The following is a 55720-nucleotide window of genomic DNA, read 5'->3' as shown; positions in this document are numbered from 1 at the left end:
ACCATCGCGGATTTCCCAGACCCCGGCACCGACCGGGACGGTGCGACCGGCCGAGGATCTGTCTGAGTCGCCGACACACCGTGTCCGCCGCCGCGCCACCCGCCGCAGTAAGGCGGTTCCGCCGCCGGAGGAGCCGAAACCCCAATCACACGAGCGAACGAAGGAATCGTGATGACCTCTGAGGATGAGCCGGTGATGCGGGCGCGGGTGCCGGCGGACGTGGAACGCCCGGATGAGATCGTCTTCGGCCTCACTGCCCGCCACACTGCTCTGCTCGCGGCGGTAGCGGTCGGATTGTGGCTGGCCTACCTGGCCACCCGCTCGTTCCTGCCGTTCGGGGTGTTTCTGGCGGTGGCGGTTCCGGTAGCGGGTGTGGCCTTGGCGGTCGTGGCGGCCCGCCGCGACGGGCTCAGCCTGGACCGGCTGCTGGCCGCGGCGTGGCGGCATTGCCGTGCCCCGAAACGCCTCGTCCCCGGTGATGGGGTGGTGCGGGAGGTGCCGGGGTGGGTGGGCGCGGATCCGGGCCCGTTGCCGGTGCCACTGCGCCTGCCCGCGCACGCCATCAGCGGTGATGGGGTGGTAGACCTCGGTGCGCAGGGTGCGTGCTGGCTGGTGGCGTGTTCCACGGTCAACTTCAGTCTCCGCACCCCGGGGGAGCAGGCCGCGTTGATCGGCGGGCTCGCCCGCTGGCTGCACTCCCTGACCGCCCCGGTCCAGATCCTCATCCGCGCCGACCGGGTGGACCTCGACCCGCTGATCGACACCCTCGAGACCGGGGCGGGTGGGCTGCCGCATCCGGCGTTGGAGGACGCCTGCCTCGCTCACGCCACGTTCCTGGCCGGGCTGGCCTCGTCGCGGGATCTGCTGCGCCGCCGCGTCACGCTCGTCCTGCACGACCCAGCCCCAGCGGCGAAGGCAGGACCCAGGCTGGCCCGGCGCGCAGTCGAGGCCACCCGCGGGCTGGCGGCCTCTGAGATCACCGCCGCTGTCCTCGACGGCACCGGAGCCCACGCAGTGGTCACGGCAGCCGCCGACCCCCACGGTCCACCCACGACCCAACGCCACACCACCGCTGGCGAGGCGGTCACCGCGACCAGTGGCCTCACCACGGCACTCACCGACACCAGCCGATCTCGGGAGGAATAACACCATGGGTCGGTTCACGCTCCCTGACTTTGCGCGAAAACTCTCGCCCACCAACGACTCTCGCTCCTATACGGACCCGACAGCGGTTGCTGGGCCGGATTCGGTGGAGGTCACCACCCGGCATGTCCGCGTCGGCGACGGCTACACCACGACGCTGGTGATCACCGGTTACCCGGCCGAGGTCGGTGCCGGGTGGCTGGAACCTCTGCTGTGTTACCCCGGGCGGCTGGATGTCGCGCTGCACATCGACCCCGTCCCGCCGGCGAGTGCGGCGTCGCGGCTGCGTACCCAGCAAGGCCGGTTGGAGGCCACCCGCCGCGCCAGAGCCGACAAAGGAGCCGTGTCGGACCCCGAGGTGGAGGCGGCAGTCGGCGATGCGGCGGAGATGGCCGCTGCGTTGGCCCGCGGCGAATCCAAGTTGTTCCGCGTCGGGCTGTATCTCACCGTGCACGCCCGCAGCCGCGACGAACTCGACGCGGAAGTCGACCAGGTCAAAGCCTTGGCGTCGTCGTTGTTGTTGGAGGCGCAGCCGGCGTCGTTTCGGGCTTTGCAGGGCTGGATCTCCACCCTCCCCCTCGGCGTGGACCTGTTGGGGATGCGCCGGAGTCTGGACACTCCGGCGTTGGCGGCGAGTTTCCCGTTCACCAGCCCCGACCTCCCCACCGCAGACCCGTCACCCCACACCCCGGTTGCGGGGCGGTTGTATGGGGTGAACGCCTCGTCGGCGGGGGTGGTGCTGTGGGATCGGTGGGCCCAGGACAACTACAACTCCGTCACCCTCGCCCGCTCCGGCGCGGGGAAGTCCTACTTCACCAAACTCGAAGCACTCCGCTCCCTCTACCCCGACAGCCCTGGCGGCGAGGGGGTGCAGGTGTTCGTCATCGACCCGGAAGACGAATACTCACGCCTCGCCGAGGCGATCGGCGGCACCTGCCTGCACCTCGGCGCCCCCGGTGTGCGACTCAACCCCTTCGACCTCCCCACTGGCGCCGAAAAGGTGCCGGATGCGCTGACGCGTCGGAGCCTGTTCGTGCACACGCTGGTGGCGGTCATGCTCGGCGAACCCCTGACACCACCACAGCGGGCGGTCCTGGACCGTGCGGTCACCGCCACCTACGCCGCGGTCGGTATCACCACCGACCCCAGAACGTGGCGACGCCCCACGCCGCTGCTCGCCGACCTCGCCCAGGTCCTGGCCGCGGACACCGATCTCGTCGGCGCCGACCTGGCCGCGCGTCTGGGCCCGTTTACTTCCGGGGCCTACAAGGAACTCTTCGACGGACCCACCACCCACGCCCCGGACGGGCACTTCGTCGTGCTCTCCCTGCGGGATCTGGCCGAGGAGATGAAAAGCCTCGGCACCCTCATCGCCCTGGACGCGGTCTGGCGGCGGGTCCTCAATCCCCACACACGTCGCCGCAGGCTGGTGGTGGTCGATGAGGCGTGGCTGCTCATGCAGCAGCCCGAGGGCGCGAAGTTCCTGTATCGCATGGCCAAAGCCGCCCGCAAATACTGGGCCGGACTGGCGTTCGTTTCCCAAGACCCCGCCGACGTCCTCTCCACCGACCTGGGTCGGGCGATCGTCTCCAACGCCACCACCCAAGTCCTGCTGCGCCAAGGCCCGCAGGCCATCGACACCATCGCCGAGGCCTTCCGGCTCTCCCACGGCGAACGCGCGTATCTGCTGTCGGCGGCCCCGGGCGAAGCGCTGCTGGTCTCCGGGGCGAATCGGGTCGCCTTCCACGCCCTGGCCTCGCCCACCGAACACGCTCTGATCACCACCGACCCCGCCGAACTCGCCCACCTCGACGCCGCGCCCGAGAGCGAGCTGGAACCGTGATCCCACAAGAGTCCTTTGTGTACATCGACGACCCGGCCACCACGTTCCTGCGCGCCGCCGCCGTTCTCCTCGCGGATCATGTCGTGGCGGTGGCCGCCGCAGGAGGCATCGGCTTGGCCGGATACCTGGCTTTCGTGGCGGCGCGGCGCCGGGCTCGCCGCTGGCACGCGCAGGGCAGGGTGATCACGGTGCTGCCGCCGACGGGGCTGGATCCGGCTGCTGCCTTGGCTGGGGGACGGCGGTTGTGGCGGGACCTCATGGGGATAGCCCCGCCCCGCCACCGCCGCATGCTGCAGGGGACACCGCATCTCGCGGTGGAGTACTGGCTGGCCGGAGGCGAGGATCTCACGGTCCGGATCTGGATTCCCGGCCCGATCGCCCCGGGCCGCGTCGAGAACGCCGTGCGCACCGCCTGGCCCGGCGCCCTGATCACCTACGACCCCACCACCGTCCCGCCCGGGTGGGCGCGTGCGGTGACGGTCACCGGGGGCCTGGTGCGCCCAGAACGCGGCGAGCACCTGCCGCTGCACGTCCCGGAGGCCAAAGAGGACACCGACCCGTTGCGGACCCTGGAATCCCTCACCCACACTCTGTGCGCGGGGGAGTCGGCGGTAGTGCAGGTGTTGGCCCGCCCCGTTGTGGGGCGACGTCTGCGCCGCTACCGCGCCACCGTCCACCGACTCCACCACCACGCAGGCCGGCAGGCCTCACCGCTGCCCCGGGTCCTCACCGGCGTGCTGCGTGCGGTGTTGGATCTGCTCACCCCCGCCCCTGGCACGACACCGCACCATTCGGCCGGTTACCGGCGGGACCAGCTGGTGGCCGAGGAACTGCGCGCGGTGCGGGAGAAAGCCACGCATCCCCAGTGGGAAGTCGCGCTGCGCTACGCCACGGCCACCACCGCCACCGGCACGCCCGCCCACCGTCGGGTGCGGGGGTTGGCCGATGCCCTCTTCGCCGTGTTCACCGTCCTGGCCGGCCGCAACGCCCTGGCCCGGCACCACCTCCGCCACCCCCAGCACGTGATCACCGGCCGCCGGCTGCGGCGCGGGGCGGTGGTGTCGGTCCCCGAGCTGGCGGTATTGGCGCACCTGCCCGCCCGCACCAGCGCACTCGCCGCCGGACACGCCCGCGGCGTGCCCGCACCCCGCGAGGTCACCGGCCGACCCCTCACACCCGAGCACCGCAGGTCAACGCCCCAGACCGCGGCCAGGAAAGAGAGGGGAGGAGAGGGCGGATGAACGACGCCACAGCGGCCGAGCCCAGGTCGCGACGGTTGCGGCTGACCCCGCCAGGAGACCACCGTCGCGCCGCGGCGAAGGTCCTCGGGGCGACCGACGCGGGCCCGGAACTGGAGGTGCTGCTGCGGATCCCGGACGCCCGCCACCACCTGCACGTCATCGGTGCCACCGGCACCGGGAAATCCACCGCCCTGCTGCACCTCGCGCTCGCCGACATCCACGCCGGACGTGGCTGCGCGGTCATCGAACCCCGCGGCGACCTGATCCGCGACCTCCTCGAGCGGATGCCCGCCGAGGCAGGGGAGCGGCTGGTGCTCATCGACCCCGACGAGACCGACGCCCCGGCGTCGCTGAACGTCCTCAACCCCGCCGGCCTCGGCGGGGAAATCGTCGCCGACCAGCTCGTGTCCACTCTCCACCGGCTGTACTCAGCCTGGTGGGGACCGCGGGTCGACGACACCCTGCGCGCCGCCGCCCTCACCCTCATCCCGCACCCCGACGCCACCCTGGCCGACATCCCCGTCCTGCTGACCAACCAGCACTACCGCCGGCAGGTCACCGCCACGATCCGCAAGGAGGATCCGGCTGGGGTCGGTGCGTTCTGGAACGCCTTCGACAACCTCACCCCCACCGCTGCCGCGGCCACAGTCGGCCCGGTGCTGTCGAAGCTGCGCGCGGTCACCACACGCCGGTTCGTCGCCGACCTCTTCGGCACCGCCACCAGCTCCTTCCTACCCGCCGACGTCCTCGACGGCGGCATCCTGCTCGCCCGCCTGCCCAAAGGCGAACTCGGCGAAGACACCGCCCGCCTCGTCGGCTCCCTGCTCGTGGCCTCCCTGTGGCAGGCCGCGATCACCCGCTCCGCGCAACCCGAAATCCAGCGGGCGGATGCCACGATCCTCATCGACGAGGCCCAGAACTTCCTGCACCTACCCACCCCACTCGACGACGCCCTCGCCGAATCACGCGGCTACCACGTCGCCTGGGTCCTGGCCCACCAGCACCTCGACCAACTCACCCCCGCCCTGCGCACCGCGCTGGACGCCAACGCCCGCAACAAACTCTTCTTCGGACTCTCCCCCGAGGACGCCCGCCACCTCGCCCCGCACATCGCACCAAACCTCGGCGCCGACGACCTGGCCCACCTCGCACGGTTCCAAGCCGCCGCCCGTCTAACCGTCCGCAACCACGACACCCGCGGCTTCACCCTGCGCACCTTCCCACCACCGGCAGCCATCGACGGCCGCGCTCAGCAACTCCGGGCCGCCGCCCGCCGCCACGGCCTCCCCCGCGCGGCCCGCGAGGAGATCACCACCCGCCGCCGCTTCACCAGCCACACCCGACCAGCACCACCGAGTACCACGTGCGGAGATCCACCACGCATCCCCGCCTTCGACGATCTATCCGCCCAGGATCAGCAGTAGAGGAGGGGGCTTGCACGCGTCATGACCACCCACCGTCCCCACCGGCGCATGCCCGACGACCGGCGCCCGCCCGCCCCCGACACGTTCACGGTGCTGGGCCGGCTCACCCGCCGCGACCACACGCTGTTGCAGCTGCTGGCCGAACACCACGTCCTGACCACCCAGCACATCACCGCGCTGCTGTTCCCCAACACCGACCGCGCCCAGCGCCGCCTGCTGGCGCTGTTCCGCTGGCACGTCCTCGACCGGTTCCGCCGCCCCGGCTTCGATGACCGCCTCACCTCCTGGCGCTACACTCTCGGCCCGCTGGGCGCCGCGATACTCGCCGCCAGGCGCGGCACCACCCCACCCCGACCCGGGGCGCTGCGGAGCCGCATTCTGCGCCTGGCCGCCCACCCCCACCTCGACCATCTCCTCGGCACCCACGACATCTTCACCGCCCTCGCCGCCCACGCCCGCACCACACCCGGCCACGAACTCGCCCTGTGGCTGGGAGAACGCTCCGCCACCGGGGCCTGCGGCACGCTGTCCCGCCCCGACGGCATCGGCACCTGGACCCACCCCACCGGTGCGGTCACCTTCTGCCTGGAATACGACACCGGCACCGAAGCCCTCACCACCCTGACCGCCAAACTCCACGGCTACACCGAACTCGCCCACGCCGGCGGCCCACAACTATCCACATGCGACACCGTGCATCGGCGGGGGTTCTGGGTGTTGTTCCACCTCCCGACCATCACACGGGAAGCGAACCTACGCCGCCGCCTCGAGACCACCACCGGCCTTCCGAGTCCCGGTCAGCAGTCGGGCGTGGGCGTGCCGTGGGGCATCGCGACCACCAGCGCCGACCACACAACCCACGACAGCCCCGTCGGCGAGGTTTGGCTGGCACTCGGCGACGCACACCGCCGCACCCTCGCCGCACTCACCGATACCTGATCAACAACCTGAACCCGCCCCACCCGTCCACACCGAAAGCCCGTTCGCCGAGCGCTGATACCTCCTCAGCACGGCACCGCCACTGCGCAGGTCCACACCTACGGCGAATCGGTGCGCGTGACCGACACCGTGAGCCGGTGTCGTAGTACTACGATTCAAAATCCCCCTCACCGCAGCGTTTCCCGAACGCTACTTCGCAGAGAACGACCAAGCGCGAGTCCATCCGTTGCCTGAAACGGTTTGTAGCCCGAGAGGTCGATCAGCCCCCGCGACGCGCCACCACCGTCATGCCATCACCCGTCCAGCAGGCAACACCGACGACCGGAGTGCCGCCAGGCGGACAGCCCGTCTCCTGATCTCGTGCAACCCAGGAGTTCATCATGCTCACAAAAATTGGCATCGCTGCAGGCGTGTCTGTCACCTTCTTCGTTGTCCTGATGGTTGCTGCGGTCGGCACCGTCGCCTCACTGTTCGCTGTCGGGAACGGCGGCTCGCTGACGTGCACCCCGACAGCATCTGGACCCGGTGGCGCGGCTGGCTACGGGCCTGAGCAGAACAGCAACGCCGCCACAATCGTCGCGGTCGGCAAGCAGATGATCGTCCCCGAGCAAGGCTGGGTTGTCGCCCTGGCGACCGCGATCCAGGAATCCGGGCTGCGCAACCTCGACCATGGCGACCGCGACAGCCTCGGACTGTTCCAACAACGCCCGTCACAAGGTTGGGGCAGCGCGGAACAGATCAGGAACCCGACCTACAGCGCTACCCAGTTCTACCGACATCTATTGGCCGTGCAAGGTTGGGAGCAGATGAGCGTCAACGACGCCGCGCAATCGGTCCAGCGATCCGGATTCCCCCACGCCTACGGACGCCACGAGCCCGCGGCACGTCAGCTCGCCGGGGCTGTCCATGGCGCTGCCTGCTCGGGCTCAACGAACGGAGCCTGGACCGTTCCCGTCAAAGGCACATGCACCTCGGGCTTCGGCCCGCGCGACGGCCGGTTCCACCGCGGACAGGACATAGCCGCTCCCATCGGGGCTCGTATCGTGGCCGCCAGCAGCGGCACAGTGATCAACTCCGGCCCCGCCAGCGGCTACGGGCTCTGGGTCCGCATCCAGCATGCGAATGGGGTCGTCACCGTCTACGGACATAACAACCGCAACCATGTCCACACAGGACAATACGTTCAGGCAGGGCAGCCGATTGCGGAAGTCGGCAACCGCGGCGAATCCACAGGGCCGCACCTGCATTTCCAGGTTGAGGTCAGTGGCCAGTCCGTCGATCCTGCTAGATTCTACGAGCAGTCGTCGGACCGCCTTTGCAGCTGACGGGCAGAGCGGGTTCGTGTAGTCGTAAAACAAGGCCCCGCCCTGCCCTGGAAGCCGCCTAAAGATTACATGAATTGCTTGGCACTGTTGATTTGTTCTGCCGCCGTGCTCAGTGCATTCGCGACACCTTCTAGACCTGAAAGGTTTCTTGCCGCCTCACTGAGGGTGCCTGCGGTGTCCATCAGACGGATGCGCTGCAAGTGATGTGTCGCTTCGTGGAGCATCGAGGCAGCGTCCGGGTCGACGACCGAGCCCGCCCGGCGAGCTTCACGGAGCTCATCCAGTAGTTCCTGCATCAATGCGGCGGCTTCGGCGTCCGTGGCACGGAGGCGATCGAGGGTGTCTGTGATGTCGCGGTCGCGGTCGCGGAGCGCTCCGGTGATCGCAGCTTCCAGCATTTCCTCGGTTACGGGCCTACCGTGCGAGGTGAATTGGGTGTGGCCCGATTCGACGGATTCCTTCCACTCGTTCAGTTCGCTGACGGTGTATTTCTTCTCGTCGGCGTCGACGGCGCGGTGGTGCTTGGTGCAGAGGTAGATGAGGTTCGGAAAGTCGTTGCGTTGCTCATCGGTCATGTCCTCGTCGTACCGGGCGCCGTCCTCGTGCAACGCGCGAACATGTGCGATTTCGAGCGCCATGCGATACTTTCCGTCGACCTTGTCGAGAAGTGGTGCGTTGCAGCCTGGGTAGTAACAGGTTCGGGTGCTGAACGCGGTGAGCGCGGCCCGTGTGCCAGGAGACAGGTAGCGGCTGGCCATCGACGCAACTCCCTTTCGTTAGTCGCTGCAGTGCGTGTCCTGGCGGAGACGGTATCCTCGTGCACTGACAAGGTCATCGATGTCCTGGTTCAGGCCGAATGTCCCGGCGGTCGTCTAGCTTCACGTCCACGCGGAGGCTGTCTGGTGTGGGTTGGTCGGTTCGATCAACTTCTCCCAGCAGCGGTCATGGCTGCTGCTTTTTCAAGAATTCGTTCCCAGTGCTGCCCCGATCATCGCCAGCGCTGGAACCGTCTCGACTCCAGGCCCGTCAGCGGATATGGCCTGTAGCCACTGCATCCAACACGCCGATGGCGCCACCGTTATCTACGGGCATAACGACCGCAACCGCGTCGGTGCTGGCGCGACCGTGCGCGCGGGGCAACCGATCGCCGAAGTCGGCAAGCGTGGCGAATCCGCCGGCCCGTACCTGCATTTCTAGCTAGAACTTGGCGGCATCCTGGTGGGGCCCCGTTGCGTTCTGTCACCGGGAGTCAGTTGCGCTGCGGTGCGGCCGATCTACTCGGCCGCGGTCCCTCGTTGAGGTTCAGAGAAGGTCTCGCGGCCTGCAGTGACAGCGTCCCGGCTCGCACTTGCTCCGACTGACGGCCAAATATGCCGAGTTTTCCGGGTTTGAGTAGGAATGTCACTCGATAGTATGAACTTGCTTCTCTGGAGTGGCGGTGATTGCTCTCGTCGGCGTCTCGGTGTCCTGCGTTGCTGCTGATCAGGCGGATTCGGTGCACCAACTGCGCACGGTGGGGTTGATGTAGCCAACCTGCACTCGGCAGTAAGGTGCGTTTCTCCTTGGGATGGCGGGGATTGCGTGGTAACAGCCGGCGTTCTCACCAAAACGGACAGCGGACAGCGGGAAGAGGGACATGACGCGACGGAAATGGTGGCCGGTAGTTGCGAGCATCGACCTGGGCACGCATGCCAGTGGCTTCGCCTGGACCACGGTCGAGGACCGGCATGATGATCCCTCTCATCGCCGGATCCACACCTACGCCCAGTGGCCAGGACAGCCGGTGGCCTCGACGAAGACGCTGACCTACCTACTGCTTGACCCCAACGATCAGGTCGTCGCATGGGGGCATGAAGCACATCAACTCGCGATCAGCCGAAGTTCGAACGGGCAGGACGCGGGTTTGCGGCCCGTACACGGCTTCAAGATGGCACTGGGGCGCGATCCCAAGGACCTCGGCGGCGATAAGTCGATGGCGTTGCATGACCGCGAAGCTGGGGCCGAACGGCTACTCGCCCTGTATTTGAAGAAGATTTACGCGCTCGCCGTCGGCGAGATCGGCAAGAGCAACTACCGCGCAGACGAGATTCGCTGGTGCATCACGGTTCCAGCCATCTGGGACGATTACCAGAAGCACCTCGTCCGGCAGGCGGCATTGGAGGCCGGCTTTCCACGGGCGGAGGGTCAGCTGCTCCTGGCTCTGGAACCTGAAGCCGCCGCACAGCACGCCCGTGTGTCCGGGGTTCGTCTCGCATCCGGGGACGACGTGGATGCCGACCTGACGGCTGCAGGAACACGGTTCGTGGTGGCCGACTGCGGAGGAGGAACCGTCGACCTCACCGCTTACGAGATTGACGAACACGGCGGCGGCATGGTCGAGATCGGCAAGGTCTCCGGCGACAGCCGAGGATCGAAGTACCTCAATGTCGCCTTCGAGGACATCGTTCTGAAGGACCGACTCGGAGGCCCGCGCGCGTACGAGCGCCTGAAGCAGCGGTGCCCCGAAGCGATCGAGTACGTGCTCGACAGTTGGGAACGCAACAAGCTCAACATTCGCGTCGGCCACGCCCGGCCGCTCTACATCCAGATGCCGGCCTCGCTCGCACAGCACCTTCCGTCGCGGGTCAAGAGCGCGCTCAAACGCCGTCAGGACGGCGACGCGACCCAGATCATCGTAGAACCCGACGAGATCAAAGTGATCTTCGGCAGGGTGATCCCCGACATCGTCGAACTCGTGGACCAGCAGCTGGATGTCATCCAACAGGAGCGTGGCCCGTTGAACGATGGGGTGGAGTCGGTGTTGCTCGTGGGCGGATTCGCGGCCTCGCCCTACCTGCAGCAGAGCCTGTCCGACCACCTAGAAGGGCGTGCTCGCGTGCTGGTTCCACCGGATCCCGCGGTCGCGGTCCTGGCCGGGGCCGTCCACTTCGCATACCGCCCTGATACCCGAGCACGTAGGGTGCGCTACACCTACGGCATTTCGACATGCAGGCCGTTTGAGGCTGGCGTCGATCCGGAAAGCAAGCGGGTCGAGACCCGTCATGAGATGCTGTGCGATGAACGGTTTTCGGTATTCGCCCGCAGCGGTGAGATCGTCGGTGTGAGCGACGAGCGCAGCTCGACCTACTTTCCGATTGAGGCAACTCAGACAGACATGGATGTCGAGTTGTACCGGACCAGCGACGTCGATCCTCGATACGTGGATCAGCCGGGGTGCACGTACTTGTGCACGGTCAAGCTCGACCTCAACGACGTGATGCACCTGGCGATGAGCCGGCGCAATATCGTGGTCAGTATGAGCTTTGGTGAGACCGAGCTGAGTTTGCGCGCCCACGTTGCCGAGACAGGCGGGGAAGTCAGTAGTTCGCTGGACTTCTCGAGGTTGAAGGCTCTGGCGATCTGATGTTCGAGTTCCACCGCTCTCACAGCGAACCCACCGCAGTGCCAAGGGACTGGGCCGCCGATGAGGTCGAGTTCAGCGATCACTTTCCAGCACAAGGCCACCACACTCAAGAATACGGTTCTGACGATCCGGAAGACGTTCGTGCTCTCCGCAGAAGGAACCGGGAGCTCCGAAAGGCGCTCGCCGAGAGCCAGCAACGCTACCGTGAACTGGAGCAAAGACTGCAGCACGTCCTCAGCGAGAGAACTCGTGACAGGCACGACCTTACGCCGATCGAAGCGACCCGCCACAGCGACATCTCCCGTGATTTCCAAGTACTCGTCGAGCAGGACGCCCAACACCTCGCTCGTCTTCTCCCAGGCTCAGTGGTCGACCGGCGGCAAACGCACTGGGTCGCGAAAGGCATCGCCACGATCTGTCACGCCCTGTTCGCGGAAACTCCGGTATCTCTGGAGACGATGTGCCGCGATCTGCACCTGGCAGAGGTCACCGACGTCGAGCTTGTTGATGACGTCCACGCCCAGGCGACAGCACTGCGCCAGGCCTCCGCGGCCAATTCGCGGGAACACGCCTGGGACTTTGATGTCTGTCCTGGGCAACCACTGGACGCTACCTACCAACAGCCGTGGGGTAACTGCGATCCGCAGCAACCGGTGTGGTTCGTCGTCGCGCCCGCCTACCTTGCTGACGGGGGCCTCTACTGCAAACAACAGGTCTTCACCAGCTGGGCCGCGCCGGGAAAACGCCCGACTTGGCGTGCTCGCTTCCAAAAGAGCAAGTAGTGCTTTGTCGCCTTCCTCCCCTGGAAAGGAGACGACGCGACGGCGAACAATGGGCAAGCGACGCCAACCGGGGCGTGAGCCCCGCTCACGATGGCCAGCCACTGCGCCTATCCACGATCTTCAACTGTGAGCGAGCACGGGACAAGGAGGGCAAAGATGCGCCGGCCCCGATTCCGGATTATCTGCTGTCTGTGCGGCAAGCCGATTTCCCAGGCGTCGGACGCCTATGTCCTGGACGAGGAATGGCAGCGCCGGTTCCCGCAGATGATCGGCATCCTCGCCTGCAACAAGTGCGCGGTCAGCAACAACCAGTGGAAGTGCCGCAGATCTGACGGGGCCTTCGTGGACGGTCACCGGCGCTCGACCACCCAGCCTGAAACCCGTGACCACGACTCCTGGGACCACATTCCCATGCAGGGCACGCACGTCGCGCTCGTGTGCCTGCACCCATGGTCAGGACTGCTGCAAGGCGCCGAGGAGTACCTGCGCTACACGGTGCGGCGCCCTGGCCTCGACCAGGAAGTAGCGCAACGAATCCAGGACGCGCTCAACCGATGGGACACCCAGGTACCAACCGACCCGTTGCCGCCCAGCGCTTGAGCCTGCGTGACCTGAGCACCGCTGTCCCGCGGTCCTTATGGCACCTGATCCTGTTCAACTGGTCCTGAAATGCAATGGCATCGAACTGGTGCAGATCGGCCACGGCCCAAGAACGGCGCCGACATCAGGGTGGCCGTCGACGAGACGGAAACCCTGATCACCCACCCCACGGTCGAGCCGTTCGTGCTGGTGACCAGGGACAGCGACTTCTCGCTGCTGGCATCGAAGCTGCGCGAATTCGGTAAACACATCACAGGCGTCGGTGCTGATATCGCGACCAGTGCCTGCCCGGTGGCGGTGTGCTCAACAGGTTCCCTGCTCAAGCGCGTGGCGCCGTCGTCCGTGCTGGGGGCCGTTGAGTCGTGCGCCGTCGCCTGTAGTCGCGTGATGGTTTCGGTGACCAACGCCCCGCCTGCCCCGCTATCCGTGCTCGGCGAAGCGGTCGGGTAGCTGGGCAGGCGGGCGGGGCGCCTTGTGTCGGGTCAGGCAAGCGCTGCCCGGATCATGGGTGCTGCGCGGTGGGGCCAGTCCCAACCGGTCCTCAGCCAGTGTCCGAGGCGGTGCCAATGCCCTCGGCGGGCAAGCCACAACCACATGTCAGCCCGGTCGAGACGATCGTCGCCGGAGTTCTCGGGAGGCAGGAGCTGAAGTACCAGCGCACCCTCTGGTGTGCGGGAGGGGTTCAGTCGTGCATCCCAGGTACCGCTCAGCGCCGCCAACGCTCCACTGGGATCAGCTTCAGCGTTTTCGATCAAAATGCCGCCGGAGTTTCCGGGCATCCGCATCGACGGTCGTGGCCCCAGCGTGTGGGAGTACCGAATCGACGCGAGCCTGGTGTACGTCTGGGGATCACGCTGGGGATCGCTGGCCGTGACCTGTCCGGGCTCGGTCGGACCCTGTGTGCGTGACGGTCCGGGATTGCGCATCAACATGGCAGAACCTCCCGCTTGGGCAGGGATTGGTCGCAATGCATTGACCCTCCCTGACGTGCCGGCCGCAACAGCAGCAGCGCCAGGATTCCAAGAGTCGACCGTAGTGGGCCAATCGCAGCCGGACCCGGGCTCATGCAGCCGGGGCTCTGGAACGGCAGAGTCCTGTCCAGGAGTCTGTCCAAAGAAGACAGATTTGATATGTAGGTTGGTTTGCTTGACTTTCTGGCTGTATCGAGCGTTCATGGTCGTGTGGCCCGCATCGAACGGCAGCGCACCGGCGGAATACACGCCCCCCGGGGGCATGACCCGACACCATCTCTATTTCAGGAGTGATCTTGTCATGCCCGCCGCCACCGCCGCTGCGTGCTGTGCCCGACTTTGCGGCAGCGACGTTCCCACCGCGCACCGAGGCTGAACAGAAGGTCTGGGCCGCCCTGTGCGCACATCCCGGCGCCAGAGCGTTCCCCATTCCGTTGGACGTCAGGGGCCAGTGACCTCACCGGTGCGGCCGTCGATCCGACAGACCCGCCATCGGTCGGGCGGCACGTCCTGCGGACAGGTGAACCTGTGCAGTCGCCCAGCCACGGTGATCTCCACAGTGGGCACGGCATTGGCCAGCACGCCCTCGCGGGAGTAGTTGACGACCTCCACTAGGTACTCGGTCGCCAACCACTTGCCGATGCGGATCACCTCGCCACCGCCCGGCGATTGGATGTCGCCCTCCAGTTGTGCGAAAGGCTCGGCGTCCAGGCTGCCGAAGTCTTGGTAGTCGACGGTCCAGCGCGGCGGGTTGCCGATCAGCAAATGGAGGTCGAGGTCGTTCGGCGCGGAATTCCATGTGAGGGTGACGGTGCCCGCGCCATCGCGCTCGGTTTCGGCCAGGTCATCCTTCAACGTGGGTAGCCCGACAGCAGTGCGTACCTCTCTGCGGAAGAGGTGCAGCGCGCCGGGGCTCCCCGGTCGGAGGAAGGGGATGAAAGCCGTTCGATCCTGGACGTCGTCGGCCACCTTGTCGACGATCGTCTTCTTCATTCCGGGCCCATAGTTCACGAGGACGACGCGCGCCGCGGGATGCCCGTGCGCGTAGTCGGTCAACGCATCGGCGAAGGACTTGCTGTTGGCTTTGGCGTACTGCTTGCACTCGACGACGAGAGGAACCAGGTCCGCCGTGATCGGGTCCTGCCGCAGCGCGATGTCGGGCTGGATGTTCTCCTTGCGCTTTCCGACGGGATTGGCGAGCGGGGTCCGGTATTCGCACCAGAGGTGAGCGCGTGGACGGAGCTCGTCGAAGGTGGCCAGGTGGGTGCCGCTGAACAGGAACTCGATCCGGCCCTGGGCCGAGTGAATCACCGGTCCCGCGTCCTCGAGCGCGGCGACGAGCCGGGTGGCCACCCAGTTGGAGTAAAGGTCATATCGGTGCTTCCACAGAGGCAGGGACAGCAGCTCCTCCAGACGACGCTGGCCGCTGCGGTGATCGGGGTCGGCGTTGCGCAGCGGCGCCAGCGCCTCCTCGAGGGCATCCGCCAGTTCCGGTCTGACGTCGGTGTCCATGGTGCGGGCCATCGCCTGCAGCAGGAGGGTGAACCAGTTGTCGCTGATGACCACGCGGAGATCGTTCACGGGAAACCCGCTCGGCACCTCAGGCAGCGGGTCACGATCCCCGTAGATGTCCGCACGTCGGCCGAAGACCGTGCGGGCGTCGTGCAGCACCGTGGTCGTGAGCTGCCAGGTCTCCTCGAGGAGTGCGTCCAGCCGAGGCTCGTCGGAACTGGGGCGCTCCGGGAGTTCCTGCGGGAACGGCTCCTCGCGCAGTACCTTCGCGGCGGCGGTGACCTGCGGCCACCGAGACGAACGGTTGTTCTTGGGGTGGTACCGTCCGAACGCGTGCAGCACGTTCCAGAGACCGACCCCATCCGTCCGGCGGAGATCGAATGGCGACATCAGCTCACGGACGATCTCAACTGTGCGCCGGAAGTGCTGCAGGTCGAAGGTCAGCTTCGGGTCCTCGCCGGAAAAGTCGAAGCTGATGTCGAGCTGGTCCGCGCCGGTGATCGCCGCAGCTCGCTCGAACAGCGCCAGGAGATCTGCCCACATGGCGGCGAACGGCTCTGCGACGGCGAAGAACTCGCGGACCAATCGTTCGGTTGAGACGTCCACCAGGGCCTCGCGAATGGGGATGTCCGTGCGTAGCCTTAGCCGCTGCACCAGCTCCGTGACGAGCTCTCGGTCCTGGCCCTCCTCTCGGAGATCTCCTCGCTCGACGAGCTGTCTCCAGAGGTCGGACCCTCGGGTGACCAATTCTCCGTCCATCTGTCCTCCCCGGAACCGACTTGTGATCGACGTGGACGCCTCGATCGTCGTCTGCCACTCGGACGCGCAGCGACGTTCAACAGTCGAGGACCGGTGGCGTCAGCACTCACCAGTCTTCTCTGCTCAGAGGTGCCCAGACTAGTGCTTCCCTCACGGGTCCCTTCACATCCTCGCGGACCGGGTGGCCGTTTCCGCCAGCCCCCACCAACACACCAACAAGGCATGCCCCTCGAGCGCATCAACACCGACTCGATTAGCTCCTGCCCGGCCTCGACGGCAGACCACCCGAGCGCGGGCTCGATAGGGGAATCCTTACGGACACGCCTTGCCACGGGACTCAGTGCGCCACGACCAAGACCAGCAATGTCTCACATAGGTCGTACGGAAAGATTCTCAGTGAAGGGTGGCTAACCGTGACACCCCGGGCCACGCTCGGTCCCCCTGATCCGTTCGCCAGCCCCTGCACCGGCCCGAGCGGATGCGCGGCCCCCATCGCGGAGTAGCCCATCCCCGTAGCTCACGTGCCTGAATTCGAGACAAGCCCGCTACCAAGCGTTCTCGCGTGCACCTAGAGATAACCGGCGGGCCGATGCAGTTCCTTCAATCCACCTTCACCTGGGTCCTGGACCAAGCCGCACACAACGGCAAGCACATCCCGCCCGGCGGAGCCACCCCACCGTCACGCTACAACGCCCACGACGCCATCTACACCGCGTCGTTTTACCTTTGCATGTCCGGCGCCGAACACAAGGACCTCTACCGCGCGATCTTCACCTACAACCACGCCGACTGGTATGTGAAGAAAGTCCTCGCCCAAGCCGACCAGTACCAAGCCGCCGCAACCACACCACCACGCCCTGGCGCGGGCGGCTGGGTGGTGCCGGTGGCAGGCCGCTGCACTTCCGGCTTCGGCCCCCGAGGCGGAGAACCTCACCACGGCCAGGACATCGCCGCCCCCATCGGCACCCCGATTGTCGCCGCCAGCGCCGGAACGGTTCTCGACTCCGGGCCTGCCAGCGGATACGGCCTGTGGATCCGCATCCAACACGCCGACGGCATCACCACCACCTACGGGCACAACCACCGCAACCTCGTCGGCAGCGGCGCGATCGTGCACGCCGGGCAACCGATCGCCGAAGTCGGCAACCGCGGCGAATCCACCGGCCCGCACCTGCACTTCCAGATCGAGCGTGGCGGCATCCCGATGGATCCCGTCGCGTTTTACCACCGGCAGTCAGCTTCGCCGCTGTGCGGCTGACCTTCCCTGCCGTAGTCCCACGCTGAAGCAGCGGGTTCCGGCCGCTCGTGACAATGACAGGAGAAGGACGTTTATGGGGGTCACCGGAAGGCGTGGTCCTTCGGCAACTCGACTCGAGGAGCCGTGCTTGGTCGTAGCGTCGTCGGCATGGCTTCTGAACTGGACGACGTGCGAGGGCGGGTGCAGGCGGCCAGCCGCGTGCTCGCCCGGCACAGTGAGCCTGGTCATGCAGGTGCCGGGCGGACAGCGGCGGTGGACCAGCTCGCGGCGGCACTCGCCGACTACCGTCGCCGTCTGATCACACACCACACCGGGACGCGGGCCGACGGTGAGCGATCAGCGGGTCCACCGGGGTGTGGTTAGCCGAGTGCGGCTCGGATCCACGGTGCGATGCGCTGCGGCCAGTCCCAGCCGGTCGCGGCCCAGTGGCCGAGGCGGTGCCAACGGCCTCGACGGGCCAGCCACAACCACACGTCGACCCGGTCGAGGCCGTCCTGCCCAGGGCTGGTCGGGGCCAGGAGCTGCAGTACCAGCGCGCCGTCTGGAGTGGTGGACGGGTTCAGGCGGGCGTCCCAGACACCGGAGAGCGCGGCCAGGCCACCGCTGGGATCCGCCTCGGCGGACTTGATCAGGATTCCACCGGCATTGTGGGGCATCCGCATTGACGGCAAGGGGCCTACGGTGTGCGCGAACCGGCCGCAGGCGGGGTAGTGGTGTGCCCGTGACGCAATCGGCCGGGCGCCGGCGGCCGTGGACGGTGCCGGCGTGCGTGCCGTGTCGGTGGGAGCCGGGTCGTGATCACGGATCAGCATGGCAGAACCTCCCGCTGCGGTCAGGGATCGGTCGATGTGCATCGACGCTCATCCCGGTGCCGGCGTCAACGGTGCTCGGGCATTGCCTACCGAAGTCGACCGACACGGGCTAACCCATCCACTATGGACAAATTCGTGAGACGACGAGGCGCCCGCGGACATGTTGCCTGCTGATGGCGGTCTAGTTTGCCGGATCCGTACCAGTGACCGCCGCCCGCGCTGGTCGGCTGCGTCTGCGCCGCATCGTGCAGCGGGGTTGTCAACGGAGTCTGGATCGCTGCTCCAACCCGCGCATGAGATGTCCCGTGAGAACGCCCTGATCTGCTTGACTTCCCGGCCATATCGAGCGTTCATGGTCGTGTAGCCCGCACCAACGGCAGCGCACCGGCGGGCTCCACGCCCCCCGGGGGCATGACCCGGCACCACCAGTATTCGAGGAGTGATCCGTCATGCCCAAAGTCACCACCCGCACGGCGCCGACCCACTTGCGTGTCGTGCCCGACACCCCGACGGCAACCCCGGCGCGGACCGAGGCCGAGCACAAGGTCTGGGCAGCCCTGCACGCCAACCCCTGCGCGACGACCGCCGAGATCGCTCGGATAGCCAAGGTCGGGCGGTCCACAGCGGGCAAGATCCTGACTGTCTGGGCCGGGGACGGCAGCGTCGCCCGCGCCAGCGGCATCGTGACCGACGGGCGGCGTGCTGCTGACCGATGGACCATCCCCGCCGAGGCCACCGCCGCCGTCACCGAGCTACCTGACACGCAACCGGAGGGCATGGACACCGCCGGGGCGAACGGGATTGTGGATTCCGGCACCTTCACGACGGAAACGGACCTCCTGGAGACGTTTGAGCTCACGAGCAACGCCGACGTCGACGCGCTTGAGCCCGCGCAGGATGGCGATGGTGTGGGGAAGGGACGGCTGGGCAAGGGGGAGTTGCGTGGGCTGATCGAAGACTTCCTCATCGACCACTCTGATCAGGAGTTCGGGCCCGCAGCGATCGCGAAGGCGCTCACCGTGAGCACTGGGAAGCCCAGGTCGTCGGGCGCGGTGAACAACGGGCTGGAAAAGCTGGTCGCCGACGGGTACGCGGTCAAGACCCAGAGCAGCCCAAAGCGGTTTCGGATCGCCAAGACCGACGAACCCACCAGCTAGCCCCAATGCCGCCTCGGTAAGTGGCGTGACGACAGCCCCGCCTGGCTCGGCGATCGAGTCAGGCGGGGCTGTCTGCACGCATTCGCACGCCGAGGACAAGTAGAACGCCCCAACCGGGCTGTGATTCCGGCCAACGGCAGCACACCACAGTCAGCGCCGCGAAACCCTCTACGAACGCAACAAGTGATGCGCCCGATGAGGGGAGAGAAGATGGACACGTCGAACACCGCTCCACGGGTCGGAGTGCGATGTACGATTGGCGAGCTTCAGGCTGAATCGGGGGCGCTGAGAGAGACCAGGTACTGGCGGCAGCGGGCTGCGTGGCGACCTCAATACAGGCAAACGCCCGGTCGCCACTACATTCACAGAATCCACTATGGACGTGTCATCTGGTGATGACAGGTAACCGATTCTTGGAAGGGATCGCGGTACCAGCAGGATGGATGGGTGCCCACACTGCCACTGCCACTGAATCTGATCGTCCTTCACCGGTTCCATGATGGCGAGGGAAGAGAGTCTGGTTATGGACCGTGCAATGCCGGCTCACAGGTGACGCTCGGTGTAGCCGGTGATGCAGCCGTTCCCCGTCGGGGTGGAAAGCGGGCGTGTCACAGGCGTCGGAGCCGTATTACCTCGCCGTTCCAGAACTGCTCGTCGATCGAGCCACCCCCGGGTGAGAGAAGATCGATGCCGGCCGTCCGCAGGGCGTCGATGACGCGAGACGGCAGGGTTGACCGGTCGTCGTCGCTGACCTCCTGAGAGTCAACGGCGAGCGTGAGGTAAGCCGACCGGGTGCCCTTCTCAAGGGATCCGTCGGTTCCGGTGTCGACGTACCCGCGCATTCCGTGCTCGTGCAGTGCCGAGCGGGCGTGGTCGCGAAGGTGTTCAGCGGCGAGATAGGCCAGGATGAGCTCGCGGGGCGAGACTGGCGCGGCCACGGCTGCGATGTCGTCGTCGCTCATACCGTGATCACGGTCGTGGTGGATGGCGCGGATCAGCGCTCGTCGTGCGTGGAAATAGTCCTGGACGGCGTCGTGGGTGGCGTTGTGCAGGCGCAGTGGGGTCAGCTCCCGGGATGGTCGATAGCGGTGGAGCGCCGGACGGTGTCGCGTAGGTGCGCATTCGCACGCTGCGCGCGGCTGTCCAGGACGATCACGTGGGTGGTGAAGCGGGGCGGGCCTCCGGCGGTGTCGGTCCAGCCGTAGCGGTCGGCGATCTCGCGCAGGGTAGCGACGGCCTGGGCGGCGCGAGGGTCGGTGTCGGCGAGGCCGAATACCTCGATGGTCAGGGTCGCGGTGGTCTCGTCGGTGGCGACCGCGTAGTGCAGGTCCTCGGGTAGTTGGCTGTGCGACTGGTAGGCGATACGGTCGGACAGGAACCGTACGGCTACCTGCTGCAGGTCGAGGTGTGCGGTGTCGGTGAAGGCGATGCCGTAGCGGCGGTGCACGGTCTGCTCGGCGCGGGCACCGGTGATCGGGCAGTATTCGAGCATGACCGGGTGCGTCGGCGCGGCACCGGCATCAATGCCGGTGCCGGGGTCGCGTTGTGCGGGCCGCCACGGGCTCCCGCGTTCGCTGACCCACACCGTCCCGTCGTCGAAGGCGTAGACGAGGTTGGTGCCGTGGCTGGTCGGCCACGGCCACGGCCACCCGTCGCGGACGTCATGGGCGTCGCCGAAACCGAGGGAGGCGGCGTCCTCGAGCAGGCAGCCGACCTCCTGCTCGAACTCTTGAATGGTCTCGGCGGAGGCGAAGTCGGCTTGGGTGAGGCAACCGCAGCGGTCATAAACGCGAGCGGATCCCAGCCAGCGGGCGTTCACGCCCCGCCGGTGATAGAAGTCGAACGACGTGGACATCACCATCTCCTGCAGTAGGGGAGAATGTTTTCTCCCGGCCCCTGAATTGTGCGCGGCAACGAGATAGGGGTCCTATGTGGACTCTTGTGCGTTTGGGTTTTCTTGCCGGATTGCCCCTGGTGTTGCTGGGCATGTGCGCTGCGCTCCGGCGTGCTGTGTGGGGTGCTGGGAGAATCCGGTGGGGCGTGGCCGGTCGGCTGTGTCGATGCCAGCCTCGGTGGTCAGGCGTGCTTGTCGGATGGCCGTAGTTCGAGGCGGACGGTCTGTTCGTGGCAGCGATACAGGGCGGCCGGGGTGAGCCAGTTGGTGTCCCGGTTGTCGTCGGGGCGTAGGCCGATCTCGGTGTTGCCGTAGCGGGAGGGTTCGACGAACAGAGTCCCGGTCCCGAGTGTGATCTCGTCCCCAGTCGCGGGGGTGCTCGGGCCGTGGCCCTGAGTCCAGTCACCGAGGTGGAATGCCGGTCGGGTGTCCAGGATGACGGCCACGAGTCGCCCGTGAGTGCCGATCGGTGCGTTGTCGAAAGCGATCGGGTCGGGCGTGTCGCCCTCAGGGGTCTGGTTGAGGTGGATGGTGCCGTAGCGGTCGGTGCGCCGTTCGTCGGCGTGCCAGTACAGCGCACCGGCACCGAGCGTAACCGTATCCATTGTGGATTCCTCTCTGCGTGAGTGCTGGGGTCAGGTGTGGTGTGTCGTGGGTGGTGCTCGCGCCGCGTACCTGCAGCAAGCAGGCCTTACTGGCTGGGCTGGGGTGGGGTGGGGTGGGTTTAGCGTTCAGTGGTTTGCCAGGTCCAGGACCAGGCGCCGATGCTGTAGCGCCCGTCGGGGCCGGGTTCGTAGTGGTCGGGCAGGTAGTCGTCGTCGGCGACCATGTTGGGGTCGAGGCAGACGGCGGTGTCGCCGTGCCAGTAGCCCCGCTGGGAGCAGCCGTCGGCGTACTTGCGGGCGGTGGTGTTCAGCCATGCGATGACGGCTTCGGCGACCGGTTTCCGGAAGGAGGAGCAGGCCCATCCGTTCCACGTGGTGTCGGCCAGCAGTGCGGGGAAGGCGGGGTCGGTGCCGTCGATGTCGATGGTGACGAGCTGCTCGCCGTCCTGCGGGGCGAACCGGGTCTCCTCGGCCAGGATGGCGGCGTCGGTGTCGGGCTCGGTGGCCGGGGTGGTCAGCTGCCAATGCCACCAGCCTGCGCCGATGCCGTAGCGGCCCTGCTCATCGGGTTCGACCGGGCCGCTGATCCCGGTGCCGTCGGTCAGGGTGATGGTGCCCTCGGCGAACGTGACGGTCACCTGGGCGCAGCCGGTGCACGGCGTGGCGTGGGTGGCGCGCCACGTGATCACCGCTTCGGCGACTTCCTGCCGGAACCACGGGCGGGCGTGCCCTTGCCAGCGTTCGTCCTCGACCTGAGCGGGAAAAGCAGGGGCTTCGGGGTTGTGGGCGCAGGCGAGCCGCACGTAGTACTCGCCGTGTCCGGCTTCCAGTACCGCGGGAATTGTGGGCATGACGGTTTCCTCCTCGAATCAGGGAAATGAGGGTCGAACCACCTGGTGCGCTCGGTGCCGTGATCCGGCTATCGGGGGCCGGCGAGGCTCTCGGCAGGTGACCGGTGGGTCACTGGTCGGTGAAGACGGTGACGGTGCCGGGTCCGCGCCCTTGGGCGCGGAGGGCGTGTTCGTGGTCGGCGTTGTTCGGGACGATCGCTGCGGACAGGAAGCGGTGATCGTGGGGGTCGTCGGGGTTGTGCCAGTTGTGGGCGTGGATCACGGGCTTGATTGCGCGGTTCATGATCTCCTGGGCCGTGGCGAACGAGTCCGCGTCGGCGGGGTCGATCCCGAACACCACGAAGGTGATCGACCGGCCATTGGGGTAGACCAGGGCGGCGTAGCGGGCTTCGGGCGGCAACCCGCTGTCCGGATCGGCGGCGCTGGTGACCAGCTCGGCCATGAGCCACACGGCCAGCTGTGGAAGGTCCAGCGCGGCGGTGTCGGCGTAGTTCTCGCCGTAGCGGCGGGCCGCAGGTGTCACCTCGACAACCGGGCGTCCGTCGGCGGGGTCGGTGACGGTGACGATGTGCCATGCCCCGGCCCGCCACAGCCACACCCGGCCCTCGTCGAAGGCATAGGCCAGGCGGAAGCTCGGGGCGTACGGCATGGGGCTGGCTGTGTCGCCGGGGAAGGTGCCGTCGACGTGGGGGCTCTCGTCGCTGGCGAGCTGCTCCTCGTCGCGGGTATAGGCGTCACCGAACCCGCCCGTGCGCCACGCGATCAGCAGATCGCCGATGCTGTGTTCGTAGCCGTCGGGGTTGGTGGCGGTCAACACGTCCCGCCCGATCGGCAGCGTGGCCAACACGTCCGGGGTCGGCTCGGCGTTCGTGCGCTCGGCCCGGGTTTCGAGGTAGACCGAGCCGATAGGGGCGGCGCCGGGGCCGCGTCCGAGGAAGAACAGCGCGCGGGCCATGATTCAGCCCTGCCCGTCGGGTCGCAGTTCCAGCCGCACGGTCTGCTCGTGGCACCGGTACAACGCGGCGGGGTCCAGCCAGGCGGTGTCGCGGTCGTCATCGGGTCGCAGCCCGATCTCGGTGGTGCCGTAGCGGGAGCGCTCGACGAACACGGTGCCGGTGCCGAGCGTGTTCTCCTCGCCTACGGTCGGGGTGGTTGGGGGTGTGCCGCGGGACCAGTCGCCAACGTGGAACGAGGGCCCGGTGGCCATGATCACGGCCACGAGTCGCCCGCGCGTGCCGACCGGCGCGTGGTCGAACGGCATCGGGTCGGGGGTGTCGTCGTCGGGGGTGCGGTTGAGGTGGACGGTGCCGTACCGGTCGGTGCGGCGTTCGTCGGCGTGCCAGTTCAGGACGCCGGTACCGAGAACGATGGTGTCCATTGTGGAACTCCTCCTGCTAGGGCGTCGGCCGCCTGTGTTGGGCGGCGGGGTGTGCGGTGGCGAGGTGGTCGGGGAACGGGGCGTCAGCGGTCGTGCCACCACCACACCCGGCCGTCGCGCCCGGCAAGACCCGTGGTGTGGGTGGTGGCGGTCATCGCGACCACCCCAACGCGTCGGCGGCGCTGCCGGGCAGGTATCCCAGCTGCTCGCCTTCGCCCAGCCACACCACCGGCTCCTCCGTCGGGGGCGTGCCGTCGCCTTCGGCGTCGGCCGGGGTTTCCACAACGGCGCCGACGGTGTACTCGAGCGGCCACGCCGGTTGAGCGGCCCACCGAATCGGGGTGTCGTGGTCGTAGTCCTCCAGGGCGGCGAGCAAATCGCGGACGGTCTCGATGCTCATCAAGGTCCGGGCTCCCCTCTGTCCATAGTGGACAAAACCCTTTTTGTGGTTGATCACGATTGGCGGTGGCTGCTAGGCGGTGAGGATGGTGGCGGCGCGCACGGTCAGGTCGTCCGTGACCCCGTGCGGTCTGTCGTCGATGGTTCTGATCGTCCAGGTCATCGCGGGTTGCCTCCCGGCGCATGAATGTCCACTATGGACATTCATTGATGCGGGCTGATGCCCTGTTTATTTCGTGGCTTGCGTACCCTGATCGAGCTGTTGGCGTAGGAAGCCGACGGCTCCGGCGGGAAACCGCATGTGGTAGCGGGTGATTCGTCCGTCGTCGTCTTCGAGATATGCCACCATCACTGCCCCGTCGGGATCTGTGCCGAAATTCAGCCTGGTGACGGTGCCGCTGATATCGGCAGCCGGGATTGGTTTCACGAAAATACCCCACTCTGCGAAAAAGGAAATGAATTCATGCTCGCCGGAACTTTGGCTATTTCCGGGTTTTGTTCCCGGTGACAATTCAAAGATAGCTCCGCGAGGGCGGGCGCTCAAGTCGAAAATGGGGCCATTTTCAAGATTCTTTCCGGCCAATTTCAGATGTTTTATCGATGGTTTGTTCACATCTTTTCGGTCGGTTATTTCCCCGCTGGCGGTTCCGTGTCGCTATTCGGCCCGGGAACGGGCGGGCGCGGGTTCGGCCGCGTCCGTGCCGGTGACGGCCCACTACCGGCCCGGCTGACGAGGGAGGGGCCGGCCGAGGGAGCCGGAGGAAGAGGTGTGCCGCGGGCCGGGGGTGACCTGGCTACTGTGGCCGGCCGAGAATCAGTGAAATACTAATGCCGATAATGCTGCCGGTTTCTCAGCGAATTCCGGGAGGTTGGGGAGTTGATTCTTTTCGCGTGCTGATGGCGGTTCAGACTGGTTATCGTAACCAGTCTGGCTCATCGGCAGGATCGCTGATGTGGGCCCTGAGCTGCGGTGGTGGGAGGTGTAAGGGGGGCCGTCGGGGCACCGCCCTGGACGACGGGGTCTGGGCGGGGTGGCCGACGGCGGGGCCAACGGCCCCCTGAACGGGAGTAGGGCCCACACCGCTATCCCGGTCGCGCACCCGGGGACCGCCGGTGAGACTTCCGCGCACAAAACTGGGTCCGGCGCAGGGAAATCGGCCTGCCTGTGTGACCAGTGGCGCGGCCGGGGCTGGGGTCGTGGTGCCGTGTGGATCAAGAGTGGTTCCTCGGTGAATCCGCGTTGTGGGTTCGTGGCAGGGCAGGGTTCATGCTGCGCTTTGCTGTCATCGAACCTGGTTGTGTGTCAAAGCGGAACCCTGTTTTCGGTGGGTTTGTGGGGTGGGGCGAGGAGTTGTTCGGTGGTGGGGTCGGGTTCGCAGTCGATGTCGGCGAGTCGTGCTCGCAGTGCCCGGAAGGTGGCGGTGGCGGCTTCGGGGCGTCCCAGGCTGGTTTGGAGCCGGATGAGGTGTTGGTAGAGCTGTTCGGTGTAGGGGTCCCAGGAGATGGCCAGGTGCAGAACATCGACGGCGCGTTCGGGTTCGTCTCGTTCGATCGTTTTCGCGAGGGTGAGAAGAGCGTCGAGTGCTTGGCTGCGCCACATTTCCGCCACGGGTTCGGCCCACGCGTAGTGGGAGCCTTCCAGGGGCGGACCGGCCCGGCACAGCTCTGCCACCGTGCCCAGGGCGTGCAACCGGAGGACGGTGTCGGTGGAGGTCCGTGCTTGGTGCAGGGCTTCGGACAGTTCCTGGACATCGAGGGTGATGGAGGAGTCGTCGAGGCGATAGGCGCCGGCGGCGGAGGTGATGAACCGTTGGTCGGTCAGCCCGGTGGCTTTGCGCAGGGCGGCGCGGGCGTGGGAGATGGCGGTGTGCAGCTGCGCGCGCCGGTTGGCGGGTGGGACGTGGGCGAGGATGTCTTCTTCGAGGGTGTCGCTGCGGGCGCCGGCGGGGTGCGCCGCGAGGTAGGCCAGGATTTCGCGGGCGAGGCTGCGCATCCCGGACACCTCGCCGCCGGGAGTTTCGACGCGGACACCGCCGAGCACCCGAACCCGCACCATCGCATGACGGTGTGCTTCAGGACGTGGTGGTGCGTCGTCCTGCCCGCCGTCGGCCTGCCCGCCGTCGGCCTGCCCGCCGTCGGCCTGGCGGCCGTCGGCCTGGTCGTCGGCAACGTCGGGATCCTCCCGGTCGGAAGAGTCCACGGTCTCGACGGTGGTGGTGGGCGCGGGGCTGTGGGCCGCGGCGACGACTCGCCAGATCTCGGCGGCGTCGGTGGTGTGGAGCGTGTCCAGCCGGGTTCCGTGGGGGAGTGTGATGTCCGTGCCGTGGGTGTGGTTGATCGTGCCGTCGTCGGCGATGTCGAGTGTTGGGGTCCAGTCGTTGGTGAGGAGCAGGGCGTGGATGCCCAGGCTGCGGCCGAGTTCGCAGACGGCGGCCCACCGCGCGCGGGTCGCCGGCGTCGGCCGGGCGCAGGCCAGCAGGGTGGGAACCGCCTCGGCGGGGTCCCGCTCCTGGTAGGCGTGGAAGCGGGCTGCGGTACGGGCCGCCATGTCGGTGGCCGCCCCGGGCATAGCGGGATGGGGCTGCGCGCTGTCAGGTTCCTCGGGGATGTCGGTGTGGAGAACGAGATCGTCCAGGAGACGGATGCGGCGGGCGAGTTCGGCTTCCAGGAGGGCCAGAGCGTCGGGCTCCCCGCTGGTGACAGTTACCCCCGGCACCTCGCCGAGTGCCGCTGACGCTGGGGCGTGGCCGGGCTGGTCGGGGGCGAGTGCGGTGAGGATGTCGGGGCCGGCGAGGTGGATCTGTCCTGGGTGGAGAGTGTCGCCGGCGACGACAGTGGTCAGGATTGCCCGTGTCGCGGCCGGCGCACCGGGGCCGGTGAGCCCGAGCCCGGCGACAGTGGTCAGGTCCAGGGGATGTTCGCCGGTGTCGGTGTGGGCGCGGACGACCGGTGCCGGTGGCGGCCAGGCTCGGCGGGGTGTGAACTCCTGGGCTTCGGGATCGGTGGGCGGTCCGGTGTGGTGGCGTGCGGCGTGATCTAGCACGCGGACCGCGTGGCTGGGACGAGCCGACTGGGTGTGTGGGGAGTGGTCGAGTGGGCGTTGGTGGCGGCGACGGCGCCGCGCGAGGGTCAGCGCGGTGGCGACCGCGGCAGCCAGCGACAAGCTCACGAGGCCGCCCGAGGGCAGCACGACCAGCCCCGGCTCCTCGCCGATGTCGGTGACCTCCGGCTGGGTCTCCGCCGGGGCAGGGTTTGGGGTGGCTCGGTCGTGGTCTGGTGCCGCTGGCGGCGGAGTTTCTGTTGGCGTGAGCGGGAGAGCGGGCGCCGTTTCTGGATGTGGTGGTGGCGAACTCTGCACGGGTGCGGTGGGCAGTGCGAGGCGCCAGCCGGGGAAGAGCAGGTTCGGGTCACGCAGGACACGCCCGTCCGGCTGGGGCTGGTGGGCGTTGAGATCGAAGAGGTCGTGCCACTGGTCGGGGGCGCCGAGTTCGCGTGCGGCGATCGCGGTGAGTGTGTCACCAGGCTGGACGGTGATCCAGCGCGCATTGTCGGCAATGACTGCGGGAGTGGGGAGGTGGGTGGCGTCGGGGGGAAGCAGGAGGATCCAGTCGGTGAGCAGGTGGTGCGGTGTGGCGATGCGGTCGGTGTTGAGGTCGACGATCTCCTGCACGCGATGGGGGTTGCCGAGGTGGCGGGCGGCCAGGCCCCAGAGGGTGTCGCCACGGGCGACGCGGTAGCGGGGGCACTCCGGGCGCACATCGTCGTCGATGTGGGTGGGGGTGCTGGGTTCGGGCGGATCGGAATATCCGCCCGAACCCAGCGGCAGGGCGGTGTCGCTGCCGCTGGGGCGGTTCGGCAGCGCACCACCGGGGTCCTGCGGCGCGGTCACCGCGACCGGGTCCACGGGGGTTGCGGAGGCGGTGGGGGTGCTGACGGAGAAGACGGTGGTGGCGACCAGCGCGGTGATCCAGCCCCGCGGCCCGGAGACGGTGGTGAGGCGGTGCCGTGCGATCCGGGTGCCGTAGCGGAGCAGGAGCACGAGATCGCAGAGGCTCCACCAGGCCAGCACCGCCCAGGTCACCCAGCCGAAGGCGAAGATCGCGAGAATGAGGGCGCCGTCGGCGCCGAGGTCGAGGCGCACGGTGTGCCAGGTGTCCTCCAGCCACGGGCGGAGTTGCTCGACGATCGGCGGCGCCCAGGGGGAGTCGTCGACCACCGGCCACGCCAGCCGCGGCAACGTGACGACGTCGCGACCGGCGACCACCAGGATCGCCGGCATTCCGGCGAGTAGGGCGGCGAGGCCGAGCACGGCAGCGACGGCACGGATCCGGTCCGCGATGGCGTGGTGGCCGTGGGAGGTCATGGCAGGCCGCCTGGGGTGCGGGTGCCGACGCCGAGCGAGGCGGTGGCGTCGCCGGTGACGGTGTGGGTGTCCCAGAGCAGCCCCATCCTGGCGCGCTCGGAATAGGCGACCGTGACGTGCACGGTGCCGGCGCCGTCCATCGTGACCGTCCCGGTGTGCCTGGTGGCGCCGAGGTAGTGGCGTGCGGCACTGATGGCTGCGGTCGTGTCGAGGGTGACGGCCGGACCGCGGGTGTCCAGGGCGGTGAGTGCGGTACGGGCGGCTTCGGCCGCCACGGCGTCGGCGCGGGCCAGCACCCGCAGCCGGTCGGCTCCCTCCACCACGACGGCGAAGACCAGCAGCAGGCACGGCACGAGCACGGCGACCAGCACACTGACCGATCCCTGGTCGCGGGAGTGTCTGGTCGGGGCGGTCATGAGCGTGTCCGATAGGGGTCGACCGGGCTGGCGAAGGTGGCCTGCAGCGGGACGACGCCGGGGAGCGTGGACAGGCCGGTGAGGTCGGCCAGGGTCACGGTGCAGCCCAGGGTGACCGTGACGGTGCCGGGTTCGCCCGCCCTGGTGCCGAAGGCGCTGGTGTCGGCGTGCAGCTGTATTCCTGTGCACGCGAGGTGTTGTTCGGCTATGACGTGTGTTCCGGTCGCGGCCGCGGCGGTGTGGGCGGCGGCGGGAGTGCGGGCCAGCGATGCCGAGCGGGCGGCGGCGGTGGTGGCGTGGCCCAGGGCGTTGTCGGCGCTGACGATGCGTCCACCGGCGATGACCAGCACCAGCAGTATCAGCAGCATCGGTGTCAGCACCGCGAGTTCCGCACTGGCCGAGCCCTCATCGAGCCTGCGGCGGTTCATGGTGTGCTCCCCGGTGTGGTGAAGTGTTCTTTACTGGCCTGGGCTTCCTGCTCGACACGCAAGTCCAGTCCAGGAATGGGCAGGAGTCGTGGCGCGGTGGCGGCCACCCGCACCGTCACCAACGCGGCGTCGACGTTGGCGGTGACCACGGGCTGGGCGGTCAGGGTTCCCACGCGGGCGAGGAAACCGGTGGCGGCGGCGTGGGCGTGCCCGGCGGTGCCGGTGACGGTGCGGGCGAGTTGGGCACCGTGCTGGGCCGCGGACAGACACAGGGTGCGGGTGTGCCACCACAACCCTGCCTGCAGAACCGACATCAGCAGAATCAATGCCAGCGGGGCGAGAACCGCTAGCTCGACCGCGACCGATCCCGCATCCCCTCCCGCCCGTGTCTGTCTCTTGTAGACGACGAAGAGGTTCATGGAGTAGTCCCCCCGGGTTAGTGGAGTTGTGCTTGGTATTTGGCGACGACCGTGGTGATGGCGGCGCCGAGTCCGAGGGCGACGGCGAGGGCGATCGCGGTGAGGACGGCTTTCTCTGTGCTCTCCGACCCGGTGTCGTCGAAGCTGGCCTTCGTCGATCGGTCGCGGGCGAGGTGGCCGGCGAGGGCGACCCAGACGGCCAGCAGCAGCATGGTGGTCGTGGCGTGGTGACGCAGTCGAGTAATGAACATGGCGGAAACTCCTTCATGCACTGTGCAGGGCGGGAAATTCAGGGCTATCCGGTGAGGAGCCGGATGACGGTGGGGTAGAGGGTGAGGATGAGGAAGCCGGCCATGAGGACGGTGACCGGCAGGGTGAGGCGTTCGGTGCGTGTGTTGGCCTCAGCCTTGTCGGTGCTGACCGCGGTGGCGCGGAGGCTGGTGGCTTGGGTGGTGAGGCTGGTGTAGATCGCGGCGCCGTCGGCGGCGGTGGCCGCCAGATCCGCGACCGCGACGAGTTCGCGGAGCCCGATCGCCTCACCGAGCTCACGCAGCGCGCTCCAGGGTGGGTGTCCACTGTGTTCGGCGTGGGTGAGGGTGCGGTGCACCCGGGTGAACAGCCCATGCCCACCGACGGCGGCGGCCTCCCGCAGTGCCGGGGCGGGGGCGTGGCCCGCGGCGCGTTCCTGGGCGACGAGGTCGAGGTAGACGGCCAGGATCCGCCGGCAGTCCTCCCGCGCCGCTGAGGCACGCTGTCGGGTCTGCCAGACCGGCAGCATCGCCCCCACCACACCGGCAGCGGCCACGACCACCGCCGACACTCCCAGTGGCAACGCCATCCCCACCGCGGCCAGGGCTACGAACAGCGCGGTTGCTGCGGTGATGCCCGCTGCCGTCCAGCGCAGCCGCGCCGTCACATACGCCGTCGCCGTTGCATCGAGCAGGTCGAGGTCGTGAAACGGGATACCCAGCCAGGGGTGCCGTGCCCGTACGGCTCTGTCCGTGACCTCGGTCAGGAGGCGGGTGCCGAGGGCGCGCCAGCCAGGGGCGGGTCGAGTGCTGGTGGTGCGGGTCGAGATGTGGCGCCAGGCGGCGGCGAGATCCAGCGGAGCCGGCCCTGCCACCGCCCACACACCGACTGCGAGTCCGAGCCCGAGCACGGCCCCGAGGAGTACGGCGAGCACGAGAACGGGGCTCATGACACCTCACCGCCGGTCAGGTAGCGAGGACCGCGCGAGGTGCTCGACAGGCGGTGCATCCGCCACAACGCCACAGCGAAGATCCCGGCCACGATCGCCAGGACGCCTTGCCCGGCGAGGGTGTCGAACGGGGCGAGATAGTCGCGGGCGAAGAGCACCAGCCCGGTGACCATGATGATGGTGATGGCGACGAGGGTGCGCACGGTGGTGCGGGGTTTCGCGCGGTCGGCCTCGATCTCCCGCCGGAGCGCGGCACGCGCATTCAGGGCGGTGGCTTGGGCGTGCAGGATCTCTACCAGGCCACGCCCACCCGTGCGCAACCGCAGCAGCAGCGCGAGCACCACCTCGTCGACCGCGGGGTCGGCGAACTCGTCGGCGAAGGCCCGCAGCGCCTTCTCTGGGCCCTCGGAGGGCAGGCGCGCGGTGAGTCGGTGGAGGGGGTCGGCGAGGAGGTCGGGGGCGGTGTCGGCGGAGCGGGCCAGCGCCTGGTGCAGTCCGCCGGCACCGGAGGCCAGCAGATCCCCGACACGGCGAGTCCACATCGCTAGGGCCTCCTGCAGCGCGATCGCCTCCCGCGGCCCCTGCGGCGCCAGCAACAGGGGCAGGCCGTAGGCGGCGGCGATCGTGGCTACGGCGGCGACCGGCCATCCGGTCGCCCACCCCACGACACACGCCGCCACCACCGCGGCCAGAACCCGGCGCCACCGCCGGCTTTCCCGCAGCCGCGTCATGACCCGGCGTCGGCCCAGCCGCCAGGGTTCCCGGGTGGGTGTGTGCGGGAGGGCGGCGAGGCAGCCCAGCAAGAGACCCACGCCCAGGAGGAGTCCACACAGGATGGATACGGCGAGGATCACGACCGCCCACCCCCCTGATCGCTGTGGGTCCACTGGCCGGCTGGGTGGTGGAACACGCCGCGGTCGAGCCCGTGGGCTTCGAGACGTTCGAGCAGCCCAGGGCTTGGCGGGCAGTAGGGGATGGCGCGGCCGTCGCCGGGGCGGGGGCCGAAGAGGGTGGTGAGATCGGGGAGGGTGGCATCGCCGACCGGGCCGACTTCGACGATGTCGGAGACGAACCGCTCCCGACCAGTAGTGGGGTGGTCGCGGCGGGTGACGTGCACGATGAGGTCCACCGCCGAGGCCGTCCACCGATGCGCCGCCTCCACCGGCAGGGGTGGGTGGGCAAGTTGGCCGAGTGCGGCGATGCGATCCGGCACCGCCCGCGCCGAGACCGCGTGCACGGTCCCCATCCCACCGGCGGCGCCGTTGCCGAGGGCACGGAGCAGGGCGGTGATCTCGCCGCCGCGGACCTCGCCCACCACGACCCGCGACGGCGAATGACGCAGGGCTTGCTTGAGGAGGTCGTCGAGGCTGACCTCGCCGACACCTTCGGCGTTGGGAGTGCGTGCCTCCAGCGGGGTGACCAGCGGATGCCGGTCGGGGGCGAGGTGCAGGCCGAGTTCGTAGTCGTCTTCGACGGTGACCACGTGCTCGGTCGCGGGGATCTCATGGCACAACGCCCGCAACAGTGTCGTCTTGCCCGCATACGGGCCGCCGGTGACCAGCATGTTGGTCCCGGCGGCCACCGCCACCTCCAGGAAGTGCCGCAGCCCCGCGTCGAGGCTGCCGTGCTGCTGCAGGTCGGCGAGGGTGCTGTGGGTGAGGCGGTGACGGCGGATCGCCACCCGCGGGCGGTCGGCGACGTCACGCACTGCCGCCAACCGGGCCCCCAACGGCCCCCCGGCGGGCAGCCGCAGGTTCCCGATCGGCTGAGCGGGGGAGAACTCGCGGCTGGTCTGTCCTAGCCGGGCGAATATCGCCTCCAGGAGCTCCAGCAGCTCGGCGTCGGAGTCGGCGACCGGGTGCGGCCAGCGCTGCAGGCTGCCGTCGGCGAGTTCGAGAAAAACCCGGTCGTGGCCGTGGATGTGGATGTTCTCCACGTCCGCGCGTTCCAGCAACGGCTGCAGCGCACCCAGGCCGGCCAGCGCGGCCAGCACCGCCTCCGCCAGAGCGTGCTCCTGTTTCTCCGACATCGGAGGGTCTCCGCGGGTGGCGCGGGCGTGTGCCCACGCGGTGATCTCCTCGACCACGACCGAGTCCAGATGCGCGTGATCGGTGACCGGGGCCACGCGCACGCGCTCGGCCACCCTGGCACGCAGCCGCCGTACCGCGTCCTGATCGGGGAGCTCGCTTCCCTCCACAGTTCGCAGGTGAAAGCCGTTGTGGGATTCGTTGATTCGCCTCGTCATGACGTGCCTTTCCGTGCGAGCTCGCGACCTGTGGCAGCTGGAGGTGTGGTGTCGGTGGGTGGTGGGTTGAGGTGGGTGTGCAGGCGGCGTGCGGCTTTCCTGCTGGTGCGCAGCAGGGGGCAGCGGTGTGGCGTGTGAGAGGGGGTGGCGCCGTCGGAGAGGGCTCGTGCGGTGGGCGGATCGTGCGGCAGTTCCAGCCCGACCGGGACCCCGAGGGCACGGGAGACGTCGTCGGCCTCCCGGCTCGTGGTCGCCGACACCGCCACCCCCAGACGCCTCGACGGGAGGCGCTCCCGCAGCGCCGTGACCAGTGGTGTCGCAGCCGAGATGTGCCGCAGGCTCGGCCGCACCCCGAGCAGGACGAGATCGGCCTCGCTGACCAAGGGCCACGGCAATGCCGGCCCGGGGGCAAGCCACCGGCCCGCATCGATGAGGACATCAGGCCCGCCTGCGGTGGTGAGGTCGCGGATCGCGCTGGCCAGCCGGCGCCAGCCGTTGTTGCCGATGGCCTCAGCTTGGGCTCGGCTGGTCACCCCGCCCAGGAGGCGAAGATGACCTGTGCCGGGAATGTCTTGGACGTGCCCGATGAGTCCTTCCGCCGGTACCGAGCCGAGGTGGCGGGTGGCGGCGGCGAAACTCACCACACCACGGTCTGTGGTGAGGCGGCCGTCGACCCACCACTGCCCACCCCACCCCGGCAGCAGATCACCCCCGTCCGGGTCGGCGTCGACGACCAAGCAGGGATGGGGCCACATCGTGGCCAACGCCGCGACCGACGTGGTGACGCCGGGCGACCCTTTCTGGGAGAGGAGCGTGATCACAGCCATGGGTTTTCTCCTTGTGCGGATTGGGAATCTGGTTAGGGGCGAGGGCCGAGGAGGCGCACCAACGCTCCGCTCGCGGCGGCGCGGGCGGCCGGCTCGGCGGCGGTGTCGGGGATGAGCACGTCCGCCGTGATCGCGCCCTCGGCATCCGGTGGGGACACCTGAACCACCCGCGCGGCAAACCCAGCACCGCTGGGAGCCGCACCCGAACCAGCGAGAGTGGATTGCGGCTCCAGCGCCACGACCTGGATCGCGTCGTTGGGGTTCAAACCACGAGCCGGGAACTGGCCAGGTTCCAACCGGATCCCCACGACGCTCTGGCCTGCTGCGGGAATGCTCTGTGTCGTGACGTCGGTGGGGGCCAGCAGTGTTCCGGCGCGGAGAGTGCCGGTGGCCACCCGGCCGAGGATCTGGGGCCGTTGAATGTCGGGAACCGCGAACAGTCGCGCGCCCGACGGCAAATCCACAGTGGTCACATCCTGGGCGCTGATCCGCTGTCCCCACCCGACATCTCGCGCCACAAGCAGCATCGGCTCCCGGTCCCGCAGCGCCGACACCACCGCGACGTTCCCGAATACCGACACACCTACCAGCCCGGCGGCTCCGACGAGGAGTAGCCACCGTCGACGCCGCGGCACCCGCGGCCCCACCACCCTCTCCGAACGTGGCGTGTCACGTGCTTCGGGCGTCGTGGTGAGCTGGAATGATCCCGTTGCAGACATAGGTCTCTCCCAGTAAGAAGTGCAGAAATTGATGAGAATAGGTTCTATCGCAAGGAAAAGATGGAACTAGTGGGTGCGTAGTGCTTGTGCTTCCGCGACCGCGAAGGTCGCCTGAGCACGTGAGGTCATGGGGGCCAGTTCACCGCCGACAACGTCGCTGCCGGTCCACCCCCGCCACACCACCCGCCACGAGATCGACCACTCCGTTGTGACCTGCTCACCAGGCTGATCAATCGATGAGCGTTCGTAGACGAGGTCACAGTCGGGAGACGCGGCGTGCACTCCGAAGGACCGGTCGTACGGGGTTCCTGGCCCGGCACAGGAGGCAGTCGGCTGACCGTTGCCTGGTTGCATCGACAACCGCACCGGCACGGCCGTGACCTCAGCCCAGACCTCACCGGCCTGGACTCGTTCGTGCTGGGGCTGCCAGTCAGCGGCCTCGGTCCACAACCACGTGTGTTCCCCCACCACGGTCGCCGAACGCCCATCCGGCAGCCGCAGATCCGGGGAATGCCGAGGTGTCGGCAGGGGCAGACGGAGTCGGTCGGCGGCCTGGTGTGCGAGCACCACCGCCTGCGGTGGCCCCACAGCGCCGGGTGACTCGGGAGCCCCGGGCGGTGCGGTGAGCGGGGCCGGACACCCGCCCTCGTCTAAGGGCCCGAGACACCACGTCGATAACGGCGACGAACCAAGGAGAAACGCCGAATCCTGCGATTGCCCAGGCGCGTCGCACAGCAGCGTCGGGCAGAGAGGCGGCGTAGTCGGTGACCCGGCGTGCCCAGCCCCGGATCCCGTGCCACCGTTGCCCGGTGTTGATGTCGTGGGCTTACCTGGCTTGCCGGGACTCGTGGCGCCGAGATCCACCGACGGCGGCGAATACAACCCGCCATAGTCACCCGGCCCCACCTCCACGCCACCCGCCTGAGCCAGGCACACCGGGCTCATCGTGATGCTCAACGCCGCGACTCCCACGACGACGACAGAGATACGGGATCGGGCGGGCATCAGCACACACCCCCTGGGAAATCGATGCGCATCACACGCCAGGCACCGTCAGCGCCCCGGGTCAGCGTGCCCCGGACTGGATTGCGCTCGGGACCGACGTTTCTGGGGTGCCCGGTAGCGAGATCCGCCTGTCCCGACCGGCTTCCATCCTGGCAATCGGTGATCGTGGCCTGGTCGCCGTCAACACCGACCTCGGAAACACGCGGTGTGACCTCGCCATACAACCGAATCCCATCGGCACGCTGCTGCCGCGCCCTGGAGAGAATCTGGGACAGCAACGGATCCACCGCCACGTTTCCCAGGTCGTGCTCCCACTGGCTATCCGGTTCACCGGCTGAGATCCACGACACCCGCCAGAACTCGCCGTAGACCTGCTCGACCACCGCGCGTTCCCCGGCAGCAGTATTCGTTGGGCTTCCCGAAGGCGGGTCGATACTCGGCGCCGGCGCCAGGACCGCAGGCGGAGGTGAGGAACAGCCGATGCCGAGAAACCCCGCCACCGCCAGCGCCGCGGACATCCGCGCGGCCCTGGCAACACCGGTCAGTGGGAGCATCTGCGAGTCCTTCCGATTGTGGTGATTGTTCGGACGAACATGATGCCGAACCATGTGCCGAGAACCAGGATGAGACCGGCGGCGACCTGGGATGCCACACCGCGGTGGCCTGCCAGCGGGCCCGTCACCTATCCCAGGCCGGCGGAAAACACGACCGGCGCGACTGCGGCAGTCCACTGGGGTAGGGCAATTGGCTGCAGAAGTCGAGTTTCGCCTTTCATCGTGCGGGCTAGGAATGTCCGGCACAACATCCACCTCCAGAGTGGAAACTGAGCGCGAGAACTGCTGGGAACCACACAACATCGGGATCGTTGCGGCCTTCCAGGGCCACTGAGCTTGGCAGCGCCCACCGCTCGGTGTCAGATTTTGGGTCTCGCCAGACGGCCGGTCCACTCGTCCGGGTGAGTCGTCGACGACGTCCACGCATCCCGGGTGCTGCAAGCACTTCAGTGTCCTCGGAGCGGGTGGACTGTCGTTCTGGGGACGGTCAGACCGCCCTTCGGCACACGGGGGGGCACGTCAGCGCTGCGCACCCTGTTCGCCATGGCGACGGGCGTCTAGGCGCGGTGGGAGGGAAGGGCGCGCAGCCGTGGCGAGCTTCCAGCGTCGTGAGGTACCGACTCGGCTTGTGGTGAGGGTAGGGCGGCGTGGATCAAGGGTGCGGCACGATATGTCCAGCCCGGTCCTGCGTTCTTCCAGCAGCCCAGCATCGCCCAACGCCCGTGGCGGGTGAGCCACAACCAGACGTCGACCAGATCGGGATCGTCGCCGTCGGCGGGCGGAAGGAGCTGCAAGACAACAGTTCCCGCAGGGAGAGTGGCGGGGCTGAGGTTCGTCCTCCAGGATCCAGTGAAGCCGGTGAGGGCCTGGTGCGGGTCTCGGTCGGTGGAAGTGATGACGATGCCGCCGGTGTTGCGCGGCATACGCATAGGCGGCGGGGGACCGAGAGTGCAGGCCACCCGAGTACGCGGGGCGGGTGAGGAACAGGGCGCGACCGGAGCCCGGTTCGGCCTCGGCCCGGGGGCGCGTAGTTCCTGCGTCGGCGGCGTGTGAAACAGCGAACGGTCTACTGAGGACATCTCTATTGCCTCCATAGTGATTGTTTCGACTTCCAGGGGCAGTGATATGGACGCTCCGGCCAGCGGCGCTGTCAACCGGTGTGTGATGCGGCGTAGGACTAGCCGGTATGCATGTCCAAGCCTGCACCGCCAGACGGGCGAGCGCAGTCATGGTGCTGGTCATGCGCATTCGAATTGCGCTTTCTACAACGAAATTCTTACGACAGGACGGCGATCCAGCCGCCGAGGATCAGGCTGGGGCCGGCGGCGATGCGTGCGGTCCGGGCTCGCAGCGTGGTCGCCCATGCCAGGCCGGCGAGCACGCCGAGCACCAGCAGCGACGCGGCGATGCCCACCAGCACGGTTCGCCACCCGATCCACCCGGTGTACACCGAGATCGCGGCGAGCAACGTGATGTCGCCGTAGCCCAGCCCACCCGGCGCGACCCAGTAGGCGAGCGAACCGACAACCAGCACCAGAACGCTGGCGGACAGCGATCGCAGCAGCGCCGTCGGCGAGCCCACCGCGATCGCGTGGACGGTGAACACGACCAGGCCTCCCGCGGCCAACGCGATCACCCACGGGCGGGGCAATCGGTGACAGGCCATGTCGATCCAGGCCAGCGCCACACTGCAGATCGCCCACCACCACCAAGCGACGAGCACAGGATCGGTGGCGAAGCGGCACCCCACGGCGAGCGAAACAGCGCCGCCGGCAGCGCTGAACCCGGCCAACGGCCAGGGCCGTGTCGACCACACCACCCACGGCCGCACCGCCCACGCCACCACCGGACCGACCGCGATGCCCGCGAGGAAAACAACGGCGACTACGGACACAGAACAAGAAGGCGTCGGTGCGTGAACGACGCCCTCCACTGATGTGCGGCAGGGAAGAATGTGCCAACACCACAATTTCACCTCCGAAACTGGGAACCAGGCTGCGAGGAAGCCCGAAGGATCCGGATTTGTCGCAGCGGGTCCGGGGAGATTGAGCGTGGCATGGGATCGCGCCTCGTGTCAGTTTTTGTCACTGCGAACTGGTGTATCCGCCCGTTCGAGTGAAGCCTCAGAGTAACCATCTATTGATGCCCGGTCGCACAGGTCCTTGCAGCAGAGGAAGCCGCGATCACGTTCCGTGACATGGGTTTTCGATGCTGGAACTTCCAGCGGCGTTGGGAGCCAGGCTCACTCGGATGGGTGTATCTGTCCGATGGGGGGACCAAAAACTGACACCGGAACCGTGCCCGTGTCACCGTGGCGAAACCCACAACGCGGAACCCTCTCCACTGAGATGGCGATATTCCGAATGGGCTCCCGTTTCTCTTTCTTCCTGCGCGCCTCGCGCGGGACTGGAGTGATCCATTATGCGAAACGTACGACAATCCAGCAGATCCCGAACGCTCTTTATCTTGCGGTGGCAAGACGACGAGGACTGGGGCCACCTGTCCGCGGTCACCGACGCCGCCAAGCCTGTCTTCCTCGGATTCGTCAACCGGGCCCTCGATCCGGTCTTTCACACACTCAGCCGTGACTGCTCGATCGGCGCCGACGGATTCCGCGAAGTGTGGTTCACCGGACACCTCTCCGACGCGACGCGCGCCCCGAGGTGATCGGCATGCGACACCATGGGATCACGATCAACGGCATCGGAGCAACCACCGGCAACCTCATGACCGCCGCCGACGCCATCCAAGCCGGCCACTACAGCGCACAGCAGGCCCACCGGAACCAGCAGGACTCCGTTGCGGTCGCACCAGAATGCACCGGGCCCGAGCTCGCGACACGCGCAGGACGCCAAGCCCTCCACGGCTTCCACCGCCGCCTGGACCTGCACCTCCACTCGACAATCCACGACCCGGGCATCGATTTCTGGTCGCCCAACTGCTTTGTCGCCGGCCAGCTCGGTCTCGATACGACCATGACCCTTGCGGTCAACGGCATGTCTAACAGCATGGTCGCCGGACTCGAATTGGCCGCCAACGTCCTCAAAGGTCAACCCGGTCAGGCCGTGCTCCTCACCGCCGGCGACACCTTCCACACGCCCCTGTTCGACCGCTGGCAAACCGACCCCGGCATCACCTACGGCGACGCCGGAGCCGCCGTCCTCCTCCAACGCGACTCCCAGGACGATGCTGTGGCCGAATTGGTCTCCACCACCTCCTGCGCGCAACCCCAGCTGGAAGGCCTCCATCGCGGCAACACCGGCTGGTACAACGGAAACACCTACAGGCCGCCGATCCAGCTCCGCCAGCGAAAAGCACGCTGGCTGGCCACCCACGACGGCCCCGGCAGTCTCGAGACGCTCAACGCGACCGCCGTCGGCGCCGTCGTCAAGCAAGCGCTGTATGACGCCGACCTCGAACCCGACGACCTCCGCTACCTGCTCTGCCCGCACTACGGAGCCCCGCTGACCCACCGGCACTGCCTCGCACCACTCGGCATCCCCGAAGTACGCAGCACTGCCTTCCTCGCCCGACGCTACGGCCACATGGGCGCCTGCGACCACATCGTCGACCTCCACCACCTCCTCGCTCGACGCCTCGTCACCGCCGGAGATCACATCGGCCTGCTGGGCATCGGCGTCGGCATGACCTGGACCGCGGCCATCCTCCGCATCACCACCAACTAGCCACCGCCGGCCCACAAAAAGCACCACCCAGGGCGAATTCTCGCCCGGGAGAACTGCGCCTAAAAAGAGAAGGAGAGAACGATAATGAACAAAGAAACCCAGCATCTCCGCAAGGCGGCCACGAACAGGATACGAGCCGCGTTGGTCGCCGTCCTGACGATGCTGCCCGTCCCCGGAGCCGTGCCCGTGGCTCAAGCCACCGCCCCCGATGACGACTGCATCGCAGGGTCATGCGGACTGCCGCACTGGGAAGAGCCGCGTCAGGGACTCCCAAACAAGTACGTGCTGTGATGCACTGCTGAATCCCTCACGATCACCGGAATCCTGCCACTGGGATCAGTCTTCAACACATCCCGGTCGGCGAAGTTTCTCCTCTGCATTAACGAAATCCCTGACCGTAAGTCTGGTTATGAGAGGAATGTTCGATGCGCAAAAAGTACGGTGCTGCCGTGAACCTGGCAGCTGCCGCGGGAACCCTGATGCTAGGCCTCACCGGCACAGCCCACGCGGACGGCGCCTGCCCGCCCGGCACCGCGCTGTCCATTCAAGACGGTGCCCGCATTCGCCGCGCCGCAGACCTGCAGTCGCCCGTCGACGGCGTCTACTACAAGGACCATGCCTACCGTGTGCACCAGCTCGTCGGCGGGGCCCCCACAACGCCTGACTGGGTCAACCTGACCGACGACACAACCCGGGTCATCGGCTGGGTACACGGCAGTGTCGCCGCTTGCCTCGGCCTCACACCGCCCGGCTGACCGAACAAGGCAGGCGTCGACTACCGCTAACAACTAAACAGCAGCTGACCAGCGCGGCCCTCGATCAAGCAATCGAGGGCCGCGTTGGTCGATCTTCCAGTCTTTAAGCGACGGGCTTGCCGAGTTTGCGGATACTGTTGCCGAACGCGCTGGCTTCGGAACTGAACGGGAGCGAGCTGAGTAGTTCGTAGGATCGGCGGCGATCGGTGTGGTTGTAGACCGGTGTGGTCACCATGATCTCGTCGGCGCCGGTCTCGTCGAGCAGGGTGTTCAGCTTGCTGCGCACAGTGGCGGGCGAGCCCACCACGACGCTGTGGGAACGCTCGGCGATCTCCTTGCGGTCTGCGGAGGTGTAGGCGTACGCGGCCGCGTCTTCCGGGCTGGGCAGCAGGATCCGCTTGCCTTGGATGCGGCTGAGCACCTTCAGTCGAGTTGAGCCCGCGAGCCATTCGGCGCGCTCGTCGGTGTCTGCGGCAATGACCGAGATGCTGACGATGATCTGCGGGGCCGGCGACGTCGGCGAAGGCTGGAACGAGTCCCGATACATCCGGACCGCTTCTAGGCCGTCCGGGTTGAGGTGGTGGGCGAACGCGTAGGGCAAGCCGACCGAGCCTGCGAGCTCGGCGCTGGCAGTGCTTGAGCCGAGAATCCACACATTCGGCCGGTTTCCGGCGGCAGGCACTGCTGTGACGGTCTGGTCCTCTGTTGGATCGAAGTAGCTGAGCAGTTCCTGCAGCAGCTCGCCAAATGACACATCGTTGTGCGGGCGTGGACCGCGGATTGCGGCGGTGGCATGAGACGGCCCGCCTGGTGCGCGACCGAGTCCAAGATCAATCCGGCCGGGATTCAGTGCCTCCAGAGTCCCGAACTGCTCTGCGACCACCAGCGGCGCGTGGTGGGGCAAGAGAACCCCGCCGGATCCCACGCGCATGCGGCGAGTGGCACTGGCTATCTGGCCCACCAGCACTGCGGGAGCAGAGCTGGCGACTCCGCGCATACTGTGGTGTTCGGGCACCCAGTACCGGTAATAGCCCAGTTCTTCGGTAAATCGGGCCAGATCGAGAGTGTTGAGGAGGGCCTGTCGAGCAGTGGAGCCCTGCACGATCGGTGAAGTGTCCAGGACGGACAGACGCACGTCAGCCTCCGGCATGGCCATTCTCCAACTCCTTTCGGATCGCGCCGCGCTTTGCCAGCTCTGCAGCGAGTCCGATCATCCACTGTGCTCGACGGCGCCAACTGCCGTGGAAGTCAGGCTCCACGCGCGGATATGGCGGCTCAGTGGGCTCAGGCTCATCGCCGGCCCACCGCGCGTCACGAGCCTGCGCACGCCGCCGCAATGCCGCCTCCACCATGTTCGCCGCCACGACTGGGTCGCGAGGATCGCCTTTTGGTTCCGGACAGTCTCTAGCAAGTTCGGCCAAGCCGTCGGTGATCTCGGCAGTGATTCGTTCGAAGTCGCCGTCGCTGCTGCGACGATCGCCGCTGTGCGGGGCGTCCAAGGCGATGTGCGGGAACTCCTCGGTCAGCTTCTTCCACAACGGACGCATCTCGGTGGCGTAGCGGGTTCGGAGAGCCTGCTCGTAACGCGTTCTGATCGCGAACACAGCGGTGGCCAACGGTGCCAGTGCCAGCCCCAACGCCAGCAACAGTTGGCCACCGAGCTGGCCCGTGGAGTACAGCGTGCTCAGAATTTCTAGCTTGGCGTGGGGTGCGACGGTCCGAATGGCTTGCCGGGCCAGCGAGATCGCGTTGACTCCCAGTGCCATTGCGGCGCTGCCGACGATCACGACCCAGAATGCGGCGCGAGCCCACGGATGCTCCAGCCGCGTGAGATATCTGCTGGCCCGGCGGACCCCGAGAAACCACGCGCCCAACGAATACCCGTCGACGGCGAGGTAGAAACCCGCACGTTGCCATGTCCGGTACTGGCCACTTCCGGTTTCCGTCGGCCACACAGCCAGCATCACCACCATCGTGGTTACCGCGGCAGCCAGTACGCCAAGCTCGAGCCATGCTGCGCGGGCACGTGCGGACACGGGCTTGCTGGTGTCCGCGAGAAGGAAGTACGCAGCCCATGCGTAGGCCATCGCCATCCAGCACCCGTTGATCAACGGCGTCCACGCACTGCCGAAGAACTCTTTGACCGGAGCCAACATGGGCGTGCGGATGCCGACCGTGGCCGCGAACGCCAAGCACAGCAGCCCGGGCACCAGCACCCGCAGTGCGAGATCGTGCCGCCTTCGTGTCAGCTGGAGAAGCTCCCAGATCGCGACCGCCACGATTACGGCAGCCTTGAGCCACCGCAGCGCCAGCTCGGCACTCATGTTCGTTCCTGATCCAGGGCGACGAAGCCGAACGCGGCAGCGATGCTGCGCTCCGCCGCACCGACATCCGCGGGCAGATCGTTCGGCCGCGGTCGCTGACGCGACATCGTTACAAGGAGACGAGCTCCGACCTCAGCCTCCCACTCGCGCCAGTCGGCATAGGCGCCCTGGGAATCCGGAGCTTTTGAGGCTGCGACCCCGCACGTCAGTGACTCGCCGACGTCCAGGTGCTCGCGGACCAGATGGATCAGTTCGTGAAAGATCACCAGATCGCGTTGCGGTGTTGGGGCTGCCCGCTCGTACAGGATGGAATCCGCCCGCCGCTGTTGCGCGACATGACCTACAGAGGTGGTAGCACCGAGATCGACTCCCCGGACCTTGATAGGCCGGCCACGGTACTTCCCGAGTCGGTGACACAGATCGACCGGGTCGAGTGATGGACGCATCCCGAGGGAGATGATCAGGTTCTGGCACAGCGCCTGCATCTGTGTCACGTTCAACGGCCCCGTGAGCGCCGAGCTCCAGATTCGGCCGCCGTCAACGTCGTCGCGCGACGCGTGATATTCGGCCCCGGCCGCAGACGAAGTTCGGAGTCCCAGGCTTCGGCCGAGCTCGTCCCACCGCGATACGGCAGACGGCGCGAACGCGCGACAGATCCGAAATCCGTCGAGACCCCAGTCATGCAGCGCGCGTTTGAGAACGGCCTCGTGCGCTCGAGCAACTTCGGTTGGATCGGCCCCGAAGAAGGCAGAATCGACTCCGAAAAATTTGGCGATGACACCAAGCTGCTCCGTGTTCGCGTGCTCGCCAGCGCGTAGACGGGCGACAGCATCGCCGCTCATTCCGACCGCTTGACCGACCTCATCGTCGGTGTACGGCCGCCAGCCGACAATGGGGTCCCTCACCTCGGCCACGTTGAACAGCCAATTCAGCCGTCCTGCTACCGACCCAGCGTCGCCTTCGGCATCGGTCATGCACGTGTCCTCCCCCCAGCCTCCTCGTCCTCGTCCCCGTCGTCGAGCAGAGCGCGAGCGAGTGCGCGCATCATCGCAGCCTGCTCACGCGCGGCCGTGACATTGGTGGCCCCGCGGTGTCCGACTTTCGTGACGCCCGACTCCTTCATCGCCTGCTGCAGCTCCTCGGTTGCCGCCCGCAGCTCCTGGAGGGCCCGGCGATCAGCCGCGATCTTGGCATGTAGCTTCTCCTCCCGCACGGCCAACTCAGTCTCGACCTCCGCAGCCACGGCGGGATCGGTGAAGTAGCCGACACGAACCTCGAAGAACCAGGCAACGGTTTCGAGCGTGCGCACGGTGGGGTTGGTCTTCACCCCCCTGCGCAGCTCGGAAAGATGCGACTCAGACAGTTCCCGCCCGGACGCCTTGCAGGCGGCAACGACTTCCCGATTGGTAAACGTTCGCTCCGGGGCATGTGGGGGCCGTTGCACCTCGAACAGGCGATTGAGCCGACTGCCTAAGGTCGGCGACGCAGCCGAAGGCGTTTGCTCGGAGCTGTTCGTCATCACATCTCTCCACTTCAGCGTTACCCGCAAGCATGACATCCCCGACCCAACCGCGCCAGCGACGCAAAACCCAGCTTGCAGCGACATTGATGCGTAGTAGCGTAGCGATCAGTGGAGAAAGTCAAGATCATACTTCGCTGAGGGTGAGGCTCGTTCGTCCCCATTGGCGCAGGTGGGCGGAAGGCAAGGCACTGAGGCCCGCGTGAACGACACCGCCGTCTCGAGCGGTAAAAGCATGCCCCGCGCTGATCGACGCAAGCACACATGAGCGACGGGATCTTTGATTCACATATTGGGGGTCGCCGTGTTTGATCAAGAAATAGGAGAACTCCAGACGGAAGTACGCCGGCGTGGCCGCTGCGTCACGTCCGTCACCCAGGACAGATGGTTTCCAGCGCTGGCCCGCGGCACCGAATCGGCGGAGTACCAGCGGCGTCAAGCTGCCCACGCGTGTGCGGGCTGTCCAGTTAAGACCGAATGCCTCGCCATCGCCCTGACCTACGAAAGCGACGAGGGCACGAGCTGGGGGATCTGGGGAGGCGTGTGCGCACGTGACCGCCAGCAGGCCATCCAACACGTGACACTGCGACCACACCGCAGGCCCGATGCAGTCACTCTCGCACAGCAGCTGCTGGCAACCCTGGACACCAGCTCGAGGCCCGCACAAAATCCCCGACTCCAATTCGGTTCGCGCAACTCTCACTCGAGTGGGCGCATTGCCTGAATGAGAGACCCTAAACACGAGCAACGAATCGATCACCCCTGCCAACACTGCCAAGCAGGCGCCGATCACTGAGATCATCCGTGGGTACGCCTGGGCCGCCGATGCCTGCCAATGCCGAGAAAACGAATCACGGCAACGCCGACGAGCCCTTCCCCTGCAAGACCCTGATATCGGCGCACCACCAGGCAATCACTCATGCGGCACTACGGGTGCTCTGCACACCCATAGCTCACCTCGGAAGGGACTACGTCGTCGGAACCGCGGTTATCTGCGGGCCCGACTAATGCCACCTGATTAGGCCTGGCTCGCTTTCCAGGTGGCGAGCTCGCCGCCGGGCATGCACACGACCTTCATCCCGCCGGGTCCGGCTACGGTCCAAGCTTCGTAGGTGGGACTGGGGTACGCACGAAGTTCGTCCCCGCTGGCGAACCTCACGACGAGCGTGCCATCACTCTCAATGTATCCCTTGCTGATGACCTGATCAGCAAGGGATCGCAGATCGTCGGAGTCCGCATTGGACGGATCCGGAGAGAAACTCAGCACGCCGTGGGATGTCCGCAGCGTGTAGTCGTTTTCGATGCGGAACTCGTACCCCCCGCTGGTCCCGAAGGACACTGTGTAGTCGAAGCTCTGCTCGGTGAGCCGTTGCCCCTGCAGGTTGAGGTCCATTTTTCCTTACCAGCCTTCCGGAACCGGGTAGGAGCCGTCAGGACGTAGAGGGATGTGCGTTTCAGAGTTGGGCCCCGGCTTTCCGTTGAGCCCCACTGGTTGCCCATGTTCATTGTAGAACCGGACGTACCCGTCCGGATAACCCGGCTTCGGATCCATCACTCGCACCATGTTCGCGTTACCGCTTGAACCCGGATCCTGGTAGACGGTTCCCTTTCCGTTGTCTGCGGTTCGGGCTTCCCAGCCGTCCTTGACCCCGGGCGGGTTGCCGTCGACATCCGTGGAGCTGTTGTCGTGTCTATCGAGTGGCTCGACGTGGTCATCGCCTGCCGCGTTGGTGGCGATGTTCATCGCGGCGGCACCGACCATGGTCGCTCCGGTCGCGATACCGGCTGCGGAGACCACGTTGAGCGGGACCCCGCCAATCGCTCCGACGCCGGTGGCATCTAGGGCAATCCCGAGTCCTTCACCACCAGCGCTGACGGCCATCAGCCCGATGCCCGCTGCCGCCATGGCGACATCGGTGGGATGGTTGAGCATGGCGTTGCCGACCGAGGCGAGGTCATTGACGGCGTGGGTGCCGATGTTGACGAGTCCGTCGCCGATATCGCCGAGGACGTCGCCGACGTCGTCCCAGAATCCGGGGCGTTCCGGCGCTTTGTCTCGGGCGCGACCAAGCGTATCGGCTGCCGCGTCTCCGGCGGCACGGAGCTGGCCTCGGGCGCGGTCAAGGATCCTGCGTGCCTCTGCGCGTTTGGCTTCCCCCGGGTCGTTGAACGGAATCACCGGTGCTGTGGTGGGCGCGCCATTCTCTGCTCTGGCAGCAGCGTCTTGTTCAGCTTGACGTACCGCTTGGTCGTGCTGCTCTTTGGCCCTCTGAGTTGATGCTTCTCCCTCGTCCCACAACCGGATGGCATCCTGTGCCTGTGTCTGCGCCCAAGACAAGGTCGAGGCATATCCGGCGAGAGCGCCTGCGCCGTCCTGGAAGGCGTCGCCGGCTTCGGACCACTTGGGTGGTTCGCCGTCGAAGACCTCGCGGAAGCTGTCGGCCGCAGCGCCACTCCAGCCCTCGGCTATGTTGATGCGTCGCAGCCCTGACCCGGCGTCGTGCAGGGCTTCGCCGTAGGTGGTCATTTGCTGCGCGATGGTCTGGAGCGCGCCGACATCACCTGGTATGAGAGCCTTCGGGTCCTTGGTGATTCCTAGTTCCGCTGTCATCGCGGGCCGGCGGGATCGGGTCCGGTAGACCGGTCGATGATGCCCGCGAGTTGTTCCTGGGCGTCCTGATCGACTTTTTGGTAGGTCTCGACACAGTACGTCAGCTGGCCTGCGATCGCCTGCTCATCCTTTGCCAGGTTCGTGACACCGAGTTGCCACCGGTCGCAGAAGTCCGTGATCGTTCCGGCTAACCGGTCGTGCCCCACGATTGCGCCGTCGCCGTCGATCGTGTCGACCCGGTGTCGCGCCAGCTGGCTCAACGTCTGGTTCACTCCATCGCTGGCCTGCGCTAACGCCTTGAGGTCGACGTGGAATCCGTCAGCCATCGCAGCCCTCGTCCCTTCCCTGCGCCAACAAGCTTCTCCAACCGGAGAAAGACACTGGCCGCTTTCCTCGATCAACAGTTTTCCAATATTATTGCTGGCATCACATTGTGAGTTTTTTGGCGATTCGCGTTACTTCCGAGTCCAACCAGCGTGGCCACGCTAAACACCCGCCCAGTGAGAATCCGCGGTTTGACGATCATTCACACGAAGGGACCAACAGGATGGGTACCATCCAGAGCCCAGCCAGTCTGTGGGCCATCTACTGGCGTCCGATATGAGGCATTTCGGCTCATAGAGAGCAAAGCTCTTGCGACTTGGACGATCCGAGCCGCGGCGGCTCCATCCCTAAACGTTGACGGCAAGGTGCGGAGCTTGTCGTGGAGAGCGGCCTGGCGGGTTATCCAGGATTCGGCGGTAGTGGTGATGCCTTGGCCGGGGAGGACGCGGTGGCCGAAGGTTCCTTCTACTTCTGGCAGCGTGAGGATCACGGAGCCCGTGAAGATGCCCAGCATCACCATGCAGCCAAGGAAGCAGCCGCGAGGGCCAACAGGTTTGTCGTCGTGGACAAGAAGAATCCAGTTAACGGCGTCCAATGCCGGGCTCCTCCAATGTCTGTCGCCATCGCGCGGACGGACCTGTGCGCCACTCACACAGCCGGTGCCTCAGCGATCGCGTCCAGCGGGCACGGGAGGCGGCCCGCCACTTCCGGATCACGGCGCGAAGCCAGCGCATCAGCGCACCTCCTGCGCGGGCGAAGGGCGCGGTCCGGCCGGCGAAGGGGTGGTGCCGCAGCGGACGTGCTTGGTGGGCCTGGCTGCCAGCCAGGCCCACGCGTGCTCGGTGTCCTCTGGGAGGGAGGAGTCCGGGAGCACCGCGGTGTGCGGGCAGATGATCACCTCGTGTCCGGTGCGGTGTAGCACGGCGCGGACCTCGCGTGCCCAGGCCCAGATCGCGCAGGGGGTGGCGGTCATGCCGCGGGAGAGCACCATGGGGGGCATCACTGCCAGGCCCTGCTCCAGGACGTAGGCGCGGCCGTCGTTGACCAACCACCGCCCGAGCTCGGTCAGGCGCTGCACGAGCACGGGCAAAGGCGCTTGAGTGCAGCGGTGTTTGAGCGGCAGCACCCTGTTCTTGACGGTCCAGGCCGCGGTCATGCCGCGGGAGTCCGCGCGCAGCACGAGCTCTGCGGGGTCCGGGTCCCGACGCGGGAGTGCCATCGTCACTGGTCAACATCCTTGCGCCGCGATGGCCGTGGTCCACGGGAGGTTCCCGGGGGCGGGTGCCTTGGCGGGTTCGGGGGTCAGGAGTTCGTCGATGCCGCAGTCGAGGGCTTTGCAGATGACCGCGAGGTCGCTGAGCTTGACGCTGGTGGGCTGGCGGGACCACAGGCCGGACATCTTCCCGGCCGAGATCACGAGACCGTGTCGGGCGAGAAGTTCTTGCACCTGGACGGCTTTCCAGATGCCGCGCTTGGCGGCCGCCATGCGCAGGTTCCAGTACATCGAGCGGTTCCTTTCCACACATCAGGCCAGCCGGGAGTTCCGGGTGGCGAAAGAGGTTTGTTCGTCGGGGGCGTGGTCACGGGGCGGCGTGCAGGACGGAGGTCACGCCGGTGTCGCTGTGGGTGAAGCGGATGCCGCGCAGCAGGGCGACGGGGGCGCCGCGGCCGCGCTGGCCGAGCAGGAGCCCGGCGGCCGCGGCCACGAGGTCGACGAGCGTCTCGTGCTGGCGCGTGCCCTGGTGTTCGGTGGTGCGCAGCGGGTGGATTCCGGCGGCGCCGAGTGCGATCACGGTGGAGCCGTGCCGGTCGGGGCGGCCGTCGGAGTCGGCGATGACCACGGCGAGCCCGCTGGCGCCGGTGGCGTGGTGGAGGGCGTCGCGCAGCCGGCGGGCGGAGGCGTCGGGGTCGGCGGGCAGCAGCACCGCGCGGTCGTGGTCGCCGTCTTGGTCCACTCCGGCGCTGGTGAGCTCGTAGCCGAGGTGGTGGTGAGCGATGAGGGGCCCGGTCGGGCCCGCGAGCCGGTGGGAGACCGACTCATCCAGGATGATCTGCACGAGTTCGGCGGGTTTCCCGGTGAGGTAGGCCAGGAGGCGGGCGTGGCGGCTCGGGGTGATTCCGGTGTAGGCGACCGTGCGCCGTTCCGACAACGACACCACTTTGCTGGCGACGACAAGGACGTCACCGGGCGCGAGCTGCTCGCCGAGCGAGGCGAGCACGCCGAGGACCGGGCCGACGAGGTCGTCGCCATCGCCGAGTTCGGGGATCTCCAGCGCGCGGCCCCGGAAGTCGCTGGTGGCGGCGGTCATACGGTGCTTGTCTCCTTCGTGGTGAGGGCGTCGAAGACGGTGGTCATCCAGGTGTGCAGCTGGGCCTGGCGCTGGTCCAGGGAGCTGACCGACCCGACGTGCAGCCAGGTGCGCGCCTGTTCACATAGGACGGCCACAACGTCGCGGCGGTGTCGGTGGCGGGGATGCCAGTGGCGACCGTGTGCCAAGCGGTGGCCACCACCTCCGGCCACGGCATCCCGTCGGCCGCGCGGTGTTTCAGCGCCGCCAGGCGTTCGCGGCGGGCGGTGATCTCCGTGGGGGCGACCGTGCGGTGCGCGATCCGCGGCAGACCCAGCTCGACTGGGGCCAGGGTGCTGTGGCGGCCGGTGCCAGCAGGACCGGCACGGTGTCTTTGAAGTACCGCGGCAGGTTCGAAACAGCTGCCGCGTGTCGTTTGACGTGGGGCGCGCACACGGACCTCACTGGCCCGGTCGTGGCGGCGGCGTGCAGCAGGAACGCGGTGATGCCGCAGCCGCGCAGCTCGGCAGGAAGGGTGAGCCACCGGCGCCGGGCGGCGCGCCAGGCCCTCGGTGACAGCGCGACCTCGCCGGCCAGTGGCCGGGGGAGGTCGATGCCGAGGGTGGCGGCGGTGAGGGGGCGGGCGAGGTGGTGATCGAGGTTCTCCTCGTCCCACCACGTCGGGTGAAATCCGGGGAGCGGTGAACGGAAACCACTGCGTGCTCCTTGCGAAGGACCCGGCTGGCGACACGCCACCGGGGTCATGGCTGTTCGGGGTATAGCCCGGCGACGCGTCGCCAGCCAGTAGCTCGGCTCCCGGGCCGGGGGAGTGCTGGAAGCCGAGCTAGATATGGGATTCAGCGCAGGGCGTGACGCGGCTCGTCGGCTTCGTCGAATAGCGTGCGCCGTGCTGAGAGGTAGATCTTGCACGGAGATTTCGGTCGCCGCCACGGTTTCTGCCACCGCCACAAGGTTCGAGAACATGCCGGGCACTCACCGATCTCGTTCGGCTCGTGTTCGGCCATCAGGGTCCGCACGGCTTTGATGAGGTGCGGAACCTCTGAGCGAGCAACCGCGGTCACCGCTCGGTCATCACCCTCACAGACGACTCGCGCCACGTCGTCCAAACGCTGGCGCACCGATGTATAGAGCTCCTTCAGAAACACGTCCCACCCACCACGGTCGTTCGAAGTATGGGGGCGTAGTTCACATGTGACTCCCAGATCACCTCCCGAGCCGCAGCGAGCAAGTCGCGAAGCTGCTTGGCGTTCACCTCGAACCACTCACCAGGCGGCGGCTGCACTCCCACACGGCCATGAGCGAGCGGGAGAACCCGCAGAACCCGGGCGCGGTCCATCACATCGGTGCATCCGACCTCGTGCCGCTGGTTGCTGCAGGTCGATCGATCCTCTATGGACATTTGCTGTCTCCGTTTCGACGAACGCCGGATTCCGCCGTCATAGGGAAGCCAACGGAACGTGGGCACGTGGGGTCGGCGCAGAATGGCCGGATAGCGCGCGCAGTCGTCTTTGACGAGCGGCAGAGCGGTTTCGGTCAGCTATAGGATCCTCGTCTTCACAACGGCGAGGTCATCAGCCAAGTCACTGCGAAGCGCGACTGGTTCGTGAAGCGAGCGCCGGGGCTAATGCGCTGACCCGAAGGCGGCCTGGCCGAGCAAGTGACGCACCGTCAGCGTGCCTTCACCAGCCCCGCCGTGCTTGCCTCTCTCGACGCAGTAGCGGACCAGCAACCACGTCATGACTGAAAGAGCCGCGCCACTGAGTGCGATCAATGTGACAATCATCAGATGTTCTCCTTCTGCTGTCCTGCGAAGCAGTCAGATCGGCCGCGAAGTTGTAGTCGGTGAGCCGAACGGCCAGCAGGTCGTGCAGTGGCTCTGGCCCGGTCGTGGTGGCGAGGGCAGGCAGGCGGCACCGCATTCCGCGAGACCGAAGGTGCGTCCGGCACCGTGAAGGCGTTCGGCGTTCTCAGGTAGGACACGGTGGATGATGTGACCCGTCCAGAGGCCCGTCCACGCCTTCGCTGCACTGTTCAAAGTTCCTTGCTGGGAATCGATAGCGTGCTGGAAGCGCGGCGGGCCGGCATCGGTGCGCCGGGGTGTCCGTGCGGCGGCAGCGCCAGCAGTGCGTGAATCACTTCGGCAACGGTGCCGATTTCTTGCCACAGCGGGTCGCCATTCGGGTAGTCCTCAGCACGGATGCGTGCCGCGACGGCTTCGGACATCCCGCGCAAGGCGATGTTCTCGACCACGCCGTAGCTGCACCAGCGTTCTGCGTAGATCGCCTCGCCGAAGTGCATGAACCGGAACCGGGCATCAACGGCTCGCCGGAGGGCGGCGATGTGCGGGGCCATTTCGTCGGAGGGCGGTGTCAGCAGCATGATCGTTCCTCGGGGTGGTGCACGGCGGGCCTGCCGGATTCGGGGGCTTCACGGCAGACCCGCCGTGATCGGACCCTGCCCGGCCCGGTCGGGGGTCGGGTCGGGCAGGGAGTCTGAATAGTCGCCGGAACCAACTGTCGCGGCGGCAGCGGTGACGCGACTTCATGCGGAGATCGATGTCGGACGGCGTGACCCACGCCAGGAGGTAGGCCAGGCAGCGGGAACACTTCCGGCCCGGCGGGTTGGTCAGCGAGACCGTAAGGACCGGGTGACCGCAGACCGCCTCGACGCGGCCGGTGCCTTTCCCGATCGCCCGCGCGTTCTCCTCGTCGGTGACGGCGTGATCCTGCCTGTCAGCGCCACTGAGAACCCACATCACGTACAGGCGCTCGTCCTCGACGGTCATCAAAACCGCCTCCTTCAGGGCTATCCAGCCCTCCGTTCTCGATCGGTTTTCGGGGACGGGCGGCGCGCGAAGCCAGGGGTCTTGTCTAACCCCGGTTCGGCTCGACGCGGCGCCGCCCGCCACATGCGCCCAGACCGTCCCGCCTGGGGTCACAGGACGGCCGGGCGGGTCTCAGTTGTGGCGGGGCGCAATCGGAACGCTTTGGCGGCGCCGTCCCAGCCGCGCGATCTCGATTGCGGCAGCGAGCTCGCAAAGGTCGTCAGCCAGCGAGCGAGCCGCATCTGGTGTCAGGAACGAGGCTTCGGTCGGCGAAGCCAGGAGCACCACGCGGTCGGAGCTGATGTAGGTCGCGACGCTCGTCGTCCTGTTGGTGGAGTCGGTACACGCGACGTTTCTCCTGGTCGGATGCGCAAAGGTAGGGACGGCAGGGGTACTCATCGAGTGTCCTCCAATCATCAGTAGGCTTGTATCTGATCCGGGTAACTCTCCTGCTGTGATCTATTAACGGTAACCATAGGCAGATAATCAACCTTTGACTAGCCGTCCGATCGGGTGTGCTTGGGCGATACCCTCTGCGGAGGAGGGAGGTATCAGCCCGCCCGCCCGTTTACTGAGAGGCGCAACGCGACGATGGCAACCATCCGTACGGCCAAGAAGCTGCTACTCGGACGCGAGATTGCACACATGATGGAGACTGCGGGTGTCTCGCAATCAGAGGCTGCCAAGCTGATCGAGATGAGCCAAAGTCGGATCGCCAGCCTGATCAGCGGCGCGGGCAACATCGCTCCTGGCGACCTGATCCTCCTTGCCACCAAGCTCGGCTTCGCTGACGAGGGCTACCAGGAGGCACTGCGCGAGCTGCGACGCGACAACCACAAGCGCGGGTTCTGGACGACCGGCCACAACCGTGCCTACAGCGAGGACGTGCGCCTGCTGGTTGACCTGGAGAAGCACGCAGACCAGATCCGCTGGTCCCAAGTGGAAGTCGTCCCTGGCCTGTTGCAGTGCGAGCAATACGCTCGCGCCATGCACGCGACTCAGCCCGAGATCAATGGCCTGACCGTCGACGACTTGGTGAACGCCCGGCTCGCTCGGCAAGACATCTTGGACAAGGGCGAGCCGCCATCCGCTCAGTTCGTACTCTCCGAGTCGTGTTTGCGCCGCATGTGGGGTGGCGGACCCGAGGTCATGCGTGAGCAGCTTGATCACATCATCAAGCTCTCGAACCGACCGAATGTCATGATCCAGGTGATGCCTTACGCGGTCCTTCCTGGACGCCAGTCTCCGATCGGTAACCATTTCGTGCTTCTCCGCGTGCCCTCGCCTGGTCAGGCCGGGCCGCTGGAGCTGGCGTACATCGAAGGTGTAGGCGAGATCCGCTATCTCGATGACAAGAAGGCGCTCGCCAAACATGATGCAGCCTGGGCACGTCTGACTGCTGCCGCTCTGAACTTCGACCAGAGCCGGGAGTTCATTGAGCAGGTTGCCGCCGAGTTCAAGGAATATCCCCGACACCCCTAGGGAGACCGCATGAGTACGATCCCGCCATCGTTCGCTGAACCCGAATTCCGGAAGGCCACTCGCAGCCAGCCCAACCAGTCGTGCGTGTGCGTCGCCCGCCGAGGCGGCTGGGTCGAGCTGCGCGACTCCAAGACCACCTTCGGCGCTCCGAACGACCACCGAATCGTCTTCACCGCTGACGAGTTCGACGCCTACCTGGCCGACGAACGCGAAGGCCAGGCCGGCGGCCTGGCCCTGGAGATCACGCGCCGCGAAGACGGCATGTACCTCCTCCGGCGCACTGGTCAGGCGGGCATCGAGCTCGTCTTCACCGAGGCCGAAATTGTCGCTTTCCGAGACGGCATCGCCAAGCGCGAGTTCGACGCTATCGCTTACGCCGCATAGCTTTTCGGCCGACTGAAGGCCCTGCTGCCGCGCGCGACGGTGGCGGGGTCTTCGTCGTTGCGCCAGTCCGTCGATCGCTATACGTCGTCGAATGCGCGAACCTTCATGACGTCGAGGGCACTTCCTCGCCTTGCTGCTCCTGGAAGTTCTTAAGCGCATTGGTGATGAGTGTCCGTGCCGCCGATCCTGTCACTCACTGCTCAGTGTATAAACTGATTGATAGGTGTCCGGTATTCGGCGCCGTTCGGAATGACACCGAAAACTACCCGTGGTAATGACGTAACCGCTAAGAGTCGATCAAGCTGACCGATCATGACGTCAGCCCCGCCTACCATCGTCGTCAATGCTTGCTGCGCCAGAATGAAGTGGAACCGATGATCACCGTGGTAAAGGATCGTCTGGCGATCCATGCGCTCCGCGACGCCGTCTTCGAGGTCATCAGGCACCTCGTAGAATTCGATCACACGGCGCATGACCTCGCGGGCCGGAGCCCAGGTGGCCGCTACCGCCGCATCCGAACGCAGCCCGGTCTGGTCCAGCCACAGAATCACCGCCTGCTCTTTGCGGGCGCGGGCGGCGATCGCGGGATAGTCCTGTTCCACCCAGCGAGCCGCCGCTTCCGGATCTCTCTCGTAGGCGGCCCGGATCGGTTTCTGCGGCGACAGACCCCACGAGCGCAGGTACTTCCCGATCGTGACCCGCGAGAGCCGGATACCGAACCAGCGCTCGATCAGCTCCGTGACCTGCCCCCGGGTCCACACCAGCCCCGGCAGCGCCAGCTGATCGGGAAACTTGCCCACCACCTGCCACACTCTGAACCGATCCGCCGTTAATCAGACACTCCCCTGCGGCTAACCAGGGTAACTCTGTCTAAGCTTGGTTTTTAACCTCTGGCGTGGGTAGCACGGACCCGGTTGATCATGAACGCAGCCCTTGTTTGATCATTCCTCTTGCCACAGAAAGAAGATCGATCCAAGGGCTGCGATGGCTAGTGTGCACGATCCCGATCGTGAGGTTGCGTTCGGGGAGTTG

58 protein-coding genes and 1 pseudogene (1 of these 59 cut by a window edge) are annotated in these 55720 nt (G+C 67.1%); 20 read left to right on the top strand and 39 right to left on the bottom strand.

From position 1 onward, the window contains the following. From AC07EQ_RS39185 to AC07EQ_RS39155, 7 genes are all read left to right on the top strand, one after another. Positions 1-172 carry the end of a TrbL/VirB6 family protein gene (locus AC07EQ_RS39185; RefSeq protein WP_478392873.1) on the top strand. The gene continues 1898 nt to the left of window position 1, outside the view, so the window shows 172 of its 2070 coding nt (coding positions 1899-2070); the start codon falls outside the window, past its left edge; its stop codon occupies positions 170-172. After that, the gene (locus AC07EQ_RS39180) at positions 172-1146 is read left to right on the top strand and encodes a PrgI family protein (protein ID WP_478392872.1); all 975 of its coding nucleotides are present in this window, start codon (positions 172-174) and stop codon (positions 1144-1146) included. The genes AC07EQ_RS39185 and AC07EQ_RS39180 overlap by 1 nt, the downstream gene beginning before the upstream one ends. A gap of 1315 nt (positions 1147-2461) precedes the next feature. Continuing rightward, positions 2462-2986, top strand: a complete 525-nt coding sequence (locus tag AC07EQ_RS39175; RefSeq protein WP_478392882.1) for a TraG/VirB4 family ATPase — start codon at positions 2462-2464, stop codon at positions 2984-2986. Further along, on the top strand, positions 2983-4227 hold the full coding sequence (locus AC07EQ_RS39170; RefSeq protein ID WP_478392871.1) for a DUF8128 domain-containing protein: 1245 nt from the start codon (positions 2983-2985) through the stop codon (positions 4225-4227). Before AC07EQ_RS39175 ends, AC07EQ_RS39170 begins: the two co-directional genes overlap by 4 nt. After that, positions 4224-5651 (top strand): type IV secretory system conjugative DNA transfer family protein, encoded by a 1428-nt coding sequence (locus AC07EQ_RS39165; protein WP_478392870.1) that lies wholly within the window; start codon positions 4224-4226, stop codon positions 5649-5651. The genes AC07EQ_RS39170 and AC07EQ_RS39165 overlap by 4 nt, the downstream gene beginning before the upstream one ends. 21 nt (positions 5652-5672) lie before the next feature. Continuing rightward, on the top strand, positions 5673-6590 hold the full coding sequence (locus AC07EQ_RS39160) for a replication-relaxation family protein (RefSeq protein WP_478392869.1): 918 nt from the start codon (positions 5673-5675) through the stop codon (positions 6588-6590). Positions 6591-6970: 380 nt separating this feature from the next. Further along, entirely contained in the window at positions 6971-7915 is a 945-nt protein-coding gene (locus AC07EQ_RS39155; protein WP_478392868.1) for a M23 family metallopeptidase, read from the top strand. A gap of 65 nt (positions 7916-7980) precedes the next feature. On the opposite strand, the gene AC07EQ_RS39150 is transcribed toward AC07EQ_RS39155, so the two are convergent. Beyond that, a complete protein-coding gene (locus AC07EQ_RS39150) occupies positions 7981-8673 on the bottom strand; it encodes a hypothetical protein (protein WP_478392867.1) in 693 nt (230 codons plus the stop codon). 151 nt (positions 8674-8824) lie between these two features. Here AC07EQ_RS39150 and AC07EQ_RS39145 point away from each other — a divergent pair, with 151 nt between their 5' ends. The 5 genes from AC07EQ_RS39145 (at position 8825) to AC07EQ_RS39125 (ending at position 13150) form a co-directional block, all read left to right on the top strand. Then, positions 8825-9112 carry a M23 family metallopeptidase gene (locus AC07EQ_RS39145; protein ID WP_478392866.1) on the top strand — a complete coding sequence of 96 codons (288 nt, stop codon included), beginning with the start codon at positions 8825-8827 and terminating at the stop codon, positions 9110-9112. Between the two features lie 439 nt (positions 9113-9551). Then, complete coding sequence (locus AC07EQ_RS39140) at positions 9552-11318, top strand: Hsp70 family protein (RefSeq protein ID WP_478392865.1); 1767 nt, start codon at positions 9552-9554, stop codon at positions 11316-11318. Then, positions 11318-12100: a hypothetical protein gene (locus AC07EQ_RS39135; RefSeq protein ID WP_478392864.1), complete on the top strand. Its 783-nt coding sequence runs from the start codon at positions 11318-11320 to the stop codon at positions 12098-12100. The genes AC07EQ_RS39140 and AC07EQ_RS39135 overlap by 1 nt, the downstream gene beginning before the upstream one ends. A gap of 156 nt (positions 12101-12256) precedes the next feature. Then, positions 12257-12700, top strand: a complete 444-nt coding sequence (locus AC07EQ_RS39130; RefSeq protein WP_478392863.1) for a hypothetical protein — start codon at positions 12257-12259, stop codon at positions 12698-12700. 69 nt (positions 12701-12769) lie between these two features. Beyond that, positions 12770-13150, top strand: a complete 381-nt coding sequence (locus AC07EQ_RS39125) for an NYN domain-containing protein (protein WP_478392862.1) — start codon at positions 12770-12772, stop codon at positions 13148-13150. Positions 13151-14112: 962 nt separating this feature from the next. Here AC07EQ_RS39125 and AC07EQ_RS39120 read toward each other — a convergent pair. Then, positions 14113-15942, bottom strand: coding sequence for a hypothetical protein (locus AC07EQ_RS39120; RefSeq protein WP_478392861.1), 1830 nt, complete (start codon positions 15940-15942; stop codon positions 14113-14115). A 580-nt stretch (positions 15943-16522) separates the two neighbouring features. Between AC07EQ_RS39120 and AC07EQ_RS39115 the strand changes: the two are divergent. Next, positions 16523-17200, top strand: a pseudogene (locus AC07EQ_RS39115) (M23 family metallopeptidase); the annotation flags it as partial. Between the two features lie 359 nt (positions 17201-17559). Here AC07EQ_RS39115 and AC07EQ_RS39110 read toward each other — a convergent pair. Then, complete coding sequence (locus AC07EQ_RS39110) at positions 17560-17856, bottom strand: hypothetical protein (RefSeq protein ID WP_478392860.1); 297 nt, start codon at positions 17854-17856, stop codon at positions 17560-17562. 605 nt (positions 17857-18461) lie between these two features. Here AC07EQ_RS39110 and AC07EQ_RS39105 point away from each other — a divergent pair. Further along, a complete protein-coding gene (locus AC07EQ_RS39105) occupies positions 18462-19169 on the top strand; it encodes a MarR family transcriptional regulator (RefSeq protein ID WP_478392859.1) in 708 nt (235 codons plus the stop codon). A gap of 608 nt (positions 19170-19777) precedes the next feature. Here the strand turns inward: AC07EQ_RS39105 and AC07EQ_RS39100 are convergent. The 20 genes from AC07EQ_RS39100 to AC07EQ_RS39005 form a co-directional block, all read right to left on the bottom strand. Then, positions 19778-20131 (bottom strand): hypothetical protein, encoded by a 354-nt coding sequence (locus AC07EQ_RS39100; protein ID WP_478392858.1) that lies wholly within the window; start codon positions 20129-20131, stop codon positions 19778-19780. A 101-nt stretch (positions 20132-20232) separates the two neighbouring features. Then, on the bottom strand, positions 20233-21024 hold the full coding sequence (locus tag AC07EQ_RS39095) for a hypothetical protein (protein ID WP_478392857.1): 792 nt from the start codon (positions 21022-21024) through the stop codon (positions 20233-20235). A 221-nt stretch (positions 21025-21245) separates the two neighbouring features. Next, positions 21246-21668: a hypothetical protein gene (locus tag AC07EQ_RS39090; RefSeq protein ID WP_478392856.1), complete on the bottom strand. Its 423-nt coding sequence runs from the start codon at positions 21666-21668 to the stop codon at positions 21246-21248. A 119-nt stretch (positions 21669-21787) separates the two neighbouring features. Then, on the bottom strand, positions 21788-22519 hold the full coding sequence (locus AC07EQ_RS39085; RefSeq protein ID WP_478392855.1) for a hypothetical protein: 732 nt from the start codon (positions 22517-22519) through the stop codon (positions 21788-21790). A 109-nt stretch (positions 22520-22628) separates the two neighbouring features. After that, positions 22629-23474: a hypothetical protein gene (locus AC07EQ_RS39080; RefSeq protein WP_478392854.1), complete on the bottom strand. Its 846-nt coding sequence runs from the start codon at positions 23472-23474 to the stop codon at positions 22629-22631. Between the two features lie 3 nt (positions 23475-23477). Then, a complete protein-coding gene (locus AC07EQ_RS39075) occupies positions 23478-23897 on the bottom strand; it encodes a hypothetical protein (RefSeq protein ID WP_478392853.1) in 420 nt (139 codons plus the stop codon). Positions 23898-24048: 151 nt separating this feature from the next. Beyond that, positions 24049-24297 carry a hypothetical protein gene (locus AC07EQ_RS39070; protein WP_478392852.1) on the bottom strand — a complete coding sequence of 83 codons (249 nt, stop codon included), beginning with the start codon at positions 24295-24297 and terminating at the stop codon, positions 24049-24051. A 228-nt stretch (positions 24298-24525) separates the two neighbouring features. Next, entirely contained in the window at positions 24526-24909 is a 384-nt protein-coding gene (locus tag AC07EQ_RS39065) for a hypothetical protein (RefSeq protein WP_478392851.1), read from the bottom strand. A 690-nt stretch (positions 24910-25599) separates the two neighbouring features. Continuing rightward, entirely contained in the window at positions 25600-28659 is a 3060-nt protein-coding gene (locus tag AC07EQ_RS39060) for a LysM peptidoglycan-binding domain-containing protein (RefSeq protein ID WP_478392850.1), read from the bottom strand. Then, positions 28656-29075, bottom strand: a complete 420-nt coding sequence (locus tag AC07EQ_RS39055; protein ID WP_478392849.1) for a hypothetical protein — start codon at positions 29073-29075, stop codon at positions 28656-28658. The genes AC07EQ_RS39060 and AC07EQ_RS39055 overlap by 4 nt, the downstream gene beginning before the upstream one ends. Beyond that, entirely contained in the window at positions 29072-29503 is a 432-nt protein-coding gene (locus AC07EQ_RS39050; RefSeq protein ID WP_478392848.1) for a TadE/TadG family type IV pilus assembly protein, read from the bottom strand. Before AC07EQ_RS39050 ends, AC07EQ_RS39055 begins: the two co-directional genes overlap by 4 nt. Next, positions 29500-29922, bottom strand: a complete 423-nt coding sequence (locus tag AC07EQ_RS39045; RefSeq protein ID WP_478392847.1) for a TadE family protein — start codon at positions 29920-29922, stop codon at positions 29500-29502. Before AC07EQ_RS39045 ends, AC07EQ_RS39050 begins: the two co-directional genes overlap by 4 nt. A 17-nt stretch (positions 29923-29939) precedes the next feature. Then, entirely contained in the window at positions 29940-30173 is a 234-nt protein-coding gene (locus AC07EQ_RS39040; protein WP_478392846.1) for a hypothetical protein, read from the bottom strand. A gap of 44 nt (positions 30174-30217) precedes the next feature. After that, positions 30218-31120, bottom strand: a complete 903-nt coding sequence (locus AC07EQ_RS39035) for a type II secretion system F family protein (protein ID WP_478392845.1) — start codon at positions 31118-31120, stop codon at positions 30218-30220. Continuing rightward, a complete protein-coding gene (locus tag AC07EQ_RS39030; RefSeq protein ID WP_478392844.1) occupies positions 31117-31932 on the bottom strand; it encodes a type II secretion system F family protein in 816 nt (271 codons plus the stop codon). Before AC07EQ_RS39030 ends, AC07EQ_RS39035 begins: the two co-directional genes overlap by 4 nt. Before the next feature lie 38 nt (positions 31933-31970). Next, the gene (locus tag AC07EQ_RS39025; RefSeq protein ID WP_478392843.1) at positions 31971-33317 is read right to left on the bottom strand and encodes a CpaF family protein; all 1347 of its coding nucleotides are present in this window, start codon (positions 33315-33317) and stop codon (positions 31971-31973) included. Between the two features lie 44 nt (positions 33318-33361). Further along, positions 33362-34192 (bottom strand): CpaE/TadZ family protein, encoded by an 831-nt coding sequence (locus AC07EQ_RS39020; protein WP_478392842.1) that lies wholly within the window; start codon positions 34190-34192, stop codon positions 33362-33364. A 32-nt stretch (positions 34193-34224) separates the two neighbouring features. After that, positions 34225-34749, bottom strand: coding sequence for an SAF domain-containing protein (locus tag AC07EQ_RS39015; RefSeq protein WP_478392841.1), 525 nt, complete (start codon positions 34747-34749; stop codon positions 34225-34227). A 1166-nt stretch (positions 34750-35915) separates the two neighbouring features. Continuing rightward, entirely contained in the window at positions 35916-36299 is a 384-nt protein-coding gene (locus AC07EQ_RS39010) for a hypothetical protein (RefSeq protein WP_478392840.1), read from the bottom strand. A 1447-nt stretch (positions 36300-37746) separates the two neighbouring features. Next, positions 37747-38364, bottom strand: coding sequence for a prepilin peptidase (locus AC07EQ_RS39005; protein ID WP_478392839.1), 618 nt, complete (start codon positions 38362-38364; stop codon positions 37747-37749). A gap of 572 nt (positions 38365-38936) precedes the next feature. Between AC07EQ_RS39005 and AC07EQ_RS39000 the strand changes: the two genes are divergently transcribed. From AC07EQ_RS39000 to AC07EQ_RS38990, 3 genes are all read left to right on the top strand, one after another. After that, positions 38937-39137 carry a hypothetical protein gene (locus tag AC07EQ_RS39000; protein ID WP_478392838.1) on the top strand — a complete coding sequence of 67 codons (201 nt, stop codon included), beginning with the start codon at positions 38937-38939 and terminating at the stop codon, positions 39135-39137. A 5-nt stretch (positions 39138-39142) separates the two neighbouring features. Then, positions 39143-40156, top strand: coding sequence for a ketoacyl-ACP synthase III family protein (locus tag AC07EQ_RS38995; protein WP_478392881.1), 1014 nt, complete (start codon positions 39143-39145; stop codon positions 40154-40156). A 425-nt stretch (positions 40157-40581) separates the two neighbouring features. Then, positions 40582-40911, top strand: a complete 330-nt coding sequence (locus AC07EQ_RS38990; protein ID WP_478392837.1) for a hypothetical protein — start codon at positions 40582-40584, stop codon at positions 40909-40911. 103 nt (positions 40912-41014) lie between these two features. Here AC07EQ_RS38990 and AC07EQ_RS38985 read toward each other — a convergent pair whose 3' ends face one another. The 4 genes from AC07EQ_RS38985 to AC07EQ_RS38970 are packed head-to-tail and all read right to left on the bottom strand — an operon-like array spanning position 41015 to position 44754. Further along, a complete protein-coding gene (locus AC07EQ_RS38985; protein WP_478392836.1) occupies positions 41015-42067 on the bottom strand; it encodes an LLM class flavin-dependent oxidoreductase in 1053 nt (350 codons plus the stop codon). Beyond that, entirely contained in the window at positions 42048-43235 is a 1188-nt protein-coding gene (locus tag AC07EQ_RS38980; protein WP_478392835.1) for an MAB_1171c family putative transporter, read from the bottom strand. Before AC07EQ_RS38980 ends, AC07EQ_RS38985 begins: the two co-directional genes overlap by 20 nt. Continuing rightward, positions 43232-44209 carry a hypothetical protein gene (locus tag AC07EQ_RS38975; protein WP_478392834.1) on the bottom strand — a complete coding sequence of 326 codons (978 nt, stop codon included), beginning with the start codon at positions 44207-44209 and terminating at the stop codon, positions 43232-43234. Before AC07EQ_RS38975 ends, AC07EQ_RS38980 begins: the two co-directional genes overlap by 4 nt. Continuing rightward, positions 44206-44754, bottom strand: coding sequence for a hypothetical protein (locus tag AC07EQ_RS38970; RefSeq protein ID WP_478392833.1), 549 nt, complete (start codon positions 44752-44754; stop codon positions 44206-44208). The genes AC07EQ_RS38975 and AC07EQ_RS38970 overlap by 4 nt, the downstream gene beginning before the upstream one ends. A gap of 304 nt (positions 44755-45058) precedes the next feature. Here AC07EQ_RS38970 and AC07EQ_RS38965 point away from each other — a divergent pair, with 304 nt between their 5' ends. After that, positions 45059-45478, top strand: a complete 420-nt coding sequence (locus tag AC07EQ_RS38965) for a WhiB family transcriptional regulator (protein WP_478392832.1) — start codon at positions 45059-45061, stop codon at positions 45476-45478. A 294-nt stretch (positions 45479-45772) separates the two neighbouring features. Here AC07EQ_RS38965 and AC07EQ_RS38960 read toward each other — a convergent pair whose 3' ends face one another. The 11 genes from AC07EQ_RS38960 to AC07EQ_RS38910 all read right to left on the bottom strand — a co-directional run bounded on the left by AC07EQ_RS38960 (position 45773) and on the right by AC07EQ_RS38910 (position 53221). Then, a complete protein-coding gene (locus tag AC07EQ_RS38960) occupies positions 45773-46147 on the bottom strand; it encodes a DUF6188 family protein (protein WP_478392831.1) in 375 nt (124 codons plus the stop codon). 6 nt (positions 46148-46153) lie between these two features. Continuing rightward, positions 46154-47365 (bottom strand): WXG100 family type VII secretion target, encoded by a 1212-nt coding sequence (locus AC07EQ_RS38955; protein WP_478392830.1) that lies wholly within the window; start codon positions 47363-47365, stop codon positions 46154-46156. Next, positions 47362-47691: a hypothetical protein gene (locus tag AC07EQ_RS38950; protein WP_478392829.1), complete on the bottom strand. Its 330-nt coding sequence runs from the start codon at positions 47689-47691 to the stop codon at positions 47362-47364. The genes AC07EQ_RS38955 and AC07EQ_RS38950 overlap by 4 nt, the downstream gene beginning before the upstream one ends. A gap of 731 nt (positions 47692-48422) precedes the next feature. Beyond that, positions 48423-48908: a hypothetical protein gene (locus AC07EQ_RS38945; RefSeq protein ID WP_478392828.1), complete on the bottom strand. Its 486-nt coding sequence runs from the start codon at positions 48906-48908 to the stop codon at positions 48423-48425. A 9-nt stretch (positions 48909-48917) separates the two neighbouring features. Beyond that, the gene (locus AC07EQ_RS38940; RefSeq protein ID WP_478392827.1) at positions 48918-49193 is read right to left on the bottom strand and encodes a helix-turn-helix domain-containing protein; all 276 of its coding nucleotides are present in this window, start codon (positions 49191-49193) and stop codon (positions 48918-48920) included. 76 nt (positions 49194-49269) lie between these two features. Next, on the bottom strand, positions 49270-49998 hold the full coding sequence (locus AC07EQ_RS38935; protein ID WP_478392826.1) for a coenzyme F420-0:L-glutamate ligase: 729 nt from the start codon (positions 49996-49998) through the stop codon (positions 49270-49272). Next, positions 49995-50186 carry a hypothetical protein gene (locus AC07EQ_RS38930; RefSeq protein ID WP_478392825.1) on the bottom strand — a complete coding sequence of 64 codons (192 nt, stop codon included), beginning with the start codon at positions 50184-50186 and terminating at the stop codon, positions 49995-49997. The genes AC07EQ_RS38935 and AC07EQ_RS38930 overlap by 4 nt, the downstream gene beginning before the upstream one ends. A gap of 648 nt (positions 50187-50834) precedes the next feature. Next, positions 50835-51143 carry a hypothetical protein gene (locus AC07EQ_RS38925; RefSeq protein ID WP_478392824.1) on the bottom strand — a complete coding sequence of 103 codons (309 nt, stop codon included), beginning with the start codon at positions 51141-51143 and terminating at the stop codon, positions 50835-50837. 476 nt (positions 51144-51619) lie between these two features. After that, positions 51620-51781, bottom strand: coding sequence for a hypothetical protein (locus AC07EQ_RS38920; protein WP_478392823.1), 162 nt, complete (start codon positions 51779-51781; stop codon positions 51620-51622). A 248-nt stretch (positions 51782-52029) separates the two neighbouring features. Continuing rightward, positions 52030-52377 (bottom strand): hypothetical protein, encoded by a 348-nt coding sequence (locus AC07EQ_RS38915; protein ID WP_478392822.1) that lies wholly within the window; start codon positions 52375-52377, stop codon positions 52030-52032. A 577-nt stretch (positions 52378-52954) separates the two neighbouring features. Then, positions 52955-53221: a hypothetical protein gene (locus AC07EQ_RS38910; RefSeq protein WP_478392821.1), complete on the bottom strand. Its 267-nt coding sequence runs from the start codon at positions 53219-53221 to the stop codon at positions 52955-52957. Positions 53222-53413: 192 nt separating this feature from the next. Between AC07EQ_RS38910 and AC07EQ_RS38905 the strand changes: the two genes are divergently transcribed. Continuing rightward, a complete protein-coding gene (locus AC07EQ_RS38905) occupies positions 53414-54304 on the top strand; it encodes a helix-turn-helix domain-containing protein (protein ID WP_478392820.1) in 891 nt (296 codons plus the stop codon). A 9-nt stretch (positions 54305-54313) separates the two neighbouring features. Then, positions 54314-54688: a DUF397 domain-containing protein gene (locus tag AC07EQ_RS38900; RefSeq protein ID WP_478392819.1), complete on the top strand. Its 375-nt coding sequence runs from the start codon at positions 54314-54316 to the stop codon at positions 54686-54688. 200 nt (positions 54689-54888) lie between these two features. Here AC07EQ_RS38900 and AC07EQ_RS38895 read toward each other — a convergent pair whose 3' ends face one another. Then, positions 54889-55491, bottom strand: coding sequence for a Scr1 family TA system antitoxin-like transcriptional regulator (locus AC07EQ_RS38895; protein ID WP_478392818.1), 603 nt, complete (start codon positions 55489-55491; stop codon positions 54889-54891). Between the last annotated feature and the right edge of the window lie 229 nt (positions 55492-55720).

It is taken from the genome of Saccharopolyspora sp. NPDC045839, assembly GCF_056431645.1.
Note: the sequence above shows the minus strand (reverse complement) of the source record. Positions and strands in the feature narration are given on the sequence as shown.

Excerpts from the sequence above, each read along its gene's own strand:
- AC07EQ_RS39165 (WP_478392870.1), top strand. The coding sequence starts at position 4,224 with ATGAACGACGCCACAGCGGCCGAGCCCAGGTCGCGACGGTTGCGGCTG.
- AC07EQ_RS38995 (WP_478392881.1), top strand. The coding sequence starts at position 39,143 with ATGCGACACCATGGGATCACGATCAACGGCATCGGAGCAACCACCGGC.
- AC07EQ_RS39035 (WP_478392845.1), bottom strand. The coding sequence starts at position 31,120 with ATGAGCCCCGTTCTCGTGCTCGCCGTACTCCTCGGGGCCGTGCTCGGG.
- AC07EQ_RS38905 (WP_478392820.1), top strand. The coding sequence starts at position 53,414 with ATGGCAACCATCCGTACGGCCAAGAAGCTGCTACTCGGACGCGAGATT.
- AC07EQ_RS38980 (WP_478392835.1), bottom strand. The coding sequence starts at position 43,235 with ATGAGTGCCGAGCTGGCGCTGCGGTGGCTCAAGGCTGCCGTAATCGTG.
- AC07EQ_RS38970 (WP_478392833.1), bottom strand. The coding sequence starts at position 44,754 with ATGACGAACAGCTCCGAGCAAACGCCTTCGGCTGCGTCGCCGACCTTA.
- AC07EQ_RS39105 (WP_478392859.1), top strand. The coding sequence starts at position 18,462 with ATGCCCAAAGTCACCACCCGCACGGCGCCGACCCACTTGCGTGTCGTG.
- AC07EQ_RS38935 (WP_478392826.1), bottom strand. The coding sequence starts at position 49,998 with ATGACCGCCGCCACCAGCGACTTCCGGGGCCGCGCGCTGGAGATCCCC.
- AC07EQ_RS39095 (WP_478392857.1), bottom strand. The coding sequence starts at position 21,024 with ATGTCCACGTCGTTCGACTTCTATCACCGGCGGGGCGTGAACGCCCGC.
- AC07EQ_RS38920 (WP_478392823.1), bottom strand. The coding sequence starts at position 51,781 with ATGATTGTCACATTGATCGCACTCAGTGGCGCGGCTCTTTCAGTCATG.
- AC07EQ_RS38950 (WP_478392829.1), bottom strand. The coding sequence starts at position 47,691 with ATGGCTGACGGATTCCACGTCGACCTCAAGGCGTTAGCGCAGGCCAGC.
- AC07EQ_RS39055 (WP_478392849.1), bottom strand. The coding sequence starts at position 29,075 with ATGACCGCCCCGACCAGACACTCCCGCGACCAGGGATCGGTCAGTGTG.
- AC07EQ_RS39160 (WP_478392869.1), top strand. The coding sequence starts at position 5,673 with ATGACCACCCACCGTCCCCACCGGCGCATGCCCGACGACCGGCGCCCG.
- AC07EQ_RS38910 (WP_478392821.1), bottom strand. The coding sequence starts at position 53,221 with ATGAGTACCCCTGCCGTCCCTACCTTTGCGCATCCGACCAGGAGAAAC.
- AC07EQ_RS39080 (WP_478392854.1), bottom strand. The coding sequence starts at position 23,474 with ATGGCCCGCGCGCTGTTCTTCCTCGGACGCGGCCCCGGCGCCGCCCCT.
- AC07EQ_RS39150 (WP_478392867.1), bottom strand. The coding sequence starts at position 8,673 with ATGGCCAGCCGCTACCTGTCTCCTGGCACACGGGCCGCGCTCACCGCG.
- AC07EQ_RS38940 (WP_478392827.1), bottom strand. The coding sequence starts at position 49,193 with ATGTACTGGAACCTGCGCATGGCGGCCGCCAAGCGCGGCATCTGGAAA.
- AC07EQ_RS38975 (WP_478392834.1), bottom strand. The coding sequence starts at position 44,209 with ATGACCGATGCCGAAGGCGACGCTGGGTCGGTAGCAGGACGGCTGAAT.
- AC07EQ_RS39060 (WP_478392850.1), bottom strand. The coding sequence starts at position 28,659 with ATGACCTCCCACGGCCACCACGCCATCGCGGACCGGATCCGTGCCGTC.
- AC07EQ_RS39100 (WP_478392858.1), bottom strand. The coding sequence starts at position 20,131 with ATGAGCGACGACGACATCGCAGCCGTGGCCGCGCCAGTCTCGCCCCGC.
- AC07EQ_RS39110 (WP_478392860.1), bottom strand. The coding sequence starts at position 17,856 with ATGCCCCACAATGCCGGTGGAATCCTGATCAAGTCCGCCGAGGCGGAT.
- AC07EQ_RS39070 (WP_478392852.1), bottom strand. The coding sequence starts at position 24,297 with ATGAGCATCGAGACCGTCCGCGATTTGCTCGCCGCCCTGGAGGACTAC.
- AC07EQ_RS39045 (WP_478392847.1), bottom strand. The coding sequence starts at position 29,922 with ATGAACCTCTTCGTCGTCTACAAGAGACAGACACGGGCGGGAGGGGAT.
- AC07EQ_RS39040 (WP_478392846.1), bottom strand. The coding sequence starts at position 30,173 with ATGTTCATTACTCGACTGCGTCACCACGCCACGACCACCATGCTGCTG.
- AC07EQ_RS38915 (WP_478392822.1), bottom strand. The coding sequence starts at position 52,377 with ATGCTGCTGACACCGCCCTCCGACGAAATGGCCCCGCACATCGCCGCC.
- AC07EQ_RS39075 (WP_478392853.1), bottom strand. The coding sequence starts at position 23,897 with ATGGACACCATCGTTCTCGGTACCGGCGTCCTGAACTGGCACGCCGAC.
- AC07EQ_RS38990 (WP_478392837.1), top strand. The coding sequence starts at position 40,582 with ATGCGCAAAAAGTACGGTGCTGCCGTGAACCTGGCAGCTGCCGCGGGA.
- AC07EQ_RS39130 (WP_478392863.1), top strand. The coding sequence starts at position 12,257 with ATGCGCCGGCCCCGATTCCGGATTATCTGCTGTCTGTGCGGCAAGCCG.
- AC07EQ_RS39135 (WP_478392864.1), top strand. The coding sequence starts at position 11,318 with ATGTTCGAGTTCCACCGCTCTCACAGCGAACCCACCGCAGTGCCAAGG.
- AC07EQ_RS39180 (WP_478392872.1), top strand. The coding sequence starts at position 172 with ATGACCTCTGAGGATGAGCCGGTGATGCGGGCGCGGGTGCCGGCGGAC.
- AC07EQ_RS39050 (WP_478392848.1), bottom strand. The coding sequence starts at position 29,503 with ATGAACCGCCGCAGGCTCGATGAGGGCTCGGCCAGTGCGGAACTCGCG.
- AC07EQ_RS39155 (WP_478392868.1), top strand. The coding sequence starts at position 6,971 with ATGCTCACAAAAATTGGCATCGCTGCAGGCGTGTCTGTCACCTTCTTC.
- AC07EQ_RS39085 (WP_478392855.1), bottom strand. The coding sequence starts at position 22,519 with ATGCCCACAATTCCCGCGGTACTGGAAGCCGGACACGGCGAGTACTAC.
- AC07EQ_RS39120 (WP_478392861.1), bottom strand. The coding sequence starts at position 15,942 with ATGGACGGAGAATTGGTCACCCGAGGGTCCGACCTCTGGAGACAGCTC.
- AC07EQ_RS38960 (WP_478392831.1), bottom strand. The coding sequence starts at position 46,147 with ATGGACCTCAACCTGCAGGGGCAACGGCTCACCGAGCAGAGCTTCGAC.
- AC07EQ_RS39020 (WP_478392842.1), bottom strand. The coding sequence starts at position 34,192 with ATGGCTGTGATCACGCTCCTCTCCCAGAAAGGGTCGCCCGGCGTCACC.
- AC07EQ_RS39090 (WP_478392856.1), bottom strand. The coding sequence starts at position 21,668 with ATGGATACGGTTACGCTCGGTGCCGGTGCGCTGTACTGGCACGCCGAC.
- AC07EQ_RS38955 (WP_478392830.1), bottom strand. The coding sequence starts at position 47,365 with ATGACAGCGGAACTAGGAATCACCAAGGACCCGAAGGCTCTCATACCA.
- AC07EQ_RS39125 (WP_478392862.1), top strand. The coding sequence starts at position 12,770 with ATGCAATGGCATCGAACTGGTGCAGATCGGCCACGGCCCAAGAACGGC.
- AC07EQ_RS38945 (WP_478392828.1), bottom strand. The coding sequence starts at position 48,908 with ATGGCACTCCCGCGTCGGGACCCGGACCCCGCAGAGCTCGTGCTGCGC.
- AC07EQ_RS38985 (WP_478392836.1), bottom strand. The coding sequence starts at position 42,067 with ATGGCCATGCCGGAGGCTGACGTGCGTCTGTCCGTCCTGGACACTTCA.
- AC07EQ_RS38900 (WP_478392819.1), top strand. The coding sequence starts at position 54,314 with ATGAGTACGATCCCGCCATCGTTCGCTGAACCCGAATTCCGGAAGGCC.
- AC07EQ_RS39140 (WP_478392865.1), top strand. The coding sequence starts at position 9,552 with ATGACGCGACGGAAATGGTGGCCGGTAGTTGCGAGCATCGACCTGGGC.